The sequence below is a fragment of the Flavobacterium sp. genome, from assembly GCF_965277525.1.
Taxonomy (GTDB): domain Bacteria; phylum Bacteroidota; class Bacteroidia; order Flavobacteriales; family Flavobacteriaceae; genus Flavobacterium.
In genome coordinates, this window is the sequence record NZ_CBDIDC010000003.1 from 115,343 (window position 1) to 172,763 (window position 57,421).

Here is a 57,421-nt window from a genome sequence, read left to right on the forward strand (position 1 = left end):
AAACAATTGCTTTTTAGTTTCTTCATCTTTAGAAATGGTATAGGCATAAGTAGCATTTGCGCTAAAATAATTTTTACCAAAGTGTTTTTTCAAGATTAATAAAGTCTCGGCCCCGTAACTATTTACTTTATCAGTATTTTGAGGAGTCCAGATGCCATTGTTTCCCGGCACCCATTGCAGAAGATCTTTAATTTTCATGTAATAAAAAGTCTGCGTAAGCGAAATGTTCCTGAAAGTAAAAACGTTTCCAATTTCTGCCTGATAAGAACTTTCAGGTTTTAAATCAGGATTTCCTCCTTCTTCCCAATACAAATCATTAAAAGTTGGTATTCTGAAGTTTCGGGACAAATTCAATTTTAAATTGTACAATTTACTAAACTGATAAGATGATCCTAATGAGAATAAAACGGGTGATTTATAATTATCCGTAAATTCTTTTCGAATCCCAAATTCATTTTTCCAATCGTTTGAAAAATTTTGTTTAATTAATAATGCCGCAGAACCAATTTCTCTTGTGTGATCTCCAAAACCACTTCCGTAACCTTTAGTTCTGTTGTAGTCTAAAATACCATTAATTTGAGTTGATTTAAATAATGTATAACCTAAATCAGCTTTTGTAATGAAGCTTTCGGTTTTTCCGTATGTATATTGATTTTTGGAATTGTCAGCGTAATATTGAAAATTTTCAAAGATGTAAGCTGTTTTGAAATTGGTTGTAAATTTTCCAAAATCACCATCATATTCCAGTAGATTTTTGTTGAAACCATTGATGTACTTACTTTTTCTTTCGGTTTCCGTTATTAAAGAAGTATTTCGGTCTGTGTTTGAAGTTTGGGTGTATAATTTCAAACTATTCTTTGGATCGAATTTATAACCTACGTTTGCACTCATCGTGATGATGTCGTACTGACCGTTTTGATTCCAGCGTTGTTCGCCTTTCCAGGTATATCTATTGAGGTATTTATAATCATTTGTCGAACTGTTTTTAGAAAAGCCAATTTGTGTGCTCCATTTTTCGTTCGAAATATTGGTTTTAAAGTTGATTCCAATTGTATTAAAACTTCCGTAATCTACCTTTAAATTATTTTCAAATCTTTTATAAAAGCCCAAATCATTGTTTAAGTGAACGGTTCCTCCAACGGCTCCGCTACCATATATAACACTTCCTCCTCCGGCTTTTACACTTATTGAATTATAGTCAGAACCTGAAATCGTATTAAAATCAGTACTTCCATTCATTTGAGAATTGATATTGATTCCGTTCCAGATTACTGCAGTTTGAGATGCAGTAGTTCCTCTAAAAGAAACTGTAGAAAGCATTCCACGGCCGTATTCTTTAAAATAAATAGTCGAATTAAAATTTAAAAGATCCGTCAGTAAAGCTTCATTTTTATTGATCACAGAATCATTGAGCTTTAAAACAGATTGTGAATTAGAGTATTTCTTCAGATTAGTATCAGAAACGACCACTTCTTTTAACTTATTAATAGAATCAGCCTGTGCCGAAATTATTTGGCACAATAGCAATAAATAAAAAGCAAAAAGTTTTTTTAAAGTCATAATTTCTACACTCTTTTTCCCGAGAGCTCGATATTGGTTACAAAGGCAGGTCTCCTGGCTTGCGTCTTGTTGTTTACCTTCCCATTCGCCGGGGCGAACAGTGGTTTTGGAGTTAACAACAAGCATTCTTTTCAGAACTAAGCTTACAGTTGCGGGTACAGCTCAAGATTTTCTAACGATTACTTGATTCCCTTTTAATGTGTTTTCTTGTGAACACAACCTTAATTTCGTGCAAAGATAAAGTTAAAATTGTCGATTTTTCAAATTTGTTTCGTTTTTTGAAACAAATTCTAAACAAAATGAGGATTATCGCTCAATTTTGATGACTTGTCCAAAGTTTACTGTATTGGTAAAGGCATCTTTGAGAGGTAGTGAAGTCTGATGACATAAAATGCTGCGAATGACTCCCGCATGTGCTACAATGATAATGGGTTGCGTTTTTTCATTTGAAATTTCAGATAAAAAGCTACCGACTCTTTGATGTAATTCTACAAAGGACTCGCCATTTGAAGCACAAATATTTACAAAATCTTCCATCCATGGATTGAGTTGTTCCGGTGGAATAGTATTCCAGTTTTTCATTTCCCAATCGCCAAAATTCATTTCCATTAAACGTTCTTCTTTCTTGAACGAAATACTTCTTGTGTTATCCTGGATATATTCGGCGAGAATAACGCAACGTTTCAGAGGGCTCGTAAAGATGATAGCTTCTCTGGGTAATTGTGAAATGATATTCTCAAAAATAGCGTCAAAAGGTTTTGCAATGTCTACGTCTGATTGTCCGTAACATACTCCTTTTTCACAAACAGTTTCAGTATGACGAACTAAATAAATTTCCATATCAAAAGAATGCTTAGATAATAAACCACTTCACACACTTGTTGCGTCGCACCCAGACAATCTCCGGTATAACCATCAATCCATTTTTGGAAATAACGTGCTAAAAAATAACGCATGATAAAAACCGGAAGTAAAGCAAAAAGGAATTTATATTGAAAACAGGAGAAAACTAATAATGGAAGTAATCCGAAGAAAAATGAGCCCAGGATTTCTTTCCAGGAATGATCTTTGGCAATAGGTTTACTTTTGCTGGAAGCATCTTCTCGGGAATATTTGTGTGTAAAAATAATAGAAATTGCCGCCAAACGACTCAAAGCATGAGCGGAAACAAATAAAAGAAAAACCTGAAAAAGGGTCATCAAATTATTCGCTTTAAAAAGGGAAACAGATTCAGAAAGCAATTTGAATTTTAATAAAAAGAGTAAAACCAAGCCAATTGCTCCATAAGCACCAATGGCACTATCTTTCATAATAATCAGGATTTTTTCTTTGGTCCATCCTCCGCCAAAACCATCGCAAACATCAGCAAATCCATCTTCGTGGAAAGCTCCGGTCGTTAATACAGATATAATAAGGGCAAAAATTACTGCCGTTTCTATTGACAGAAAAAGCGAAAAAAGATAAAAAGCCATAAAAGAAATACTACCAACAATCCATCCAATCAAAGGAAAATAACGAGTGGCTTTGTTTAAATAATCAGGATGATGATCAATATTTTTAGGACAAGGAATTCTGGTATAAAACATCAAAGAGGTGAAGAAAATATGTAGTTCTTTTTTCATTTTTAATATAAATTTAATTGCGTTCTGTCATTTCGATCGAAGCGAGAAATCGCATAAGAAATTCCGTGCTTACAGTCGCCAGTCTTTGTCGATTTATAAGTGATTTCTCTTTTCGTGGAAATGACAAAAAAAGCTTTACTTTCTGCTCACTCCGGCACTTTCAAAACTGGCCATTTCATTCAAAAAAGCTTCGGCTGATTTTAGAATAGGAAAAGCAATGGCACAGCCTGTTCCTTCGCCCAAACGCAGATCCAGATTTAAAACGGGTTTTGCCCCTAAGTAATCAAGAAGTTTTTGATGTGCTTTTTCAGCAGAGCAATGACAGAAAACAGCGTTATTTTTGATTTCAGGATTAATTTTAGAAGCAATTAAAAATGCTACACTACAAATAAAACCATCTACTAAAATCAACATTTTTTTTTCATAAGCAGCTAACATTCCGCCAGCAATTTGTATAATTTCAAAACCTCCAAAGTAGGCGAGTTGTTGTTTTAATTCGGCTTGACCGGAATAATTTTCAATAGCGCTTTTGAGGATATTTTGTTTTTTAAGTAGCTTTTCATTTTCAACACCAGTACCTTTTCCAATACATTCCTCAATAGGTAAATGGGTTAAAAGGCTCATTAAAACCGAAGCGGCAGAGGTATTTCCAATTCCCATTTCACCAAAACCAATACAATTAGAACTGGTTGCAGCAATAGCCGTAACAATCGATTTTCCCTTTTCAAAACACAATTGCAATTCGGTTTCACACATTGCCGGTACATGCAAAAATGACTGAGTTCCTTTGGCTATTTTCGCATCGATCAAATTGATATTTGTGGGAAAATCATAATTCACACCGGCATCTACAATCGATAATTGAATGTTATTTTGATTGCAGAAAACATTTATAGCTGCGCCGCCTTCGAGAAAATTACCAACCATTTGGCGGGTAACATCTTGTGGATAGGCGCTAACGCCATGATTTGCGATTCCGTGATCAGCTGCAAAAACAACAATATTTGGATTGATTATTTTGGGATTTAAACTTTCAAAAACCGTTGCCATCTGAAATGCCAGTGTTTCTAAAGTCCCTAAGGCTCCAACGGGTTTCGTTTTAGCATCTATTTTTTCCTGTAAAAGAATACTGAAATCAGTTTTGAGTTCAACTTTAGTTTTCGATTTTAAATCAAAATCAGGAACGGGAATTTTAGTAACTTTTTTAATTTCGGTACAATCCGGAGCCTCAGATTTTTGTTTCCAGTTCAGTTGTTGCAACATCGGCTGATTGTCGTAATTCGTTGCCGGTTTTCCGATACAGAAATAACCTAACGGCTCAATATTTTCCGGTAAATCAAGAATTTTTTTAAAGTGATAATAATTCAAAATAGAAACCCAGCCCATCCCATAGCCCTGCTCTGTAAGCGAAAGCCAAATGTTCTGTGCTGCACAGACCGAACTAAATTTTACTGCTTCGTTACTACCCACAGTTCCAATTGTAAAATGGTTCAGTACAGATCGGTCATACCCAATAATAAGTCCAATTGGAGCTTCTTCAATTGCTTCTAACTTCAGTGATTTATAGCGTTCCTTTTGTTCCGGATTATCGGTTAGTTCTTCTGCCTTTTTATTATAATCTAAGAAGAGATTTTTTACAGCAGTTTTGACTTCAGGAGATCTAATAATAAAATAGCGCGTAGCATCTGTCAAACCAACAGAAGGTGCCCAATGTCCGGCTTGTAAAGCTTTTTCGATTACTTCGTCAGGAACTTCATCAGTAGTAAAATGCCTGGTGTCACGACGGGCTTTTAAAATATCATCTAAGTAGCTCATTATAAATTCCAAATTTTTTTAAATTCCAAATTCCAAATCAATCTTAATAAGGGTTTAAAATTTAAAGATTTAAGTAAAGATAAAGTATAGTGTTGGAATTTGGAATTTAAAAAAAATGGATTTTCATTTTTAACCTTTTATTTTGACTGGAATTCCGGAAACCATCAAAACTACCTGATCTGCTTTTGATGCCAGAAATTGATTCATCCAGCCTTGCAATTCGGTAAATTTTCGTCCGATATGAGTTTCTGCATGTACACCCATCCCAATTTCATTCGTTACAATAATCAGCGTAGTATTTTTTTGATTTGATATCGAAAGAAATTCTTTTTTAGCTTCTTCGAGACTTAAATTCACATCATATTGGTGATCGGTAAAAAAATTGGTAAGCCAAAGTGTGACACAATCAATAAGGGCCACTTTTCCGGTAAAATCAATTTTACTTAAATATTTTTCCTCTTCAATATTCGCCCAGCGTTCATCGCGTTCCTGCTGATGACGATCGATTCTGTTCTGGAAATCAGCATCCCATTTTCTTGCCGTCGCTACATACATTGGCGAACCTGAAAGTTGCAAGGCTAAATTTTGAGCATAACTGCTTTTTCCTGATCGTTCACCTCCGGTAATTAAGTAAATCATTTTAATTGTTAATTATAAATTGTTAGTTGTTAATTTTTGGGAAGTGTTCAGAAGCGATTTTATTTTAGTAGATTTAATAATGCTCGTTATTAGTTTTAGAATTTCTATTGCATCATTATGAATGTTTTCAAATTCTTTTTTATTTAGATAATCAGTTGCGTACAATAATTCTAACCAATAAACAGACTCATTTGCCTCTTTTTAAGCAATAGCAAATTTATGAAAAAAATCGTTCTTGCTTTCAGCATGTTCAGCTTCTCTTACCATTGCACCAATATTAGTTCCTGATCTAAGCAACTGTTTTGAAAGAGTAAATTCTTTTTTCACAACATTATTTTTCATAATTAACAACTAACAATTTATAATTTACAATTTAATATGGGCAATGCCGGCAATCATTTCCGCAACAGGTTCCTCTTTTTAGGTGAAACCAGGCTTTAAAAACATAGTTACCGTTTTCAAGATAATAGTCAATGCCTTCGATTAGTTTTTCTTGTTTTGGTAAAGATATCGCTTTATTGGTAAGGGCTTTTTGAGGCGTAATTGTTTCTACATAAGCATCAATTTTATCTTCGCAAGCTTCTTTAAAGCAAACAGGACAAAGACAATCATTTCCTTCAGAAAGGTTAAAAATGGGAGGGAAATCATTGCACCAACATTTGCTTTCTGCTGAAATATCTCCACAAGTAAAAGAAGATTCGCAACCAGAGCAAACTTTTGTTTTTATGCTATTCATAGGTTGAAGATGGTATTTTTTGGGTTTTGTAAGAATAAAGGTAAGCATAAAAAATAGAAATTACGTTACCTTTGTCAGTACGAAAATGTAAATTCTCAAATCGCAATGATCCGGATTACAAGCAAAAAATGGATAGAACCGATCTATATCCTTAAAAAATAATTATATAACCTGCATATGAAACATTTATTCTCTAAATTAATTTTTATTGTACCTTTTTTTATTCTTGTTGGATGTAAAAAGAATGAGACTACAGAGATTGCAAAAGCTGAAATTGCAAAAAACAGTATCGAATACGCTTCAGGACTTTCTATCGTAAAACATGAAGGATATTCAGTAGTAACTGTTACAGAACCCTGGCCAAATGCCAATGCAAAATTTACTTATGTCTTAAAAGAAAAAGAGGCTAAAGTTCCCGACAGTTTACAAAAGTATACCACAATAAAAGTTCCTTTAGAATCTGTTGTTGTAACCTCAACGACTAATATTCCGTTTCTTGAAATGTTAGAAGTAGAAGATAAACTGGTTGGTTTTCCGCATACAGATTATGTTTCATCTGAAAAAACAAGAGCTCTAATTGATAAAGGTGCTGTTAAAAATGTGGGCGAGAACGAAAAATTGAATATCGAACAATTAATAGAACTATCCCCGGATTTGATTGTGACTTTTGGCGTAGACAACAACAATCCTGCATTGGATAATTTGAAAAAAAGTGGCTTAAATGTTTTGATCCAAGCCGATTGGATGGAGCAATCCCCACTTGGAAAAGCAGAATGGATTAAACTTTATGGTGCTTTATTTGGTAAAGAAGAGAAAGCCAAAGAATTGTTTGATAAAATTGTGACGAGCTACAATCAGGCTAAGAAATTAGTCGCTGATAAACCCGGGACTTCAACCGTTTTATATGGTTCTATGTACGAAGATGTTTGGTATGTAGCCAAAGGAAATAGTTGGGTTGCCCAGTTTATGAAGGATGCGCATGCCAGTTATTTATGGGCAGATTTAAAAGGTACCGGAAGTGAGGGATTGTCTTTTGAAAAAATACTAGTAAAAGGAAAAACGGCCAATTTCTGGATTGCTTCTGGTTCGTTTAAAACTTTGGCAGAAGTAGAAAAAGCGAATCCGCATTACAGCCAATTTGATGCTTTTAAAAACAAAAACGTGTACACATTCGAAGGCAAGTATGGAGCAACAGGAGGAACAGTTTATTATGAGTTGGCACCAAGTCGCCCGGATTTAGTGTTGAAAGATTATATCAAGATTTTTCATCCTGATTTATTGCCAAGCTATGAATTTACTTTCGCATCTAAATTAAATTAAGAGCATTGATCCGTAAAAAACGAAATATAATCTTGTTTTCCGTACTGGGTTTGGCACTTTTGTTTATGTTTTTTTTAGACATAAGTCTGGGATCCATTGCTATTCCGTTCAAAGAAGTTTATGCTAGTTTAACTGGCGGACAGGCCAGTAAATCGACTTGGGAATATATCATTATTAATTATCGTTTGCCAAAAGCAATTACGGCAGTTTTAGTTGGTATAGGTTTGTCTGTTAGTGGTTTACTAATGCAAACATTGTTTAGAAACCCCTTGGCAGGACCTGATGTTTTAGGATTAAGTTCAGGAGCAATTTTAGCGGTAGCAATTGTGATTTTAGGTGCGGGTTTCTTGCCGGCATTTTTAAGCACTACTTTATTATCACCATACGGAATCGTTTTTGCCTCTACATTAGGAAGTATTTCGGTTTTAATGTTGGTTTTAGTAGTAGCACAGAAGTTGCGAAATACAATGGCGATTTTAATCGTTGGACTTATGTTTGGTAGTTTTACCAGCGCAATTGTTGGTGTTTTAACTTATTTTAGTTCGGCTGAACAGTTGCAAAAATTTACCTTTTGGTCGTTAGGAAGTCTTGGTAATCTTACCTGGACATCCATTTCTGTTTTGGCCGTTTGTGTTGGTTTTGGTTTGGTTTTAAGTGCGAGTAGCATCAAACCTCTAAATGCATTATTGCTTGGCGAAAATTACGCTAAAAGTATGGGTTTGAATTACAAAAAAGCACGACTAACCATCATATTTGCTACAAGTATTTTAGCCGGAAGTATAACTGCTTTTGCAGGGCCAATAGCTTTTATAGGTTTAGCAGTTCCGCACATTGCCAAACTGACATTTAAAACGAGTAATCACGCGGTTCTCTATTGGAGTACTTTTTTTTACGGAGCAATAATCATGTTGTTTTGCGATATGGCATCGCAATTACCGGGATTAGATATCACATTGCCCATTAATGCGATTACTTCTATAATTGGAGCGCCAGTAGTAGTGTATTTACTAATGCGAAAAAGTAATTTTCAGTAAATAATTTAGCCACAGATTAAAAAGATTCTCACAGATTTTAAAATCATTTTAATCCTTACAATCTGTGGCAAAAAACTCAGCAACTTAGTATCTCAGAACCTTAGCACAAAAAAATGAAGACTATTCTAAAAACCTTAAATTTAACTATTGGCTACAAATCCAAGAAAGAAACCGTGGTTATTGCTGAGCATCTAAATCTGAATTTAAATTCAGGAAAACTCATTTCATTAATAGGAGCAAACGGAATTGGGAAATCGACTTTACTACGCACTATTACAGGAATTCAGGAACCATTATCAGGAACGGTTTTTCTCAACGACGAAAATATAAATACCTATAAAACTTTAGATTTAGCACAGAATTTAAGTTTGGTTTTAACCGAAAAATTACCGCCAAGTAATCTTTCCGTGTTTGAATTAGTCGCTTTAGGTCGCCAGCCGTATACGAATTGGATTGGTACTTTAACCTCAACCGATATTGACAAAGTTCAGCAAGCACTGGAACTAACACAAATCGGGCATTTGGCTCAAAAAAAACATTACGAAATTAGCGACGGACAATTGCAAAAAGTTTTAATAGCAAGAGCTTTGGCACAAGATACGCCATTAATTATTTTGGATGAACCCACAACACATCTCGATTTACTGCACAAAGTTTCGTTGTTCAAATTATTAAAAAAATTAACGCAGGAAACTCAAAAATGTATTTTATTTTCGACTCATGATATCGATTTGGCGATTCAGTTAAGTGATGAAATGATTATCATGACTCCGGAATTGATTGTTCAGGACGAACCTTGTAATTTAATTTCAAACGGAAGTTTTGCTACTTTGTTCAAAGATGAACATATTGTTTTTGATGCAGAAAAAGGGAAGTTTGTGATTACTTAATTTTTAGTTTTTACTTCCGAGATTGATAATCATTCTATTTATAAGTCCCAGCGGGACGTTATATTTATAGAAAAATTATACGTTTTTAATAAGAACCCCATCGGGGTGAAATATTCATCAAGAATAAAAATTAAGATATCGCTCCGCTGGAGCTTACTTATAGTGGTACTGTTTTGGCTATAAATATTGCGCTCCTCTGGAGCTCACAACCTAAAGCTTTTCATTTTTTAGAATTACATGATCCTGCAAGGTTTTTTCAACCCTGTAGGTATAAATATGATTTCAATTAAACAGTAATTTTACTAAAATAAATACTCAAACTTATACCTACAAGGTTGAAAAAACCTTGCAGGAAATCGGTTTTATAATTCGATTAATCGTTTAAACCAATAAACATTAAACTTTTTTCATCCCAATTTGTCTCTTCGCTTCACCAATTACAAAAGCCACAGAATTCGCGATATTAAAACTTCTGATTAATTTCGACATGGGAATCGTTAAATGGTTTTCAAAACGAGCCAAAACTTCTTTACTCAATCCAACGCTTTCTTTTCCGAAAACAAGCCAGTCTCCATCCTGAAAATCAGTTTCCAGATATGATTTTTCGGCATGAGAGCTCATCAGGAAAACGCGTGATTGATCCGGAATCTGATTGATCCATTCTTCTATATTTTGATATTCTGTAACATCAAGATGCACCCAATAATCCAAACCGGAACGTTTTAGGTTTTTATCATTAATTACAAATCCAAACGGATGAATTAGGTGTAATCTACTTTCTGTACCCACACATAATCTTCCAATATTTCCAGTATTATTCGGTATTTCAGGTTCTACAAGAACAACGTTTAGCATTATCTTTTATTTGTTTATTCGGTTAATCGTTTATTTTCGAATATCTAATTTTCAAATTGACTCATTATCTAATTTAAAAAAATCAGAAACTTCTATCACTTCTCCGGCTTTTAAGTTTTGTAAATATACATTTCCTATACGAACACGAACTAATCTTAAAGTCGGAAAACCAACTGCTGCGGTCATTTTACGTACCTGGCGAAACTTTCCTTCATTTACTGTTATCGAAGCCCATGAAGTTGGTCCGTGGCGTTCGTCCCGTATTTTTTTTGCCCTAGTTCCAAAATCCGGAATTTCAGTAACGATAAAGGCAGAACAGGGTCTTGTTTTATATTTGCCGCCATCGAAGCCAATCTCAACACCTTTTTGCAATTCATCAATAGCTTCAGGAGTAATAACACCATCCACCTGAACATAATATTCTTTATCGACTTTTTTGCTTCTTATTTGTTCGCTTACTTTTCCGTCAGTAGTCAGTAAAAGCAACCCTTCAGAATCTTCGTCAAGTCTGCCAATTGCCATTGTTCCTTTGGGAAAATCATATAATTCTCCCAAAAGCTTTTTCTTTCTTTTTAATTCATAGATAAATTGGCTCAGATAGCCGTAAGGTTTAAAAAGAATAAAATGTTGATGCATGCCGTATTTTTTGACTGCAAAGATAGTTTTGTTTCAGAAGTAATTCCAACTTATTGCGATCATTCGTTTTTCATTTTCCTAAGCCATAAATAAACACACCAAATTACGGTTATGCCAAAAACTATTAATAAAGGTGCATAATACTCTTTAATGAAATTATGAAAGTAACTTCCGATTAAGATATAAGCTGAAGCTATACATAGCTTTAGGATAATAAACTCGGCATTTGACCAACTTGTTTTTATTTTGAAAAAGTTCATAATATTTGATTTTATACTTTGTTTTAAAAGTAGTTTAGAAACAGATGCTACATTTTAGATAGTAATTTACGATAATAATTAATTAATATTTTGATAATGAAATTGTTATTCGTTTTGATGCACACTTTTAGAATTACTAAATAAACCAAAAGCTATGTTAAAGGATTTAGTTTTTATTTTAAGAATTCGTAATATTATAAGACTAACACTAAAAATACAAAATTATGGGAACTAATAATTTAGGATCGAAAAAGATAAATGGAATGCAAAAAAATATAGATGAATCTAAAGGTAAAAACGTTTCTCACGATACAGAATTGGATAAGTCAAAACTAAAGAAGGAAGTTGTAACAGATGAAGATGGAAATAAAGACGTCGTAGAAAGAGCCCGGGATGTAAATGAAGAAATAAAAGAGGTTCCAGGTAAAAAAAGCACCAACAGTGCCAATGCAAACCGTGGTGTTTCGACAGATGAAGAAGCTGAAAAGACGGTGGAGAATAAAGACAGAAACTCAGACATCACACCCAATCGTTATCCTAATACTAATCCTGAAAGTCATAAAGATCGTGGAAATATGAAATTGGATGAAGACGAAGAGTAAGCACTATCTTTAAATAGTAAATATTGTACTGATTTCAGCCCTTTTTCAGTGAAATAACATTTGATTGGCAAATGGCGTTAATGTTATTCTAAACTTGCTTTTTGAAATGGTTATCCTTTGGGATCTTCGTAAATTGTAGTATAAATTTAAAATTTTAAGAATATGGCACTTTTAGAAAACAAAGTAGCTTTTGTATCCGGTGGTGGTTCAGGAATTGGACGTGCAGTGGCGGAAGCTTATGCCCGTGAAGGAGCAAAAGTAGTACTTTCAGATATTAATGTAGAGCACGGTGAAGCAACCGTAAAAAGAATAAAGGATAAGGGGGGAGAAGCTTTTTTTGTCAAGGGTGATTCATCTAAAGCAGCAGATAATAAACATATGGTTGAAGTAACTGTTTCTAAATATGGCCGACTTGATATTGCCTGTAATAATGCAGGAATGGGAGGTCCGGCAAAACCAACAGGAGAATATGAACCGGAAGATTGGGATAAAGTGATTGCATTAAATTTAAGTGGTGTTTTTTATGCTTGTCGTTACCAGTTAGAGCAAATGGAAAAAAATGGCGGAGGAAGTATTGTAAACATTGCGTCAATCCACGGACAAGTTGCGGCTCCGCTAAGTCCTGCTTATACTGCTTCTAAACACGGAGTTGTAGGTTTAACTAAAAATATTGCAGCTGAATATGCGCTAAAAAACATCCGTTGTAATGCAGTGGGTCCGGGTTATATAGAGACAGCTTTGTTAAAAGATCATCTAAATAATGATGCTATGAAAGCAATTGCGGCAAAAGCGCCTATGAACCGTTTAGGAACCGCTGAAGAAATTGCAGAACTTGTAGTGTTTCTTAGTTCTGAAAAATCTTCTTTTACAACCGGAAGTTATATCATTGCCGATGGTGGGTATACAGCAATTTAGAGTTTTTTCGTATATATCTTAATAAGGCTATCTCAATTTCAGATAGACTTTTTTATGTTTTTATGTAAGTTTAAATAAAGTTTTATCTTGTTAAATATCTATAATTGTGTTAATTCGTACAATAGCATATAATGTTCTAAAGTCAATATATACTTAGTAATTGTTTAAATATTTTGTCAATAAATTGATTTTTGTTGGAAGATGTTTATAAAATAGGAAACATTAACTTTATGGTTTAACAATATTCTGTTAACTTTAAAGGATATAAATTTGATTTCTAAAAACTCTATTTTTAAACGTATGAAAAACAATTACTCTGCTCGCCATTTAATGGCACTTTTTAGTATTTTTTGTTGTTCGTTAAGTCTTTTTGCTCAGACTTCACCAGCAGCACAAACATTACCTTATTCACAAAACTTTGATGGACTACTGGCAAGTTCGACCACTTATCCAGTCGGATTTCAGGGTTGGGGAGCAACTATAACAGCTCCGGCAGCAACATACAGTACTGCGTTAATTAGTGATAAAGCTTTGATTGGGAACAGTAGTGCTTCAGTCAATAGCGGTAACATTCATAATTATAATGGGAAAATTGGATTTTTAGATACAGGAGGTGCTGATCTGGCTATAGGTTTTGCCCTAATTGGTACTGGTCAGACAGCAATTCAGGTTCAGTATGATGCGATGGTTATTCGTAATCCTTACGATGGAACCGCTTCTAATAATCGTATTTTAGAAATGGCTTTACAATATCGTATAGGTACTACAGGTGCTTTTATTACACTGCCATCTACGGCCTATTTAAGTGGAACAACTCTTCAAACAGGAACAGGTGTTACTACTCCGCAAAATCCGCAACAAATAAATGTAACATTACCTGCAGAATGTGATAATCAGCCAATAGTTCAAATAAGATGGATTGCAAGACAAGCTTCCGGAACAGCAGGTTCTCGTCCTTCATTTGCAATTGATAATATAAAAATCGGAAGTGATTTAGTTCCTCCGGTTAACGAATCAGGATATCCTAAACTTGCCGAGGTATTATCTTATGGTTTTGATTTTGTTAATAAAATAAGCAAAACTGGTAAAACTTATTTCGTGATAGTTGCTTCGGGCAGCGCACAGCCTACACCAGCACAAATTAAAGCCGGCTTAGATGCAGGCGATATCGCAGCTTTACAATCAGGTTCTCTTGATATTGCAGATAAAAATTTAGAATATTCAAAAATTATTACAGGTTTAACTTCAGCAACTTCATACAGTGTTTATTCAGTTTCTGAGGACGCCGCAGCAAATTTACAAACAACAATAAATAAATTAGATGTTACTACTGCAAGTGTTTTAGTTCCTTCATTAAGAATTTCAGTTGCAGCACTTAATTTTGGAAAGGCTGAGCAAAATGTTGAATCCCCGAGTTTAAGTTATCAGATTAGCGGAAAAGATATTAGTAATGTAGTAACAGTTACAGCAACAGCTAATTTTAGTGTTTCAAAAGATAATGTAACTTTTCAATCTTCAATTAGTTATGATCCCACTGATTTTGCTTCAAATGCCACACCTACAGTTTATGTAAAATTTAAACCTAATACAGCAGGTGCTCTTTCAGGAACTGTAACAAACGAATCAACAGGCGCTTTAAGCAAAACGATTTCTTTATCTGGAACTGGATTTAATCCTTTTGTGCAGGATTTTAATGATGCAAATGTTTTGTCTAATAGCGGATGGACACAATATAATGTGGCTGGAACTTTAAACAAATGGGCTTATACAGATGTTGTTAGAAACGTTAACTCAGGCGCTGGTGCTGTTGTAATTAATGGATATTCTGATGCTGGACCAAGCAAAGACTGGTTGATTTCGAGTAAATTACGATTGAATAGTTTTGACAAAATTCCATTATTGTCTTTTTACTCTCGTAAATTTTATACAGGACCAGCTTTAAAATTAGTAGTTTCGACTGATTACGATGGTGTAAGCAGTCCGGAAACAGCAACATGGGTTGAGTTAGATGGTAAATTTCCAACTGTAACGGGAACTTACGTACAATCACAATTTATAGATTTAAGCGCATATAAAACAGATCACACTTATGTGGCATGGGTTTATGAAACTACAGCAGGAGCAAATAATTTTGCTGCCGAATGGTCATTAGATGATTTTGCTATTACAAATGAATCCGGGTATGTTAATTCAAACCCTGTTTTAGATTTTGGACAGGTTACTGTAAATACAATTTCTGCCAGCAAGTCTTTTAACTTCAATGCAGAAGGATATGGCGATATTACAGTTACCGCTCCGGCATCTTACAAATTATCATTGGATAATATTTCATTTCAATCAAGCGTATTAGTTACAGCTGCAGATGCATCTGCAGGAAAAACTCTTTATGCAAGATTTGAACCTGTGTCTAAGGAATTAAGTATCTCAGGAGCTTTAACAGTTACAGGAACTTCATTAAACAAGCAAACGGGCTCATTAACGGGTTCTTCTTTACCAAAAGAAGATACATTTGATGTGGTCACTTATAATTTAGAATTTTTTGGAGCTCCAACGACGGCTTATGGGCCAGCAGACAAAACACTGCAACTTGAAAATGTGGCGAAAGTCATGAATAAATTAGATGCTGATGTATATGTAGTTCAGGAAGTTTCCAGTGATGCTCAGATTGACGCTTTAATTCAAAAAATAAATATAAACGGTAAGACCTTCGATAAAACAATCTCGACATCCTGGTCGTATTCATGGGATCCAAATTCAGATCCAAATTATCCTCCACAAAAATTAGTTGTGATTTATAATACACAAACCGCAACAGTAAAAAACACCCGTGTAATGTTTAAAGATTTATACGATCAGCTTCGTGCTAACACTGTAGTTTTACCAAATTATCCGGGAACAGGAACCAATCAGGCCAATGATGATAGCTTTTTCTCATCAGGACGTTTACCTTATATGGTACAAATAGAAACAAATCTTGGCGGAGTAAAAAAACTGCTTAATCTGGTTGATCTTCATGCACGTGCCAATAGCGGAACTGATATTACCAAATACAACCAGCGTAAATACGATTCGCAGGTATTAAAAGATAGTTTAGATCAATATTATGCAAATTCTAATTTAATCATTTTAGGAGATTATAATGATGATGTAAAAGCATCTGTTGTTACTCCAAATCCGTCATCATATAAAATGTTTGTTGATGATACTGTAAACTATAATGCACTTACTTTAGGTATTAGTCAGGCCGGAGCTTTTAGTTTTCTTAGTTCTGGTGGGTTTTTAGATCATATTATGATTTCTAATGAATTGAACGATCAATACATACAAAATTCAACTGCAGTTTATGATCCACGTAATGATATACCTAGCTATACCACTACAACTTCTGATCACGGACCGGTAATTGCCCGTTTTCAATTGACAGGAAATTTATCTACCATTGATTTTGAAACTAAAAACGGCTATTTTGTACAGGCATTTCCAAACCCAACAAAAGATGTTTTAAATGTTGTAGTGAAGACTCAAAATGATAAAACACTGAAGTTAAAACTTTATGACATTTCAGGACATCAGGTAGGTAATGCTGTCGAAGTAAATGCTACACAGGATTTAAGTACAACAGTAATCCCGGTAAGTTATTTATCATCCGGAATTTATGTCTATACTTTAACCGAAAATAATAAAGTGGTCTACAAAGGGAAGATCATCAAAAAATAGAAAAAATAATAAAACCTAAAAAGGCAGTTCAATTTTGAACTGCCTTTTTTTATGCTTAGAATTTAGAGTAATGCTTTGAAGGTATTTAAATCTGCCTCGGGCTTTATTGTGCAGAAATAAAGTAATTGCCATTGTTGTGTTTTTTGAGCCTGTTTGCTTGTCGTTTCGTCCCAGGGCGGATAAACTCTTGTCGCTCTTTTCCCTTCTTTTGTTGCCGTCGAAAAGATTCCTTTTTCCAGTAAAATGTTTTTAGGAAAAACAAATTGTCCTAGCAGATCATCCTTGCCAACACTTACAATGACAAAATCAATTGAATCTGAGAAATCAAAAGGTTCAATGATTCCGTTTTGATTCCGTTTCCATAAAGTTACGAACTGACCCGTTTTTGTTGGAGTGATCTTAGCTTTTCTGTAACAAATTTGTTTTCTGTTCAGGTAAAAATTGTACGCATCATAGTCAGTACTTTCACTTTCCGGTTGAGGTAGTGTAGCGTCAAAATTACAGCAATCATAAACGGACTCTTTGGCAATAATCAGATCTTTGGGCAATGATTTTAGATCATTCCAATTGTTTTTAGGTGTCATTTATGAAAAATCCTTTTAAATTTATTTGGGTAAAATTACCACAAAAAGAACTTTAAAAAGAAACGTTCAATCCAAAATTTAATCCCCATTGAAACTGATTAAAAGACTGATTGTTTAACGGGTTGATATAATAATTCATGGCAGGTTCTACAAAAACGTTTGTTTTTTTATAGACACGATATTGCAAAGTACTACTCAGTGTAGAACCGTAAACATAATCATTTGCATTTACATTCTGACCAATCGAGTTGCCATCTAAAGCGACATTATTCGAAATTAGCTTCCCGACAAAACCACCGGTATTTAAATTAATGCTTGCTCTGTTCATACTAAAAACAGCGTATGAAACCTCTAAAGGCATTTCGATATATCGTAAATTCTGATCCAGATTTCCACTTTTAAGATTGTTGATTTCGATATCATTTTGTTTCAATGCATTTGTAGTAGCACTAGGTACAAAAACAATATCAGAATTAGCGGTAATTTGTGGTGCTACGGTCGAAGCATTTTGGTTAAAATAATCATTAGAGTTAAAAAAAGCATTGTTTTTTGCACTTACATAAGAAACATTCGCAACACTCTGACCAAGTTCATTAATTTTTAAACCGGAAGCAACAGCCCATTTGTTGTTGATTTTGTATTTGGTTTTTACACCGTAAGAGTTACTTTGTTTAGAATCATTTGTATTGCCAAGAGTTTTATCATTTTTATAATTCTCAGAACTGGCAACTCCTGCAAAAACTTCAACAGCCCATTTTTCAGCATTAGATACAGGTTTTTTCTCCTTTTCTTTTTTCTCTTCCGGATGGATACCTTTTTCTAAATTTTGAAGTACAGCTAATTGTACAGAGTCTTGTTTGCTTAAAATAGTATTCAATTTTGAATCGCTTTTCAGCGTACCCGCTATTTGTTTTTCAGATAATAAATTGGTGTTATTTTCCTTCGCTTTGCGCTCTGTTATCGTTTTTTGATTGCCGCTTAAATTGGAGCTTGAAGAACTAAAAGCAAGATTATTGCTGTTTTTTGAATTCGATTGATTTTGAAAAATAGAATTGGATATTTGATTTTTTGCAGTTGGATTAAACGGATTGGTTTTGCCCGCAACAAAAGTTTTTTCAGCCAGAATTTTATCTGTTGCTTTTTTGTCAGCAGTCGCGATTTGATTTTTAGAACCGGAATTGAACCCATTTGTCTTGCTGGTGGTAAAAGCCTTTTCAGCCAAAGTTTGATTTACAGCTTTTGCAATTTGATTTTGTGAAGCTGAACTAAATGAATTTGTTTTACCGGAAATGATTGTTTTTTCAGACGAAATTGGATTTGAAACTTCTTTATCAGCAATTGCATATTGTGAACCTGAATTGAATCCATTTTTTTGATCCCTAACATGCACTTTTTCGGCCACAGCCTGATTTGTGTTTGTTTTTGCGCTATTTGCTTTTATATCTAAATTATTGGTATTACTATCACCTTTAGAATCTGTATGAGCAACTGCCGTTTTTTGATTTTGATTTTTATGTGAATTACTGGATGGATTTATACTATTTTCTAAAGCCGGAACTTCCTCTATAAGATCTGATTTTTTTGCATTAGAAATTTCCCCGGGAGTATTTTCCTGAGCTGGAATTATTTTGTTTGTCTTTAAATTATTTTTTTTCTCATCAAGAACGATACTATTGTTTTCTCCAGTACCATTGTGCATGGTTTTAATTCCCGAAGTCGAAGTAAAATGTAAAACAGAAGGGAGTAGCAAGCCTATTAATAAGCATGCCGCCGCCGACCACCAAAGAATAACCCTCTTCTTCTTTTTAGGTTTGTCTAATTTCTTCTCAATTTCACCCCATAATTCCGGAGGCGGAACACTTGAAAAGTCTTCCATTGATGAAAAAATATCTTCTATATTTTGCTTTTTCATGCTATTTTAAAATTTTTTATGCTCAGTATTCTTTTTTGCAATATGTGTTTGGCACGATTTAAATTTGATTTGGATGTTCCCTCGGAGATTTTTAATAATTCTGCAATTTCTCTGTGTTTCATTTTTTCAAAAACATACAAGTTAAAAACAGTCCGGTATTGGTCCGGTAAATCCCGAATGTATTCTAATAATTTGTCCTGTTCTATGGGTAGAATATCTAATTCTTCTTCTTCGACAAAATCGGTATCAGGATCAAAAACATCCAAAAAGAAACTCTCTTTCTTCTTTTTATTTAAGGCTTCAATTAGTTTATTAATAAAAATACGTTTTAGCCATCCTTCAAAACTTCCTTCAAATTTATATTGACTTATTTTTTGAAAGACAATGACAAAAGCTTCCTGAAAGACATCTTTTGCGTCATCTTCATTTTTCATATACTTTAGGCATATTCCATATAAAACAGGAGAGAACAACTGATAGATTTTCAGTTGTCCCTCTCTGTCATTTTTTATGCACAGCCGAATGTATTTTTCTAAATCGTCTTTCAAAAAGTGGTTTGTTTGGTTTTGCAAAAATAGTTTTTATAAGCTTATAAAACTACCTTTTAAAAATAGTACGGGTTGCGTCATGGTTATTGCTAACAATCGTTAAGTTTTGATTATCAAGATTTTCTATAAGATAAGTCTTGCCTTCAAAAGTAATTAAGTCATGTTGTGACTGATCGAAAAAGCTCATTCCTCTTTCTATTTGATAAGGACTATTTCTAATTTCTACATTGTTTTTATAAGTGATTACTCTTCCGTCAGGAGTAAAAACGACCTTCTTTGTAAATCCAATAGTTTGCGGAGTTGCTGTGTAAGGGTTACTAATTCCGCCAATCGATTTTTGCCAGATCCACGTGTTTACAATAGAACCGGAATTCATAGTAGTTGATTCTATAGAATAAGCTGTTGAAAAAAGACAACACACAATAATAAATAATAAGAATTGCTTTTTCATGATCGATTATTTTAGGGCTGTAATTTTATCCTGAATCGCTTTTTTGAAAGCTTTTATTTCAGCGCTTTGGTCAGCAGTATCAGTATTGTCAATAAGAATTTTAGTTACTGTTGCGCCCTGACGAAGTTCAAAATATACACCACCGTGATTCGCCTCATCTGGTGTTCCGTAAGTTTTGGTTTGTCCTTTTAGGTTTAAAATTTCAGTTGGCACGGTTTTAAGGAAAAGTGTGTAATCACCTTTTTTCGTGGTTGCATTGTATCTGTATTGGCTAAAATCATAACCGCCGGCAACAACATTTTGGAATTTTAAAATATTGAAGTCATTAATCTGAAAGAATTTTTGACAATCAGCACCCGTACATTGTTTGCTAAAACTTCCGATTACAACATTATCAAGAGTCTCTGTAGTTTTGTTGAAAAGAATTTGTTTTCCGGTTCTCGGAATTAGAATGAAATCTGACGGATAGTTAGGCGCTGTGGCAATACTTTCTCCCGGTTGAGGTGCTTTTTCGTAATAATTAATTAAAATCTCGCATTTGTTTTCGACAATGGTCGTTATTTTAATAGAATATCCGGTTGTAGTTTTCAGACCTGCAAAAATACCCACCAAAATTTCTTTAGTAAAATCAATTGGAGTATCAGTACCATTTGGACAGGTATTTTCATGCTTTGTAAAATAAGTTTTCATTTTATCATCAGAACCTACTAATAGTGCTGTCGGGTTAGTTGGTAATGAGTTCATATTGTAGGAACAGAATAGTGGAACTCCTGTAAAAGCTTTGTCTTCACTAGCTCCGCAATCAACATTTAAATTGTCATTATTCAGAGAACATGCGCTGAATCCAAAAGCTATAAACAAGCTTAACATTAATTTTTTCATGATAAATTTTTAATAGGTTATATATATCATAGATGTTCATCTTTTGAAATGGTTGCGTGAAAAAATATTTTTTTTAGTTTTTTTTAAACAGGAATAATTTTCAGAATGTTTCTTAAAGTGAAGGACAACGAATTCATGAAATTTTGTTTTTAAAAATTAAGTAATACGTATTATTGCTTACTTTTACTGTAAAAATAAATTTTAGATATGTTTGATTTTTTGCCGTACTTACTGGCTTTTATTATAGCTTTATTCTTAGGCGTGTATTTAGGAAAGATGTTGTCTTCTGCCAAATCCCAATCAGAAAAAGTGAGTTTAGAAGAACGGTTGACTGCCAATGTCAATCAACTGCAAGTACAAAAAGAGCAATTTGACAGAGAAAGAATCAGTTTAGAAAAACAGTTTCAGTTTGCTAATTCTGAAAAAGAAACAATCCGAACTGAAAAAGACAGTCTGGCGATTCAGCTTTCTAAAAAAGAAGTTGATTTTGAAAATTTGTGGGAGCGCCATAAAGAACAAAAAAACGAGATCACTGAATTGCAGGAAAAATTCACCAAAGAATTTGAAAATTTAGCCAATAAGATTCTTGAGGAAAAGTCAGCAAAATTTACAGAACAAAATAGTGAAAACATGAAAAATATCTTGTTGCCTTTGCAGGATAAGATTCAGGGTTTTGAGCAAAAAGTAGAACAAACGCACAAAGAAAGTATCGACTATCACGCAGCTTTGCGTCAGCAGATTGTAGGCTTAAGCGAAATGAATGCTCAAATGAGCAAAGAAACCCTAAACCTGACCAAAGCGCTAAAAGGCGATAGTAAAATGCAGGGAAATTGGGGCGAACTGGTACTGGAACGGGTTTTAGAAAAATCGGGTTTAGAAAAAGGACGCGAATACGAAGTGCAACAAAGTTTTACGAATAACGAAGGAAATCGTGTTTTTCCGGATGTTGTAATCAATTTACCGGATGGTAAAAAAATGATTGTCGATTCTAAAGTTTCTTTAGTGGCGTATGAAAGATGGATCAATGAAGAATCTGAAATTCTCAAAGCAGATTTCTTAAAGGAACACGTGAACTCGATTAAAAGACACGTAGAACAACTGGGGAACAAAAATTATCACGATTTATACCAGATAGAAAGCCCGGATTTTGTTTTGCTTTTTATTCCAATAGAACCCGCATTTGCCATTGCTTTAAACGAGGATTCGGCTCTTTATAATAAAGCATTCGACCGAAATATCGTAATTGTGACTCCAAGTACCTTATTGGCCACCTTAAGAACTATTGATAGTATGTGGGCCAACCAGAAGCAACAGGAAAATGCTTTTGAAATTGCCAGGCAAGCCGGTGCATTGTATGATAAATTTGAAGGTTTTGTAGCGGATTTAGTTCGAATTGGAAACAAAATTAAAGATACCAAAACAGAATACGAAAGTGCGATGAGTAAATTAGTTGATGGCAGGGGAAATTTAATTTCGAGTGTCGAAAAATTAAAGAAAATGGGAGCTAAGGCTAAAAAATCTCTTCCTGAAAATATTGTTGCAAGAGCTTCAAATGAAGATCAGTTATTGAATTAAATTATACTAAATTATTTACCCTATTAAAAAGAAATATGACTGCAGATTTCAAACCCGTTTCCTCGTCGAAAATAAGTATTTCAGAATTAATGTTACCATCACACACGAATTTTAGTGGTAAAATTCACGGAGGATATATTTTACAATTACTGGATCAGATTGCTTTTGCTTCTGCTTCAAAATTTTCAGGAAATTATTGTGTAACCGCTTCCGTTGATACTGTAAATTTTTTAAAACCAATTGAAGTTGGCGAATTGGTGACCATGAAAGCGTCCGTAAATTATGTGGGTAGAAGTTCAATGATTGTGGGGATTCGTGTTGAAGCCGAAAACATTCAAACGGGTGCCGTCAAACATTGCAACTCTTCTTATTTTACAATGGTTGCTAAAGATAAAGAAGGAAAAAGTGTTCCCGTTCCGGGACTTATTTTGTCAAACCTGGAAGAAGTTCGCCGTTTTAGAAAAAGTATTAAACACATTGAGTTGAAAAAGGAAGTTGAAGAACACGAAAAATTAACCAATGTAAATTCTATTGAAGATTTAGCAAGTTTAGACAAGTACAATGTATTGTTGGAAATAAGCTAGCATAATTTCGTCAAATTAAAGTAAAAATATGGTAAAGCTGGGATATACAATTTTATATGTTGAAGATGTAGAGAAGTCAATAGTGTTTTATGAAAATGCATTTGGTTTTTCACGAAAATTTATAACACCTGAAAATGATTATGGTGAATTGAGTACGGGAGAAACAACCCTTTCATTTGCTTCAAAGAAATTAGCCGCTCAAAATTTGAAAGATGGTTTTATCGAAAGTAATTTAGAAGAAAAGCCATTTGCAATTGAGTTAGGATTTATTACTGACGAAGTTGGCGAATTGGTGCAAAAAGCAACTTCTTTTGGTGCAATTTTGGTAAAAGAGCCAACACAAAAACCATGGGGACAAATAGTGGCTTATGTGAGAGATTTAGATGGTTTTTTAATTGAGGTTTGTACAGAGGTTCAGGCATAGTTATAATGTTTGTAATTTCTATGTGACAATTTTTAGCGTTGTTGTTTGGTTTTTCTGGTAAAATTTAATTCCTGACTGACTATTCTTTCGGCATTATCCGTTAGTTTTTTATATACAACTTTTTGATCAGGATTTAATTCGCAGGAATATCACGTAAAGATTATGCGTTGGCTTTTTATTTCTCTTTTGTGCCAGAGGAACAACATTTCTCGTTTTTCAACATCATCCCTTTTACAGATCACATTTCACAAATAAGCTCCCATCTCAACAACAAAAAACATTTCACAAATATTTAGCATAAAAATGACATCTGTAGGCTGTATATTTTCGTAACTTTAAGTACAATGATTGGATTACTATTTTTCACGGAGTACTGCCATTCGATTTTTTCCCGCATTCATTAAGTCCAGTTTTTCTCTTCTTAAAATAAAAAATCGATTGACATAATTGTTTAATTATTGACGATTATGAAAAAAACTACCTTACTTATTTTGCTCTTTACAGCGTATTCTGTTATTGGTCAGGATAAATTTTTTACCAACACAGGAACAATTAATTTTGAAGCTTCTGTACCCTTTTTTGAAGAAATAAAAGCTGTAAACAGACAGGTTGCAATTGTTTTGGAACCTAGAACAAGTACATTTATTTGTACTGTAATTGTCAAAAATTTTCGTTTTAAATTAGATATGATGCAAGATCATTTTAACGAAAATTATATGGAAAGCCGTCGTTATCCCAAAGCCATTTTTAAAGGAAAAATTGAAAAATTTGATTTAAAGGATATTACTGAAATCGAAAAAGAATACCAGATAAAGGGAAAGCTCGTATTACGCGGAAAATCTAAGGAAGTTGTAGTGAATGCTTTGATCAAAAAAGTGGGTGACGGAATTCAGATTGTTTCTGATTTCCCAATTTTGGTGTCAGACTTCAATATTCAAATTCCGAATGAAATAGCTTCTAAAATTTCAAAAACGGCCAATACAGAATTAATTGGAGTCGTTCGGACAAATGATTTAATGTATCTGACCTTAAAATGAATTTTAGTTTAAACAACTTGCAAGTGCGCGTTCTAAATCAGTAAATTCAAATTCAAATCCCATTTTTTCTATTTTTTCAGATGAAACCCTCTGGCCTTCTAAAACAGCTAAGCTCATTTCGCCTAAAACTATTTTAAGGATAAAGGCAGGTGCTTTGGGCAACCATATTTTATACCCGAATAAATGGGCTAAGGCTTTAGACAAACTGGCATTTGTTGTATTGTCTGTAACACAGGAATTATAAGGACCGTGCATTTGTTCGTCTGCAATTGCTTTTAAATAAATCTGGCATAAATCTTCGATGTGAATCCAGGGTACGTATTGTTTTCCTGTTCCTAATATTGCGCCAAAACCAGCTTTAAAGCTTGGAACAATTTTTTTCAGGAAACCTTCATCTTTACCCAAAACAATTCCGGTTCTCACTTTTACAGTTCTAATGCCTAAGGAATTAATTTTGTCAACGGCACTTTCCCATTCCAGGCATGTAATGCCCAGAAAGTCATTTGCCGGAGGAGTGTTTTCATCGCAAATATGTTCATTGGTGATGGCGCCATAAATTCCAATAGCGGATGCCGAAACAAAACCTTCCAGTGTTTTATTGTTTTTTTTTAAAACAGAAAAAATAAGATCGATTGGTTTTATGCGGCTTTCAAGAATATCTTTTTTACGTTTTTTGGTCCACCTTTTTTCTACGATTCCTTCTCCTGCCAGATGAATGATGTAATCTGCGCTTAGTATGGCTTCTTCATCAATATAATTACGGGTTAAGTCCCATTTGTAATAGCTGATTGCGGGAGTGTTTTTTTTATCAGACCGACTCAATACAGATACTGAAAAGCCGCTTTCAATAAGTAAATCCGTAAGATGTTTACCTATGAATCCAGTGCCTCCGGTTAGTAAAATATTTTTAGCCATGATAGTTTATAATATATTTAACAGCGTATTCTGTTTAACGATAAGTAAAGATAGTTAAACATTGCTTACCTTTAATGCAAATTTAAAATTTTAATAAGATGGTAGCTAAAAACAAGACAATCAGTAAAGAAGATATCGTTTCACTCTATATGAATAAGGTTTTGGAAAAAGGAGAAAAGCCAAAATCAGTGTATCATTTTGCAAAAGAAAATGATTTTACAGAAGCTGAATTTTATGCTTTTTTTGGAACATTAGAAGGTTTGGAAAAAGAAATATTCAGATTGTTTTTTGCCAATACAATCGATTTATTACACAAAAACAAAGACTATCTGGAATATGATATGAAAAACAAAATGCTGAGTTTTTATTTCACCTTCTTTGAGATGCTAACAGCCAACAGAAGTTATGTTTTACAATCATTGAAATTCGATAGAAATCCGTTGAAAAATTTGGTACAGCTTACTACGCTTCGAGATAGTTTCAAAGATTATGTTTCAGAAATTTTGACTGACGATTACAGGTTAGAGCTGGAAAAGCTACAAAAGTTTCAGGAGAAAGGAATTCAGGAATCTGCATGGTTGCAATTAATGTTAACAATAAAATTCTGGGCAGATGATTCGTCAGCGGCTTTTGAAAAAACAGATATTTTTATCGAAAAATCAGTTAATGCTTCATTTGAGTTAATGAATGTTGCGCCCTTAAATCACCTTATAGATTTAGGTAAATTTCTTTTCAAAGAAAAAATATACAGCAAATAATGAAAACAATCGATTATATACCAACATCCAAAATAGAAAGAGCCAGCAAATTGGTACAAACCGGTGCAAAGATTGGGGTAAATTATGTAAAGCACTATGCCGAAAAAATGGTGAATCCTGATTTGACACGTGATAAACTCAACGAAAATAATGCAGAGGATATTTACGACGGATTAAAAAGTCTGAAAGGGAGCGCACTCAAAGTAGCTCAGATGCTAAGTATGGACAAGAATTTCTTGCCTCAGGCGTATGTAGAGAAATTTTCTTTATCGCAGTTTTCTGTTCCGCCACTTTCTGCTCCACTGGTTTTAAAAACTTTCAAAACGAATTTCGGAAAAACACCTTATGAAATTTTTGACGAATTTAATGCCAATTCAGTAAATGCAGCCAGTATAGGTCAGGTACATTTGGCGGTGAAAGACGGAAAAAAGTTAGCCGTTAAAATTCAATATCCCGGGGTTGCAAACAGCATTTCATCGGATCTCGCTTTGGTAAAACCTATTGCCATTAGAATGTTTAATCTTCAGGGAAAAGACTCTGATAAATATTTTAAAGAAGTTGAAGATAAATTGATTGAAGAGACCAATTATTTATTGGAGTTAAAACAAAGCCAGGAAGTTGTAGAGGCATGTAATAAAATCGAAAACTTACTTTTCCCTGGATATTATCCGGAGTTTTCGTCAGAGAAAATCATCACCATGGATTGGATGACCGGAATTCATCTTTCTGAGTTTACGGCTATAAATACAGATAAAGAATTTGGCGATAAACTAGGTCAGGCACTTTGGGATTTCTATATGTATCAAATTCATGTGTTGCGAAAAGTACATGCAGATCCGCATCCGGGAAACTTTTTAGTAGACGATCAAAACCGTTTGATTGCACTGGATTTCGGTTGTATGAAAATAATTCCGGAGGAGTTTTATGTACCATATTTTGAATTAATCAACAAAAATGTAATTACTGATAAAGCGCTTTTCAATCAAAAATTATTTGAATTAGAAATTCTTCGCCCGGACGATTCCCCTGCAGAAATCGAATATTTTACAGAGATGTTTCATGATTTGTTGTCGCTTTTTACAAAACCTTTTCAGGAAGAAACGTTCGATTTTGCCGATGAAACTTTCTTTGAAAGTATTGCAAAATTAGGAGAGCGTTTTTCTAATGATACGAATCTAAAAAAAATGAACGGAAATCGTGGTTCAAAACATTTTATTTACATGAACAGAACATTCTTTGGTTTGTATAATTTGATGTTCGATTTAAAAGCGAAAATTGCGGTTACCAATTATCTAAAATATTAGAAACAAATCATCATTCCGATGATTAATACACATCAAAAAAATGAGAAATATTGTAATCATCGGAGGCAGTAAAGGCATTGGAAGTGCTATTTTGTTGCAACAGCTTGAGTCAAATCGTGTGTTTAATATTAGTAGAAGCGCACCACAGCTTACGCATCCTAATCTAACGCATTTTGAGTTAGATGTTTTAAAGGATGAACTTCCGGATATTGTAGAAATTGATGCTTTAGTTTATTGCCCCGGATCGATTACCCTTAAACCCATTTCGAATTTAAGTGTGGATGATTTTAGAAACGATTTCGAAATCAATGTGATTGGTGCCGTAAAAACAATTCAAAAGTACTTGCCTGTTTTAAAAAGAGGAGACGAGCCTTCGATTGTTTTATTTAGTACCGTTGCCGTAAAATTAGGAATGCCTTTTCATGCCAGTATTGCAACTGCAAAGGCTGGGGTCGAAGGTTTGACAAAATCGCTCGGAGCCGAGTTGGCAACTGTAATTCGTGTCAATGCCATTGCGCCCACAATTACAGAAACTCCGCTTTCGGCTTCTATTTTGCGAAACGATCGCATGAAAGAAAACATGATCGAACGCCATCCTATGAAAAGTTACTTAAAAGCGGACGAAGTCGCCAATATGGTGGACTTCCTTATTTCTGAAAAAGCGAATTCCATTTCAGGTCAAATTTTCGAAATGGATTATGGTTTGGTGACTTTTAAAATCTAAACAATCATGAAAATTCTCTTAACAGGCGCAACAGGTTATATTGGTAAACGTCTTTTACCCATTTTAGTAGAGCAGGGTCATCAGGTAATTTGCTGCGTAAGAGATAAAAATAGATTTTACATATCCGAAGATTTTGTAGAAAAAATACACGTCATTGAAGTCGATTTTCTCGAAAAAGAGACTTTAAATGCCATTCCGACTGATATCGATGCTGCTTTTTACCTCATCCATTCCATGTCAGGTTCTGATACCAATTATGATGAATTAGAAAGTATTTCGGCGACTAATTTTGTTGAAAGAATAAATCAGAGTCAGGCGCAACAAATCCTCTACTTAAGCGGAATAGTAAATGATAAATCCCTTTCGAAACATTTGGCGTCACGCAAAAATGTCGAAAGTATTTTAGCCAAAGCAAAAGTACCTTTGACTACTTTAAGAGCAGGAATTATAGTGGGATCGGGGAGTGCTTCTTTCGAAATTATAAGGGATCTGGTCAATAAACTTCCAGTGATGATCACACCCAAATGGCTCAATACAAGATGCCAGCCTATTGCAATTACTGATGTTTTGGAATTTCTGTCAAAATCCCTTTTAAATCCAGAAACTTACAGTCAAAGCTTTGATATTGGCGGTCCGGATATTTTAACCTACAAAGAGATGTTATTGGCTTTCGCCGAAGCAAAAAAGCTTAAACGTTATATTTTTACCGTTCCGGTTATGACGCCTAAATTATCATCGTATTGGTTGTATTTTGTGACCTCAACCTCTTATAAATTAGCATCAGCTTTGGTCAGCAGTATGAAAGTCGAAGTGATTTGCAAGGATCATCGTATTAATGAGCTTCTGCACGTGAACCCCATGACTTATAAACAAGCACTTTCGAGAGCTTTGCTCAAAGTCGAAGAAGATAGAGTAGCTTCAAGCTGGAAAGATTCTCTGGTGAGTGGTCGTTTTAGCCGCAATATTTCAGAACATCTCAAGGTTCCTAAGAAAGACTGTTATATCGACCGAAGAAAAAAACAAATCGAAAATCGTGATTATACAATCGATAGAATTTGGTCCATAGGCGGCGAGACAGGTTGGTACTACGGCGACTGGCTCTGGAGTTTGCGAGGTTTTATCGATAAGCTTTTTGGTGGAGTTGGTTTGCGCCGTGGCCGAACCAATAAACACGATATTCATTCCGGAGATGCCTTAGATTTTTGGCGTGTTTTGTATGCCAATAAACAAGAAGGAAAACTGATCTTATATGCCGAAATGAAACTTCCCGGTGAAGCCTGGCTCGAATTCAAAATTATACACAATACGTTGTATCAGGCTGCCACTTTTAAACCTAATGGTATAGTAGGAAAATTATATTGGTATTCTGTTTTGCCTTTTCATGGTTTTATTTTCAACGGGATGCTTAATAAACTGATTAAGTAGTTTTAGGAGCTATTTGCTGCGTCATTCGCTATCGCTCGTGTCCTGTTATCCGCTTGTATCTTTTTCTTGTTAAAGGAGCAGGCAAAAGGATACCGCTTCTATCAGGGCCAGGGCTTTAGGTTTTATAAGGACTTTTCTAGATTTCAAATTTTTGATAATGGTTTTCTGTATTTTGTCATTTCGACCTAAGGGAGAAATCACACACGCTCAGAACGCATTGTTGGCGAGCACTGGAGCTGATTTCTCTCTTTGGTTGAAATGACAAGATTACGTTTGATTTAAACCTGAAACCTGAAAAAACTATCTAATTATGCCCTCTTTATAAGTGGCAATCGCCCTATCTCTCGCAAAGGCGTGATCCACCATTGGTTCATTATAGCCAAAATCAAATTCAGGAATCCATTTGCGGATGTAGATGCCTTTTTCGTCGAATTTCTTTTGTTGAATTTCCGGATTAAAAACCCTGAAATATGGCGCTGCATCGCAACCTGTTCCTGCTGCCCATTGCCAGTTGCCAACGTTAGAGGCCAACTCAAAATCCAGTAATTTTTCGGCAAAATAAGCTTCGCCCCACTGCCAGTTGATCAATAAATGTTTGCATAAAAAACTGGCGACCACCATACGAACGCGATTGTGCATATAGCCGGTTTCATTCAGTTGACGCATTCCGGCATCGACCATTGGATATCCGGTAGTTCCGGAACACCAGCGTTTGAAATCGTCTTCATTATTTCGCCATTGAATGCCATCATAAGCCGATTTGAAATTGTGATTGACACAATTGGGAAAGCTAAACAGAATTTGCATAAAAAATTCTCTCCAGATCAATTCACTCAAAAAAGTTTGGTTTTTCTTATTCGCCCAATTGACTAGTTTACGGATACTAACGGTTCCGAAACGTAAATGTGGCGAAAGATAAGAAGTGCCATCTAAAGCTGGAAAATCCCGGATTTCTTTATAATTCCCAATCTGGGTTAAGTTGTGCGGAACTACTTTTATCGTGCTTCTTTCAAAACCAATTTGGGATAATTCAGGAAAGGCGAATTCGTTTTTAGCAAAATTGGTAAATAAAGGTTTTGTATCATATTCCAAAGCTTGCCCTGAAAGATGATACCTCTCAAGCCATTTGTTTTTATACGGCGTGTAAATTGTATAAGGCAGTCCGTCTGCTTTGGTGATTTCTTTTTCTTCAAAAATTACGTGATCTTTAAATGAAAAGGATTCAGTTTTATTTTCTTTTAATAAAGCTGAAATCGTTAAATCACGTTTTATCGCATAAGGTTCGTAATCTTTATTAAAGAAAATTTGCTGAATGTCATATTCTTCGATAAGTGATTTCCAAACCTCAAAAGTTTTTCCTTTTTTGATTAAAAGAGTTGAATCAATTGTTTTAAGGTCTTCATTTATTTGTTGAAGTGAATCATAAATAAAGCTAACTCTGGCATCATTTTCAGGAAGATTTTCTAAAATATCTTCGTCAAAAATAAACAACGGAATTACAGGGAAATCAGATTGCAAGGCATTGAATAATCCGATATTATCATCCAGACGTAAATCACGTCGAAACCAGAAAAAAGTAACTTTTTGTTTTGTCATTATAAAGGGTGCTGCTTTGTGTTTTTTCTTGCCACAGCTTTCACAGATTAACACGGATTAAAAAAATCATTTGAATCATTATAATCTGTGGCAAAGATATTTTTAGAGTAATTATACTTTTGAATTGAATAATTTTTCGATTTTGTTGTGGCGATATTCAAAGATTGATTTCAGCTTATTCCTGACCATTATTGTATTTGCTAATTGGCCTAAGAAACCAAAAGGCAAAGCATAATGTACAACATCGGTCATTTTTGTACCGTTTTCTGTGGGTTCAAAAAAGTGTTTGTGATGCCATAATGCATAGGGACCAAAACGTTGCTCGTCTACAAAATATTTATTTTCTTCGGAAACTGTTATGATCGTCATCCAGTTGATTTTGATTCCTAAAAGTGGCTTTAAAGTATAGGTTATCACTTGTCCGGGATACATTTGTTTACCATCGAAATCCTGAATCACGAAACTCATATCGTCAGGTGTTATCGCTTCCAGGTTTTGTGGACTCGAAAAAAAGCCCCAACATTCTTCGATACTGGCGTTTAAATGTTGTACAGTTTCTAGTTTATATACTTTCATAAAATCGATTATTACAGATGGTTCTTGAAATACGTGAGCGTTAGGGATTGAAGTGGAGCTCTTTTTGTGTCAGGCTTTTTTTTGCCTGATACAAAAAAGCGGGAACAGAAAGCCCGACCCTTGGGTAACGCCCAAATGACGCTACATTTTATAATATTTGAAAGGAACGAATAACATCCCAAAACATTCTCCGTGTTCTTTTCCTAAATGTTTATGGTGTATTTTATGCGCTTTTCTAAGACCAATCAGGTATTTGTTTTTGGTGTTTTTGAACCATTTAAAGCGCTGATGGATTAAAACATCGTGAATTAAAAAGTAACAAGCACCATAAGTAGTTACTCCGCAAGCTATGAAAAACAGATAATTGAATCCGCCCTGAACGCCAAAATAAAAAAGAATAATACTGGGAATGGCAAAGATGACAAAGAAAATGTCGTTGCGTTCAAAAGTATCTTCGTATTTAGGCTGGTGATGATCAGCGTGAAAATACCACATCAATCCGTGCATGATGTATTTGTGCGTGAGCCAGGTAACACATTCCATGAAGAGAAAAACGCCTAAAAAGATTAAAAAAGAAATCATTTTTTATGTTTTGAATTGTTGAATTATTATTATTATTATTTGTTTTCAATCTTGTCATTTCGACGAAGGAGAAATCACATTCGTAATTCGACAACGATTGACGATTTTCTTTAAGGAGTTTCCTGTGTGATTTCTCCTGCATCGAAATGACAAAAAACTAAACCAGTTTCAGTTTGTAAGTTACAAAAGATTGTGCTAAAAGTCCCGCTTTGGTATAATTTGACACTCTGATTCTTGAGCTTCCAATCTCGTAATACGGTGTGTTTTTTAGTTTTGTCAGCAGTTTTTTGTAATAGATATAAGCGGTATAAACGCCAAATTGTGCTTCAATGGGTAGTTTTACAATTCCCTGATAGGCAATTCTAAAGTCTTCCTCGATTTCGTTGATGATGGTAGTTTTTGCATTTTCGTCGAAAGAATTCAAATCGATTCCCGGGAAATAATTTCGGTTTAAAACTAAGTTGTCGTCTTTTAAATCCCTCAGGAAATTCACTTTCTGAAAAGCTGATCCTAATCGCATGGCTTCATTTTTGAGTTGTAAGTATTTCTGATCGTTTCCTTTTACAAAAACTTTCAGGCACATTAAACCCACAACATCAGCTGAACCATAAATGTAATCTTCATATTCGGTTTGTGAATTGTATATTGATTTGATAAGGTCAAGTTTCATGCTTTTAAGAAAAGCCTGAACGAGATCGTCGGTAATATTGTATTCTTTTACGGTATGCTGAAAGGAGTTAAGAATCGGGTTCAGGCTTATTCCAGACGCAATGGCTTTGTAATATTCTTTTTCGAAATCATTGATCAGGTTTTCTTTGTCGTACTCATGAAATGAATCGACAATTTCATCGGCAAAACGAACGAATCCGTAAATGCTGTAAATCGCTTCGCGAATGCTTGGTGATAACATTTTTACCGCCAGCGAAAATGAGGTACTGTAGTTTTGGGTGACCAACTTGCTACATTTGAAAGAAACGGTGTCGAATAGTGATTTCATTTTTTAAGATCTAAAAGATTTTTGAATTAACTCGGCTACTAGTTTTCCTGAAATTAAAGCAGGCGGAACACCTGGGCCAGGAACGGTTAATTGCCCTGTAAAATAGAGATTACGAACTCTTTTACTTTTTAGTTTTGGTCGTAAGAAAGCCGTTTGCAATAATGTATTCGCCATTCCGTAAGCATTTCCTTTGTAGGCATTATAGTCGGCTACAAAGTCGTTTTTACAAAATGATCTCTTAAAGATAATATTATTTTTAATCTTTTGTTGTGTAAGTTGCTCAAAACGAGTAATGATTTTTTCGAAATATTCTTCTCTAAGTGCTTCATTGTCATGTATTCCGGGTGCTAATGGGATTAAAAAGAATCCGCTTTCCATTCCTTCAGGTGCTGCCGTAAGATCTGTTTTTGAAGGGAAATTGGCGTAGAACAAAGGTGCATCAGGCCATTTGGGTTCATCATAAATATCAATGGCGTGCTGATTAAAATCGACATCAAAAAATAAAGCGTGATGCGAAATGTTTGCTATTTTCTTATCAAAACCAACAAAAAACAAAAGCGACGATGGGGCAAAAACCCGGCTTTCCCAATATTCCTCAGAATAAACGCGATGTTCTTTCTCTAATAAGGTTTCAGTATGATGATAATCGGCTCCGCTTAAGATAATGTCTGCCGGTATCGTTTTTCCGTTAATGACAATTGCAGTTGCCGTTTTATCCTCGACTATTATTTTGTCTATAGAAGAATTGGTTTCGATCGAAACCCCAAGTTCCAAAGCCAGTTTTTGGATGCCGCGAACCACATCGAACATTCCGGTTTTTGGATGCCAGGTTCCTAAGCCAAAATCAGCATAATTCATAAAATTATAAAAAGAAGGTGTTTTAGTCGGTTTTGCTCCTAAAAACAATACCGGAAACTCCAGAATCTGAATCAGCCTTTCGTTTTTAAATTTCTTATGAATGTCATTACTTACGGTACTAAAAAACTGATTGAGCTTTAAAGTCGTCTCCGGTGTAATTAATTCAAGCGGAGAAACTCCCGGGCGGTATACCAAATCTTTAATCGCAATGTCATAATTGCTTTTGGCGTGCCTGATGAAAGTTTCCAGTTTTTGACCACTTCCTTTTTCAATAGATTCAAAAGTGGCTTTTATTTCTTCGAGATTATCGTAGATATTGATAAAATCATCTACTCCAAAATAAACCCGATAAGCAGGATTTAGTTTTATAAGTTCGTAATAATCTGTTGTCTTTTTATTAAAATCCTGAAAGAAGCGCTCAAAGACATCAGGCATCCAATACCAGCTTGGTCCCATGTCGAAAGTAAAGCCGTCTTTTTTGAGTTGTCTTGCTCTCCCTCCAATAGTATCATTTTTTTCGTAAATAGTCACCTTGTTTCCTTGTTGTGCGAGGTAACATGAAGCGGCTAAAGCGGAGAAGCCTGATCCTATAATTGCTATTGTTTTTTTCATTTGTTTAACAAATGTACAAAAACTTTAAACAAAAATAGGTTATAGCATGCTAATTGTTTCTTCGATAGAATCGAAAATTGTTATTCGCTCCGGTAGTGCTTTTTGGTCAATATGTTCCACCATATTTCCCATAAGCCAAATCTCATTGTTTTTTTGAAGTAGTTTTTGCCCCATCGATTTTACGTACTGATTGATAACGCCACGATCAGGCTGAACGGTCATAAATGATACAAACGTAATATTTTCGAAATGTTTGGTTAAATCCTGTAAATTTTCGATTGGCATGCTTTCGCCAAGGTAAATGGTTTTATATCCTTTGGATAAAATTTCATATTGCAGGTATAAGAGACCTATCTGGTGAATTTCATTTAAAGGCAACGAAAGCACAAAAATTTTATTGGTTTTACTGGGTTTTAATATTTGAAGACTTTCTGTATAAATTAATATTTTTTGTTTGATCAAATGGCTCATGAAATGCTCATTTGCAGGAGTTATCGTTTCAGACTGCCATAGCAACCCCAGTTCTTTTAATAATGGAAGAAAATGATCTTTGAAAACTTCTTTGAATGACTTTTCAGAAATCAGCCAATCAAAAGTATTGAAGAATATTTCCTGGTCAAAATTCATCATGGCCATTTTGAATGAAGTTATGGCGTAATTCTGAGAATTTTTCTTGGAAATGATTTCACGAACTAATTGTGGAATTTTTTCTTCAGAATAAGTTGCTATTTTAGAGATTTTATAACCGTATTCGTGTAATAAAGTAATGTTTAAAAGCTTCTGTAAATTTTGTAAATTATAAAGTCGGATGTTGGTGTCAGTCCGCATCGGTTCTAAGATGTTGTATCTTTTTTCCCAGATACGAATGGTGTGTGCTTTTATTCCTGATAAGTTTTCGAGATCTTTTATGCTGAAAACAGTCTTAATATTGTTTATCATTACTGGTTATTTGGTAAACAAAAATAGAATAAAATCTGAAAATACCTTGATAACTTGTATAAAATGATAGATTTCTAGAGGTTTACTAACTCGTAATGGTTTAATTTGTCTAAATGCAGGACCGTTTTAGAACTATCCTGACTTCGGTTGTACATGGTTTCAAATTTTGCTCCATAAATGATTTCATTAAAAGTATAAGAGCTTCTTGCAGCAACGGTGTTGCTAAACATATTGTCAAAAGTGGTGATGAAAACTAGTATTTCTCCCTGGGCTCTTTTGAAATCTTCTTCTGAAAAATTAAATAAAGGACTTTCTTCTGTAATAGGATGTACCAATGTCCAACTTAGTGAGAGCGCATTTATATGATCCAATTCGAGTTTTAGGTTATAAAATTTATTGGTTTGTATGCCATTTTCTTCGAAACTCAATGCAAGTGTGACTTTTGCTGTTGCATCTGTAAAATTGGTGTTTTTAAAAGGTACCAGACGTATCATTAATGCACTGTTTTCTCCGTAAGGTGAAATCAATGCATTATCTGCGAATTTTAAATAGGCAGTGGGCTTGCTAAATCTTCCAAAAAATAAACCTGTTGCAATAGCAAAACTTAATAAACCGATTAAAGCTTCTGCGGCTGATAAGGCACTAGTCAAAAAACCGGTTGGACTAATGTGTCCGTAACCCACAGTAGTAAAAGTTTGTGCGCTGAAAAAGTAGGCCTGACCAAATTGTGTCAATGTGCTTTGCGATTGTTCGATTCCGTCAAGATGTTCAATCCCTATGGCGTAATAAACTACTGCAAAAATAAAATTCATTGCAATATAAAAAGCAAACAATATCGACATGAATTTCCAGTTTGGGAGATCAATCATCGTGTGGTACCAACTAATACGACGAAACAAATGCATTCCTCTTTTTTCGATGTTAGGAGTTCCGTCTTTGTTTACAAATCTTCCTCCATAACTGTTTGCATTGGCTCCAAAACCTGAATTTTTATCTGTTTGTGCTCTATGATTTATCTTTTTTAGAAGTGCCATTAAAATTTGGTTTAAAGAACAAATGTAAGAATAAGTTTGAAATGAAATTGCTTCACATTTTTCCAATAAAAAAAGCAATCTGTAAAAATGTATTTACGGATTGCTTCGGTATTGAAAATTTTGATTTCGTTTTATTTACAAAAATTAGCCTTGTTCTTTATGGCACTCTGACTGCCTAATTCTATTGCTTTAGAGAAATCTTTGCAGGCATTTTTTTTGTCGCCCAGTTTGTTATAAGCCAAAGCCCGTAAGTTATAAGCAATATAATCTTTAGGATTTAAACCAATGGATGATGTACAATCGTCGACAGTTTCATTAAAATTGTTTAGTTTGTAGTTCACATTCGCTCTTCCTGTAAAAGCATCAGCATTCATGCTGTCTAATTCGATTGTCTTGCTAAAATCAGCAAGGGCTCCTTTTAGATCATTAAGTTTTAGTTTTGCAACACCACGATTCTGATACGCTTCTACAAATTTAGAATCCATGCTAATGGCCTTTGTATAATCGGCAATTGCGCCTTTGGTATTGCCGGATTCTGCTTTTTTCATGGCCTTGTCAAAATAGCCTGTTGCAGATTGTGCCCAGATAGAGCAAGTCATCATAATAAATGATAATAGTAATACATGTTTCATAAACCAATTTGGGATTAGGTTAGTAGGTGATTAATTATAAAACGAATTTAGTAAAGTTTTGTTTTGTAAGAGAAGTTCTTTTATGAAATTACTATTATTTTTTTGTACTTCGACTAAATTATTTTTTTGTTATTAAGAAGGTATTCAGAATTAAGTTCGTAAATTAGCTAAATTCTTATATTTTTTACCAAAACTTTGCATTCAGAAAGGTAAGTTTCTCAAATTTGATCTCCTATTACTGATTAATATAAATTAAGATAATATGAAACAAGTCTATTTTTTTTCTCAATTATTTTTTTTCTGTTTGATTTTCTTGTTTGGCAATAAGACTAATGCTCAGGAAAAAACAAAATATTTAGATGCTGAACAAAGTGATCCTGTAAAGATGGGTTGGATGAAGGGTTCTCCGCCACCTGCCAATCGTATTCCTCGTTTTGAGGATGGAAGTTTTTTTCAATTTCCTGCTTTGAGATGGAGTGTGGCGCATATGCGTCAGTTTATGCCAACTGTAAATGTTTCTCGTGGTTTAGGTATTTCAAGTCCTCTGACCACAAATACTAAAAATGATATTGATAAAGTTAAGTTCGTGCCTCTGGGCGAAACAAAAGCCATTACCTGGGAGGAGTCTTTGCAAAAAGTCTACGCAGATGGTGTAATTGTTATGCACCACGGCAAAATTGTATACGAAAAATACTTTGGAGCCTTAAAGGTTGATGGACAGCATGCAGCAATGTCAATTACAAAATCTTTTACAGGAACTTTGGGGATAATGCTGGTCAAAGAAGGTTTAATCGATACGACAAAAACGGTTGCACATTATATTCCTGAACTTAAAAATTCTGCATTTGGAGACGCTACCGTGAGACAGGTAATGGACATGACAACGGCTTTGCAGTTTAGTGAGGATTACGCAGATCCCAATGCTGAAATATGGAAATTTTCGGCGGCAGGTAATCCGCTACCAAAACCTAAAGATTATGACGGTCCGAAAACCTACTATGAATATCTTCCTACAGTGAAGAAAAATGGAACGCATGGAGAAAGTTTTGGTTATAAAACGGTTAATTCAGATGTTTTAGGATGGATCATAGCCAGGGTTACCGGAAAAACAATAGCAGAGGTTTTATCTGAAAAAATATGGAAGAAACTAGGTACAGAACAAGATTGCTATTATTCGGTAGATGCAATTGGGACGCCTTTTGCCGGAGGTGGGCTTAATCTGGGGTTAAGAGATATGGCTCGTTTCGGTCAGTTGATTTTAAGTAATGGTAAAGCAGGCGGGGAGCAAATTATTCCTAAATCAGCCATTGATGATATTAGAAAAGGAGGAAGTAAAAAAGCATTTGCTAAAGCCGATTATACTCTTTTAAAAGGTTGGAGTTACAGAGATATGTGGTGGATTACCAATAACGATCACGGAGCGTTTTGTGCTCGTGGAGTACATGGTCAGGTTATTTATGTAGATCCAAAGGCAGATATGGTAATTGTGCGTTTTGCATCTAATCCTGTAGCGAGTAATGCTGCAAATGATCCTTATTCTTTACCAGCCTATGATGCTGTTGCAAAATTTTTGTTGAGCAGTAAATAAAAATATTAATCTAATTTTGGTTTTTTGCCCCAAAAAGGGGTAGAATCAAACCGCCATATATAAGCAATCTGAAAATTCCCGGAAGATAAACTGATATTGTTATTATTTGTGTCTGAAAATGATGAAAATATAAGGTTGTTTACATAAGATAACCCGAGAGACCATTTTTCTTTATTATATCCGATTGCGGTTCTTGGAAAAAATGTGGGATATATTTCTATTTTTTGTTTGCCAAAATTAGTAATTCTTTCAGAACCGAAATTAGCTCCTACCGTGGCAGAACCGCTAGCAAACCAACGTTTGCTAATTGCCCAGGTATAAGCATAACCTCCACTGACGCCAAATTGGAAATTGCGCAAAGAATTTCTGCTCTTATGTACAAAAGAACTGTCTGAACCTATTTTGGTAAAATAGATCCCTCCTCCCAGTAAAAAACTTCCTGCTGATTTTAATTGTCTTTCATTTTGATTAAAAGCAGCTTTATAGGAGAATTTCTTATTATTAAAAACATATTGTCCAAATGCGCCATATTGCTGAATGTTTAAATCGGGATATAATTCTATATTTTTATCATTGTTATCCGCAGTATAAAACCCGCGATATTTTTGGACAAAAAGGTCAATAATAAACTTTCGTCCATAATTATGGATTTGAAAATCCAGTGCTTTTGTTTTTCCCTTTTCGTCATCTTTCAGAAAACCCAAACTGTATCCATAACTTAAGTTAATTATAGTATTGTTGATAGAAACACCTAAACCTAAGCTCATAGGGCTATTGGGCATGAAGCTTTTAAGATGACCGTTTACTTCCTGTTCCATCGAAATGAATTTCATCGATAGGTATGAGCTCACGGAAAGCTTATTGTCAAAAGGCTTGATATACGTCGTATCGATTTGAGCGATGCAAAAACAGGGAAGTATAAAAAAAAATAAGAGAGTAAAATGCAATTTCATTATGAAGTCAAACGAAAAATAATTATTGTTATTACGTAAGATAAAGCTTCTTTTTTTAAAAGTGTTTTTAGATTATAAAAGTAATGGATAATAAATGATCTTACGTTATAAATTCAGATCTGTTCGGGTAAAATCCGATCTTTATTCTGTATTTATTTGTTTTTAATGTGAACAAACTACTTGAAGAGTTCTTAGTTCTAAAGCATTAATTTTTATTCTAATTTCTTTTCTGGTATACTATTTTATGTAAATTTGAATACTATCTGGTTGTTTAACAATCTTATAGTCTTGTTTTGATTTGTATTTTACAGTTTTGGTAAAATAATTTTTACTGCAATAAAACGTTTTAATTAATAACCCCAAATTATTAAAAGGAATGAAAAAAAATTTTGTTATTATTTTCTGGTCGCTCTATATGTTCTTTTTTGCAATTCCTTTTCCTATGGTCATGTACTATGCGATTAATAGCGAATTTGATGTAAATACATTAAAAGATAAAAATCCCTGGCTGGGATTAAGTATTGTTTTAATATCCCTTATTCTTTGGGTGATTTTGCTAATTGGCTATTTTCGAAAATGGATCTTACAGATTCTTATAACAAAAAGAAATCTCGAACATATCAAAACTACTGGAGTAGCGCGGGAGGCAAAAATCTTAAATGCAGTAAAAATTTCCAGGCCAAAAGCGAAACATGATACTTATGACCTTGAATTATTGTTTAGAAATCTTGCTGATGCCGAAATCACTCACAAAACAATTATTACAGATGTTAAACCTCATGAGCGTCGTTTTGAAGCTGGAAAGAAAATAAGTTTGATTCTTGATCGGGATATGAAAGAGTCTCCTTATTTTATAATTGCAACCACAAAAGCGAGTATAAATATAACAAGTCTTTTTTTTAGAATATTGATGTGGTTTATTGTTGTAGCAGCAGTGCTTGGGTATTATTGCTATTCGTACCAAACAGAAAGTTATGGTTGGGGATGGCGTTTTATGAGTTTTGGTCATCCATTGATTGTATGTCCGGCGGTTCTTTTATTTTACAGATATTTTCTAAGATTTATTTTGGCTAAACTTACAGGTGTAAATAGTGATTCAATGTTGATTAAGTTCAAAGGAGTAAAAACCTGGGCAAAACTTATTAAGGCAAGTCAAACCGGAACGTATATTAACGAACAGCCTATGATTCGCTTTGAACTTGAGTATACGGATAATAGACATCAGGTTCATAAATGTAGCTTGAAAAAAGTGATTGGGCTTCTTGACCTGGATCTTACCAAGCAAGAACAAATAGAAATTTTTTATCTGGAAGAAAATCCAAAACAAATTGCTTTTGCAGGCGATTTAAATGCTATTGTATGAAGAAATTAATCCTCTTAATAATTTGCGGCACATTTTTTTGGAGCTGCGATCAGATTTCTAAAAGTATTAACGAAACATTTAAGCCTGGTGATACTTTAGTTAATAAAGACAAAGAAAAACCTGCTTCCGGTAATAATCAGCCGGATGTTCAGACTATGATTAATAGTGCAATAGAAAAACATACTACGGTTCAAACGCAAATACATGTTGAAAATGAAAATATAAACTTTTTAACCGATACAAAAGCATTAGAAAAAGCGGAGGAATCGTTACGGAAATTACCTCAATATGCCGGAAAGGAGATTTTTGTTTATTCGATTGCTTATTTTTATGATGACGGAAGTATTAATATTATGCTTCAGCATCCTACAAACCCTAAATACGTTGATGGATACGACTATAAAGATAATAAATGGTCTGAGCCCAGACCTATTCAGTTATCGGTAAAGGACGATGTTCAGAAACGTTTGGTTCCGCTTAATAAGATTAGATTTGAGAATGTGGCTAAACTGACCGCTATTTATAATAAGAAAGCACAAGAAATAGAAGGGGCAAAGCCGCTAACGAGTGCTTATGTTTCGATATGGGGAAATGAGATGCAGTGGTACCCTACAAGTATAAGCGGAAGCCGTGAAAAATACCTGATACAATTTAATAATGATGGAACGCTAAAATCATTTAAGCAGGATTAGTGATTTGTCAAATTGAAATAAATTATTGAAATAAGCTAAGAAAGAGGTCTCGCAAGGACCTCTTTCTTATTATAATGTATGTTCAGAAAAAAAAGAAATTTTTCGCTTAGTAATTTTTCGAAATGTTTGCTTCTATGTTTTTTAGCTATTAACAAACATTCATGCAGAGCATCTTTTTCCCGATAAGCTTCTATCAATTTGTTAATTACGTTACAATTACAACTATAATGAATGATGAAGTTTCTTCTGGAAAGTTTTTAATTTCTTCTTCAGTAACAATTAATGCTTTGTAATGTCTGTAAGTTTAAAATGGCAAATCTGCCATTGCTCTACACGATCTAAAATAAAAAAAGGCCAAGTAAATTAATACTTGACCTTTTCTGTGACCCGACTGGGGCTCGAACCCAGGACCCCATCATTAAAAGTGATGTGCTCTACCAACTGAGCTATCGAGTCATTGCTTTCAAGAATCTTCTATTGTGAATCACAATTTGTGACCCGACTGGGGCTCGAACCCAGGACCCCATCATTAAAAGTGATGTGCTCTACCAACTGAGCTATCGAGTCATATTCAATTCTTGAACGCGGGTGCAAATATAAGGAGTTATTTTTGAAATATCATACCTTATTTTAAGTTTAATTTAATGTAGAATTAACGGGCTGAAATGGAGGCAGAAACAAAAAAAAAGTAAAGTAGATTTTGCCTGTTTTGACTTTTGCTGCTCTTGCTGGTTTAGAGTTTGAGCCTTTTTTGTTATAAAATTTGAGTTTTTTAAAAGAAATTTAATTATGCCTGGGTTTAATTTTTTTATGAACTTCTTCTTATTGCTATAGAATAATTTAAAAAATCTATCAATAATTACAAAAGATCAAAAGAACAAGACCTGAAGAGGAATAATTAAAAATGGGACAAAGAAGAAATAGTCTTCTTTGTCCCATTTAGTGACCACGGTGGGATTTGAACCCACACGCCCTTACGAGCACCACCCCCTCAAGATGGCAAGTCTACCGTTTCTCCACGTGGCCAAAAACTAAAAAAGGTCAAGTAAATAAATACTCAACCTTTTGTGACCCGACTGGGGCTCGAACCCAGGACCCCATCATTAAAAGTGATGTGCTCTACCAACTGAGCTATCGAGTCATTGCTATCAAGGAAAGTATTTTGTAAATCACAAATTTTGTGACCCGACTGGGGCTCGAACCCAGGACCCCATCATTAAAAGTGATGTGCTCTACCAACTGAGCTATCGAGTCATATTCTTTCCTTGAATGCGGGTGCAAATATAAGGAGTTATTTTTGATATTTGCAAGCTTATTTATTATAAATTTGTCTTTTTTTAAACAAAATTTACAACGCCTTAATTTATAGGTTCTTATTAAAATGAAAAAGATTATATTATTAGGATATATGGGCTGCGGAAAGTCAACAATTGCCCAAAACCTGTCAAAAATTACAAATATTCCGTTTCTGGATTTAGATAAATGCATTGAAAAAAAAGCAAATTTATCAATAAATGAGATTTTTGAGCAATTTGGAGAGATCCATTTTAGAAAATTAGAACACGAAATATTTGTAGAGTTACTTCAGTCTTCAGAAAATAACATCATAGGTTTAGGCGGAGGGACACCTTGTTATGCCAATAATCATGAATTATTAAAAAGTGATGATGTCACTTCTATTTATTTAAAGGCTTCTATAGATACTTTATATAATAGATTACTCCATAACAAAAGCAAACGCCCGTTAATTGCTAATATGAATGAAGAAGAAATGAAAGAATTTATCGCAAAGCATTTGTTCGATAGAAGTTATTATTACAACCACGCGCAATATAAAATTTCGGTGGATGATAAAACTATCGAAGAAACGGTTCAGGATATTTTAGGGATCTTAGCTTAAAAAGGCATAATCGCCATCATTGTCATCAAAAACAACCTGAACATGCTCAAGTAAAGATGTTGATAAAGAGATTCCTTTAAAATCTGCTTTTACAGGGTATTTTTTGTGGTTTCGATCTACAAGTACCGCTGTTTTGAATTTCTTCAACGGAACGTCTAAGAAATGACGAACAGCATAGATTAAAGTTGTGCCCGAATTCAGGACATCATCGACCAGTACTAGTCCTTTGTTTTCGTATTCTTCCTTAGTTAAAGAAGTCTGTATAGGTAATTGTGGATTTTGTTTGTCGACCCTAACGTCGCAAATAGAAACTTTAAGTGTTGAAATTGTACTTAAGGCTAATGCGATTTTTTGGGCAAAAATAGATCCGTTTGAAGCAATTCCGGCAATTACAATTTCTTCTTCATCAACAAAAGTCTCGTATATCTGGTAGGCAATACGTTTTATTTTGTGTTCTATTTCCTGATTCGTTAAGATGATGTTTTTGCTCATGATTTATTTTTTTGCTAATGTACAAATTTAGGTTTTGAATTTTCAATATATGAAATTCCAAATTCCAGTATTGAGGTTTTGATTTTAGATCTTTTTGGAATTTGGAATTTCATCATTGAGATTTTATTGTTTGTTATTGTTGCAATTTGGAATTTGAAAGATTGGAATTTAACTTTCTTCTTCCTCATCAATAATATCATTCCCATATTCGTCAATATCCCTTCTGTCTTTTTTAGTTGGCCTTCCTGTTCCGGTTTTGCGATAATGCTCTTTAGATAGTTTTAATAATTCTAAATGTGCATAAGCTTCAGTAGGAGTTTCATTTTTTCTGTAAATATCTACCAATTTTGCTCCCACACGACTTTCAGGGATGTCGAGTACGGTAATAATTTGCGTGATTTGATCTTTTCTAAAGGTAATTTTATCCGAGGGAAAAACCTCTTTTGATGGTTTTGCAACTTGCCCATTTACAGTAATATGGTTTTTTTTGCACGCTTCAGTCACCATGTTTCTGGTCTTGTAATAACGCACGCACCATAAGTATTTATCTATTCTCATAATTTTTCTAAAATCAAAGTTAAATTCTTTACAAAAATAAATCAATATTGTATCTTGCGCACTTAAAAAATTAACAATAATGAATAAATTTAAATATTATTTTGTTTTATTGCTTGCGGGTATTTCTTTGGTTTCTTGTAATAAAAGTGATGATGATGATGTAGTAACCGTTCCTTTAAGAGATTATGCTGTACAGTATAAAGCAGATAATGATTCAATCGAAAAATATTTAAAAACTAATTATATCACTGTTATCAATAGCCCTGGAACTCCACAAGATCAGGATGTTGTGATAAAAAAAATAGTGGCAGGCGATGGAAATGTTTCAATCTGGGATCAGAAAACCTATACTTTAAAAACAAGGCCTGTATATAGTAATGATGTTAACTATAATGTATATTATCTAATTTTAAGAGAAGGTACTGGTGAATCGCCTACTAATACTGATAAAATTGTAGCTTCTTACACAGGAAATTTATTAAATAATACTATTTTTGATTCATCTTACGGATATCCTACTACTCATAATTTATTTCCATATGCTAGTGAAAATACTGTAATAGAAGGATGGTCAGAGATTTTTCCTAAGTTTAGAAAGGGTACTTCTACAACAAATCCTTCTACTGGTGTTGTAACGTATAGTGATTTTGGTGCAGGAGTTATGTTTTTGCCTTCTGGTTTAGCATATTATGCATCAGGTAGCACTGGTGGTAGTGTTCCGGCTTATACTCCTATAGTTTTTAGTTTTAAGTTGTTTGATCTTCAGAGAATGGATAATGAGTTTAGTGTTTCATCTAGTACTGGACAACCAGTGTTTCTTGGTGATGGTGTTCCTGATTATTTAGAGGACATTAATGGCGATGGTTATCTTTATGATTTTAGAGATACAAAGAAATACCCAAGTCCACCTACTAATTTAGTTGATGATACTGACGGAGATGGTATTCCTGATTTTTTAGATTTTGATGATGACGGAGACGGTTTTACAACCCGTTTTGAAATTACTAAACCTACGGGTCAAATTGGGATCGTTAATGGTATAAATTATGGAAACAGGTTATATTATCCTTGGGATCCTATTGTAGACAATCCGGCTACACCCAATACAGATGAAACAGAGCCTAGAGGAATTCCAAGAAGGCCTACAGGAGCACTGGCAGATCCTACTAAAGCAGAATCTTCTACTAATGTAAAAGCTTATTTACCTGAAGATTATACGGCTATTCCAAGATTAAGGATACATTTGGATAAAACGTATCCTATTAAACAAAATTAAAAATTAGTTTAAGATATTGAAAACCTCGAAAGTGATTTCGGGGTTTTTTTATGATTTTGTGATTTCAATTTAGATAAATTATCAGGTTGAGGTACTCATTTAGATGAAATGCATTCTTTAAAACAGGCTTAAATTTAGTTTTGGACGTAAAAAAACCTCGAAAGTGATTTCGAGGTTTTTGGTATAAAGTAAGAAAAAATCTAAAATTATTTTCTTTTGATCACTCTTTCTACAGCTTCAACAATTGCCTGATTGTTTAATTTGTATTTATCCATTAATTGCTCAGGAGTTCCAGATTCACCAAAACTATCGTTTACAGCAACAAATTCTTGAGGAGCTGGCGTGTTTAAAGCCAATACTCTTGAAATACTTTCTCCAAGACCTCCAAGAATATTGTGTTCTTCAGCAGTTACCACACATTTTGTTTTAGCTATTGATTTTAAAATCGCTTCTTCGTCAAGAGGTTTAATAGTATGAATGTTGATTACTTCAGCAGAAATTCCTTTTGCCTCTAAAGCCTCAGCAGCAATAAGAGCTTCCCAAACTAAATGTCCTGTTGCTACAATCGTAACGTCAGTTCCTTCGCTTAATAAAATTGCTTTTCCAATTACGAAAGGCTCATCAGCAGGAGTAAAGTTAGGTACAACCGGACGACCAAAACGTAAGTAAGCAGGACCATGATGATCTGCTAATGCTAATGTAGCTGCTTTTGTTTGGTTATAATCGCAAGTATTGATTACAGTCATTCCAGGCAACATTTTCATTAAACCAATATCTTCAAGTATTTGGTGTGTAGCTCCGTCTTCACCAAGTGTTAGACCAGCGTGAGAAGCACAAATTTTTACATTTTTATCAGAATAAGCAACAGATTGACGAATTTGATCGTAAACTCTTCCGGTAGAGAAGTTAGCGAAAGTTCCTGTAAAAGGAATTTTCCCGCCAATGGTTAAACCGGCAGCGATACCAATCATATTAGCTTCTGCGATACCAATTTGGAAAAAACGCTCCGGGTGATTTTTTTTGAAATCATCAAATTTTAACGATCCGATTAAATCTGCGCAAAGTGCTACAACATTTTCGTTTTTTTGACCTAGTTCAGTCATTCCTGCTCCAAAGCCGGAGCGGGTGTCTTTACTTCCTGTATTTGTATATTTTTTCATTTTATTTTTTGCTGTACGCAATAGGCTGCAGGCAATAGGCATATAGCTTACTGCTTAAAGCTTAAAGCTATTTTTAATAATCTGCTAAAGTTGAGGTATTTTGAGCTAAGGCACTTGCCAATTGATCATTGCTTGGTGCTTTTCCGTGCCATGCATGTGTGTGCATCATAAAGTCAACTCCGTTACCCATTTCAGTATGTAATAGTATACAAACTGGTTTTCCTTTTCCGGTTCTTGATTTAGCATCATTCAAGCCAGCAAGTATTGCATCGATATTGTTACCTTCTTTGATTTCAAGAACGTCCCAGTCAAAAGCTTCAAATTTAGCACGAATGCTTCCCATTGGTAAAACTTCGTCAGTTGTTCCGTCAATTTGTTTTCCATTTAGGTCAATAGTCGAAATGATATTGTCTACTTTTTTGGCAGAAGCATACATGATCGCTTCCCAGTTTTGACCTTCTTGTAGCTCACCGTCTCCGTGTAAAGAATAAATGATATGATTGTCACCATTTAATTTTTTAGCTTGAGCAGCACCAAGAGCTACAGATAAACCTTGTCCTAATGAACCAGAAGCAATACGAACTCCAGGTAATCCTTCGTGAGTTGTTGGATGTCCTTGTAAACGTGAGTTTAATAATCTGAAAGTTGCAAGTTCTGAAACAGGGAAATAACCGCTACGTGCTAATACGCTATAAAATACAGGAGAAATATGACCATTTGAAAGGAAAAAAAGATCTTCTCCAATTCCGTCCATATCAAAACCTTCTTTACGCTCCATGATATTTTGGTACAGTGTAACCAAAAATTCAGTACAACCTAGTGAACCACCTGGGTGACCTGAGTTGACAGCATGTACCATTCGAAGAATATCTCTTCTTACTTGGATAGTTAAATCGCTTAATTGTTGTGTGTTAGGCTTCATTTTATATGTAAAAGTTAAACTGAATGCAAAAGTAATTGTTATTTTGCGGGCTGACAAATGATTTTTCGCTTTAGTTTGGCGTAATTGTTAAATTATAGGCCTTTTTTTGTAGATGTTAAAAAAAACGTCGTATTATTTTGGATTTTTTGAATGAGAGAATAAAATCGATCCTTTTTTTTGCCGAAAAAGCATAAAAAAAGTCCCGATTTGGGACTTAAGAGTTTGTTCAATTGAATGTGAAAAAAGATTTTATTCAGTATCACCTTCACTGTAAAAATTATTTTCTTCATCTTCAGAGCCAATGTCTTCCTGTTGGTCGTCAAGTTCTGAACCTGGAATGTCTAAATCGTTTCCGAGTTTGTCACTATTTTGTTTCCATTCATGATTGTCCTGATTGATGATTTTTTCTGTAGAAATTTCTTCAGGATCAATGTCTTCAAGCTTGTCCTCATTGGTGTAAATGTCTTCTGAAGCAGGATAATCTAATTCTTCCAGGTTTTTTTCGATTTCATTTTCGTTTGCTGGATTTTTTTCTTCTGAATTTATCATGATTTCTTTTTTTTATAGTATTCTATAAAGTTATAAAATCTATGCTTTGGTATTGTTATAATTTTTAAATCAGAAAGTTGTAGTATTCGCATCTTTTGATTTAAATTCCAATTTTTAAAACCCAAATTCCAATTTTAAAACTGAGATATTAAATAAAAACCCACTTTGTATGTTTGATAATTATCTCGTTTTCTAATTGACAAATTCTCTGATTTTCTTAATATCGCTCCAGGTAATCAATTGAATATTATTTTCTTTTAGTTTTGATTTGCATTCTTCACTTGTAAAAAAATTAAAGTCGGTTTGGCGCCATGCTGAACCAAAATTAGGATGATGGATTGTGATGCCTTGCATCTCGAAATCATCAAAAGCCGGATGAAGCAGGAAAACATTGAATCCGGACTGAATGTTATCCAGTGCTTTTGCATAAGAATGCCGCAGGTGACCTTTTTCGAAATCACTAAAGTTTCCAATTAAAAGGTGATCAGCTAAAAGAGTGTTTTCAAAATTATATTTCTCATCAGATAAGCTTATAGAATCAACAAATTGTTTGTTGATGAAAACAGGTAAATGATATGTTTTTCCCAGTTCTTTGTAAATTTCTAAAATTTCAGGAGTAACACCAACGCTGCACATATGAGAATCGAGATGTGTTGGTCGGATTCCGAATTGTAATGCTTTTTCAATTTGGGCGGTGAGTTCCTTTTTTATTTCGGATGGAATTGCATTGTTCTTAAAATCGGCTCTGGTTTTATAGAAATAACCGTTTTGATCGACTAAACTTGGAACTTCAGTAACAGGAAGAAGTGGGCCAAATTTGTAGTTTTCCCACTCACAAGTTAGTGTGAGATGAATTCCGCAATCGTAATCCGGATTATTTTTGGCAAATGTTGCCATTTCAAAGAACCATGCGCAGGGAACCATTATACTATAGGAATTTACGGATCCGTTTTGAAGCCCTTTTATAGTAGCCTGATTTTCGGAATGTGATAATCCGGCATCATCGGCATGAATGATTAAGAGTTTGGTATCTTCAGGATATCCAAGTTTTTGAGCTAAGTTCATTTTTATTTTTTCTAGGTGGATAGATGATATGCGGATTTTTACGGATTCAAACAGATTTATTATTGTTATTTTATTAGGGGATTTACTTTGTGGTGCTTCGACTCCGCCTGACATTTCGACTCCGCTCAGTAAGTTATTTTGACTCCGTTAAGTCTGAGGGTTCAGCTCCGATGAGCTTCACTAACTTTGCCGGATTTTATTCAAATTTAAAAATTTCTTGTCAAACTGTCACGTCTTTTTTTGCGTTAGGTATGGTAGCGGTAGCTCCCGATAGCTATCGCGATTAGGAAATGCTCAAAAACTTTAAAGTTTACATTTTTTAAAATCCCAAATTCCAGGTTGATGAAGCATCATTATCTAATTTTCTAATTGACAAATTAACTAATTAAAATTTCCTCAAATTGCCTATCTTTGCCGACTGAAAAAAGAAACAGATGAAGTTTGATTTATTGCAAAAAGATCCGCAATCTAAAGCGAGAGCGGGAAGTATTACTACAGATCATGGCGTAATTGAAACGCCTATTTTTATGCCTGTTGGAACTGTAGCTTCGGTAAAAGGGGTGCACCAACGTGAGCTTAAAGAAGATATTAATCCGGATATTATTCTGGGAAATACATATCATTTATACCTGCGTCCGCAAACTGAAATTCTTGAAAAAGCGGGTGGATTGCATAAATTTATGAATTGGGATCGTAATATTTTGACGGATTCTGGTGGATATCAGGTGTATTCTCTTTCGAATAACAGAAAAATTAAGGAAGAAGGAGTAAAGTTTAAGTCACACATTGATGGTTCGTATCACTTTTTTTCACCGGAAAGTGTAATGGAGATTCAACGTACGATTGGGGCTGATATTATCATGGCTTTTGATGAATGTACGCCTTATCCTTGTGATTACAGATATGCGCAGCGCTCGATGCACATGACACACCGTTGGTTGGATCGTTGTATTAGTCATTTAGATAAATTGCCTTTTAAATACGGCTACGAGCAAACATTTTTTCCGATTGTTCAGGGAAGTACTTATAAAGATTTGCGCCAACAATCAGCTGAATATATTGCCAATTCCGGACAACAAGGAAATGCAATTGGCGGATTGTCAGTAGGGGAACCTGCAGAAGAAATGTACGCCATGACAGAAGTTGTTTGCGAAATTTTACCGGAAGATAAGCCACGTTACTTAATGGGAGTGGGAACTCCGATTAATATTTTGGAGAATATTGCGTTAGGGATTGATATGTTCGACTGTGTAATGCCAACTCGTAATGCCAGAAATGGTATGTTGTTTACAGCAAACGGAACAATCAACATCAAAAATAAGAAGTGGGAAGACGATTTCTCTCCAATCGACGAAATGGGACATACTTTTGTAGATACAGAATACACAAAAGCATATTTGCGTCACTTATTTGCGGCTAATGAATATTTAGGAAAACAAATTGCAACGATTCATAATCTTGGTTTTTACATGTGGTTGGTTCGTGAAGCGAGAAAACATATCTTAGCAGGAGATTTTAGACCATGGAAAGAAATGATGGTTAAAAATATGAGTCAAAGACTATAAAAAAGTGTCAAGTCGCATGTTTCAAGTTTCAAGTTCTTCACTGAAACCTGAAACTTGAAACAAATAAAACTTGAAACTTAAAACAAAAACAAATCTATGCTGACGATAATAGATAAGTATATTTTAAAAAGATATTTAGCCACTTTCTCGGTGATGATCTTATTATTTATTCCGATTGGAATTGTAATTGACGTCTCTGAAAAGGTGAATAAAATGCTGGAAAATAAGATTCCGTTTACTGCAATCGCAATCTATTACTACAACTTTACCGTTTATTTTGCGAACTCTTTATTTCCGATATTTTTGTTTTTGTCGGTAATTTGGTTTACCTCAAAATTGGCGAATAATACGGAGATTATTGCGATTTTAAGTTCCGGGATTTCTTTTACCCGTTTTTTACGACCGTATATTATTGGTGCTTCTATCGTTTCGGTTTTTGTACTTTTAATGGGGTTTTTCATCGTTCCCGCTGCCAGCGAAGGCTTCAATAATTTCAGGTATACCTATTTGAAAGGAAATGGAAAGCAGCTGATGCGAGGTGAAAATACAAACGTATACAGACAGATTAATGATAACGATTTTATCTTTGTAAATAGTTTTAATGAAGAGTCTAAAACAGCTTTTAATTTTACGTTAGAACATTTTGAAAAAGAAAAAATGACGTATAAAATTACAGCTAGTCGTATTAAATGGGATCCGAAAAAGAAGATCTATATTTTGTATGATTATACCAAAAGGACACTTGGAGAACTTAATGATAAGATCGAAAAAGTACCTGAAAAGAATGTTGCTTTCAAATTTGAACTGGCAGATTTAACTCCGGTTGTTTATATTGCGGAGACACTGCCTTTGGGGAAATTGATCGATTTTATTGAAAAAGAACGTAAAAGAGGTTCAGGAAATATCAATACCTACTTAGTGGTACTTTATAAAAAATATAGTGTACCGGTTTCTGCCTTTATCCTAACGATTATTGCTGTTGCGGTTTCGTCTATGAAACGTCGTGGTGGTATGGGAACGAATCTTGCTATTGGAATTGCGATTGCCTTTTCATTTGTCTTTTTTGACAAAATATTTGGTACTCTTGCCGAAAAATCTACTTTCTCACCCTTATTAGCAGTCTGGTTCCCGAATATTGTTTTCGGAATTCTGGCGGTTTACTTATTACGCAATGCGAAACGATAATTTAAAAAGTTATTTAAATCTTCATTTAATTGTTTTTATCTGGGGTTTTACGGCTATTCTTGGCGCTTTGATAACCATTGATGCCGAAAATTTAGTTTGGTTCAGAATGTTTCTTGCAGGCGTTTTTCTGGCCGCCTTTATAGTATATAAAAAACAATCCTTTGTAATATCAGCAACATCATTTGCCAAATTAATTTTTGTTGGATTGTTGATTGCGCTTCATTGGATTTTCTTTTTTAAAGCTATTCATGTTTCTAATGTTTCTATAACACTTTCGATATTTTCGTTAGGTGCTTTTTTTGCCTCTTTACTGGAGCCACTTTTTTACGGAAGAAAGATATTATTTTATGAAGTTTTCTTCGGATTGATTATCATCGCTGGTTTGGCTTTAATTATGCAGGTGGAAGTGAAGTACCTGCACGGAATGTATTATGCCCTGGCTTCTATCATTCTTGGGGTATTGTTTACTCTGATGAATGGGAAGTTAATTTCCGATCATGAACCTTCAGTAATTACGTTTTATGAGTTTGGTGCAGGAGTTTTCTTTATTTCAATTTATTTTTTAGTACAAGGAAAATTCAATGCTGATTTCTTTACAATGTCATTAAATAACTGGATTTTACTATTGGTTTTGGCTTCGGTTTGTACGGCGTACGCTTTTACGGCATCGGTCAAAGTAATGCAGAAACTGACTCCGTATACCGTTATGTTAACGACTAATTTAGAGCCTGTTTACGGAATTATGCTGGCTTATTTTATTCTGGGAGGAAAAGAAAAAATGAGTACAGAATTTTATATTGGCGCCTTGATAATTGTAATTACAGTGATCTTAAATGGCGTTTTTAAACATTATAAAAATAAGAAAGAAGTGTAATAATTTCCTTATTTTTAAATTACATTTTTACATTTTAAATACGATTTAATCACACCAATGATATAATATTTTTATATTTGCGGTTCGATTTACAAACAAAATTCAAAAATCCATGGAATATTTAGATTTTGAGCTTCCAATAAAAGAACTTGAAGAACAGTTACAAAAGTGTGTTATAATTGGAAAAGAATCTGATGTTGATGTAACATCTACCTGCAAGGAAATCAACAAAAAATTAGAACAAACTAAGAAAGACATATACAAAAACCTTACAGCCTGGCAACGAGTTCAGCTGTCAAGGCATCCAAACAGACCTTATACTTTAGATTATATCAGAGCAATTTGTGGAGATACATTTTTAGAACTTCATGGAGACAGAAATTTTAAAGATGATAAAGCCATGGTTGGTGGGTTAGGAAAAATAAACGGTCAGTCGTTTATGATTGTAGGTCAGCAAAAAGGTTTTAATACAAAAACACGCCAGTACCGTAACTTTGGTATGGCAAATCCTGAAGGATACCGTAAAGCTTTGCGTTTGATGAAAATGGCAGAGAAATTTGGAATTCCGGTTTTGACTTTAGTAGATACTCCGGGTGCATATCCGGGACTTGAAGCCGAAGAAAGAGGACAAGGAGAAGCTATTGCCAGAAATATTTTTGAAATGGTTCGTTTGAAAGTACCAATCATTACGATTATCGTTGGTGAAGGGGCTTCCGGAGGAGCTTTAGGAATAGGTGTTGGTGATAAAGTATACATGTTAGAAAATACTTGGTACTCTGTAATTTCGCCGGAATCATGTTCGTCTATTTTATGGAAAAGCTGGGAGTACAAAGAACGTGCTGCCGATGCTTTAAAATTGACTTCGTCTGATATGAAGAGACAAAAATTAGTAGATGATGTAATACCTGAACCGCTTGGTGGAGCACATTATGACCGCGAAACTACTTTTAAAACGGTTGCGGAATACGTTACCAAAGGATATAATGAATTGAAAGACTTATCAACAGCCGACTTAATTGCCCAAAGAATGGACAAATATAGTAATATGGGCGAGTATAAAGAGTAAATTCATGCAAAACGATTTAAAATCCGAAGCCTTACCGTTTCGGATTTTTTTTTGGTTATGAACAAAATAAACTTATTTATAAACAATTAATAGTTATAACTCGATAGCAATTTTTTTTTAAATTTTGCTACTTTCGCTATATGGAAAATTTCAAAAATGTAAATCCTGCAAAGGTAAATAAACCCTCAATTATTAGTTTAGAAAAAGGAAAACTTCCTCCGCAAGTTCTTGATTTAGAAGAAGCTGTGCTTGGGGCAATGATGATTGATAAAAAAGGAGTTGATGATGTAATTGATATTTTGCAAGGGGATGCTTTTTATAAAGAGGCACATAAATATATTTTTGAAGCAATCGTTCAGCTTTTTACCGAAACACAGCCAATTGACTTGTTGACGGTTTCGACTCAGTTGAAAAAAAATGGAAAGTTAGAATTGGCTGGTGGTGATTTTTATTTAATTCAGCTTACTCAAAAAATTGCATCTTCGGCGCATATCGAATTTCACTCGCGTATCATTCTTCAAAAGTTTATCCAAAGAAGTTTGATTCGTATTTCTACTGAAATTATCGAAGCGTCTTATGATGAAACTGCTGATGTTTTTGATTTGCTTGATCAGGCCGAATCAAAACTATATGAAGTAACACAAGGAAATATTAAACGTAGTTCTGAAACTGCTCAGAGTTTAGTACTTCAGGCTAAAAAGAAGATTGAGGAGATTGCAAAACAAGAAGGTTTAAGTGGTGTCGAAACCGGTTTTACGAATCTGGATAAACTGACTTCCGGATGGCAGCCCAGCGATTTAATTATTATCGCGGCGAGACCTGCGATGGGAAAAACTGCCTTTGTACTTTCGATGGCAAGAAATATCGCTATTCAGTATGGGCATGGTGTGGCTTTGTTTTCTCTTGAGATGGCATCGGTTCAGTTGATTACGAGGTTAATTTCGTCAGAAACAGGACTGTCATCAGAAAAATTACGTACAGGTAAATTAGAGCCACACGAGTGGACGATGTTAAGTACCAAGGTAAAAAACCTGGAAAAGGCGCCTTTATTTATTGATGATACGCCATCACTTTCTATTTTCGATTTAAGAGCAAAATGTCGTCGTCTGGTTTCGCAACACGGTATCAAGATTATAATTATTGATTATTTGCAGTTGATGACTGCTGGAGGAAATAATAAAGGAGGAGGAAATCGTGAGCAGGAAATCTCGACCATTTCCCGAAACTTAAAGGCCCTGGCAAAAGAGCTAAACGTTCCTGTAATTGCACTTTCTCAGTTATCACGTGCCGTTGAAACGCGTGGATCCAGTAAACGTCCATTGCTGTCGGATCTTCGTGAATCCGGAGCGATTGAGCAGGATGCTGATATTGTTTCGTTCTTATACCGACCAGAATATTACAAAATTGAAGAATGGGATGATGATGAGGCATCGCCAACTGCAGGCCAGGCAGAGATAATGATTGCTAAACACCGTAATGGTGGTATTGAAAATATTCGATTGAAATTTATAGGACACCTTGGAAAATTTGATAACCTGGATGATTTCTCCGGTAGTTATGATGATTTACCATCAAAAATGAATCATGAAGACAATCCGTTCATAACTAAAAGCCTGCCTTCGGCTAATGAAGCTTTTGGCAGCAATTTAAATGATGACGATGATGATAGTGATGTTCCATTTTAACAAAAAAAGTTAAAGCCTCTTTGTGAGGCTTTTTTTATGTCTAATTGTTAATTTCTTTGATAAAAATGAGTAGTTTAGCGAAACAATTGATCGAACAATTGCATATTAACCTTTAACCAAAAACAAATTATATTATGTCTAAAGAAAATCTGGGAAGTGTAGAAGTCGCCTTAACTGAGGCTAAGGTATGGGTAGATAAATATCGTAAAGCTCCGGCAGAAAATGAAGAAGGTAAGAAGAAAGTAGATGCCTATCTAATTCCTTTGGAATCTCTAAAGTTAGTACTAGATCAGGATATTGATGCTGTTCGTGCTTATAAAGGTATTAATAATGCAGGGGAGCAGGTTTTATTATTCGTTGGTACTAAATTAGATAAAAAAACAGGCATTTACAGAGATGTTTTCAAATCAGGAAGCGAATTTGAGAATGATGCTGTTGCTTATGATGCTACCCGTCCATGTCCTCCAAACGGAGATCCTGAAAGTCCACTTTAATTGAACAGCATGCTGTATCTTTTTTTTACATACTTTGGTTATTTAATTTTAATAATCAACTTCATATTATATTCTAAGGGCTTTTCCAGATTTGGGAAAGCCTTTCAAACGTATTCTGGTTATCTCCTTTTGTTAGTAGTGGTTCAGCTTGCAATGGAGATTCTGCTTTTCTTTCATAAAAACAACCTCTATTTGATTCATTTGTATTTTATAGGACAGTTTGTTTTGTTAGGAATATTTTATAAAATGCTTTTAGAAGATCCGTTGCAAAAAAAGATAGTTACCATTTCTTTATATACAGGTTTGATGATATTAGTTGTTCAATATTCATTAGAACCCGGATTATTTTTTAAATTTAATTTACTTGAAATTGTAGTAACATCCCTGCTGGTCGTTTTTTTTGCATTAATGTATTTGTACAATATGCTTACCGGTACCAGAAAGTATTATTATATTACAATTGGCGTAATTGTATATTTACTGG

At 34.3% G+C, this 57,421-nt stretch carries 55 protein-coding genes, 5 tRNA genes, 1 pseudogene and 1 riboswitch (2 of these 62 cut by a window edge); of the genes and pseudogenes, 26 read left to right on the forward strand and 35 right to left on the reverse strand.

The window, feature by feature from the left end; all coding sequences use genetic code 11:
* The 7 genes and pseudogenes from ACQY44_RS07150 to ACQY44_RS07180 form a co-directional block, all read right to left on the reverse strand.
* Positions 1–1,560, reverse strand: partial view of a TonB-dependent receptor plug domain-containing protein gene (locus tag ACQY44_RS07150; protein WP_428229711.1) — the 5' portion only. Its footprint begins 294 nt before the window's first position; the window shows 1,560 of its 1,854 coding nt (coding positions 1–1,560); its start codon is at positions 1,558–1,560; the stop codon falls past the left edge of the window.
* Positions 1,561–1,587: 27 nt separating this feature from the next.
* Positions 1,588–1,799: riboswitch (cobalamin riboswitch) on the reverse strand.
* Positions 1,800–1,866: 67 nt separating this feature from the next.
* On the reverse strand, positions 1,867–2,400 hold the full coding sequence (gene cobC / locus ACQY44_RS07155) for an alpha-ribazole phosphatase (protein ID WP_428229712.1): 534 nt from the start codon (positions 2,398–2,400) through the stop codon (positions 1,867–1,869).
* Positions 2,385–3,182, reverse strand: coding sequence for an adenosylcobinamide-GDP ribazoletransferase (locus ACQY44_RS07160; RefSeq protein WP_428229713.1), 798 nt, complete (start codon positions 3,180–3,182; stop codon positions 2,385–2,387). The genes cobC and ACQY44_RS07160 overlap by 16 nt, the downstream gene beginning before the upstream one ends.
* Before the next feature lie 135 nt (positions 3,183–3,317).
* Positions 3,318–4,997 (reverse strand): nicotinate-nucleotide--dimethylbenzimidazole phosphoribosyltransferase, encoded by a 1,680-nt coding sequence (gene cobT / locus ACQY44_RS07165; RefSeq protein ID WP_428229714.1) that lies wholly within the window; start codon positions 4,995–4,997, stop codon positions 3,318–3,320.
* A 129-nt stretch (positions 4,998–5,126) separates the two neighbouring features.
* Entirely contained in the window at positions 5,127–5,636 is a 510-nt protein-coding gene (cobU, locus tag ACQY44_RS07170; protein ID WP_428229715.1) for a bifunctional adenosylcobinamide kinase/adenosylcobinamide-phosphate guanylyltransferase, read from the reverse strand.
* A gap of 12 nt (positions 5,637–5,648) precedes the next feature.
* Positions 5,649–5,960, reverse strand: a pseudogene (locus ACQY44_RS07175) (four helix bundle protein); the annotation flags it as partial.
* 49 nt (positions 5,961–6,009) lie between these two features.
* Positions 6,010–6,372: a DUF5522 domain-containing protein gene (locus tag ACQY44_RS07180; RefSeq protein WP_428229716.1), complete on the reverse strand. Its 363-nt coding sequence runs from the start codon at positions 6,370–6,372 to the stop codon at positions 6,010–6,012.
* Between the two features lie 177 nt (positions 6,373–6,549).
* Between ACQY44_RS07180 and ACQY44_RS07185 the strand changes: the two genes are divergently transcribed.
* From ACQY44_RS07185 to ACQY44_RS07195, 3 genes are all read left to right on the forward strand, one after another.
* Entirely contained in the window at positions 6,550–7,692 is a 1,143-nt protein-coding gene (locus ACQY44_RS07185; RefSeq protein WP_428229717.1) for an ABC transporter substrate-binding protein, read from the forward strand.
* 65 nt (positions 7,693–7,757) lie between these two features.
* Positions 7,758–8,726 carry an iron chelate uptake ABC transporter family permease subunit gene (locus ACQY44_RS07190; RefSeq protein WP_428229904.1) on the forward strand — a complete coding sequence of 323 codons (969 nt, stop codon included), beginning with the start codon at positions 7,758–7,760 and terminating at the stop codon, positions 8,724–8,726.
* Between the two features lie 113 nt (positions 8,727–8,839).
* Positions 8,840–9,616, forward strand: coding sequence for an ABC transporter ATP-binding protein (locus ACQY44_RS07195; RefSeq protein WP_428229718.1), 777 nt, complete (start codon positions 8,840–8,842; stop codon positions 9,614–9,616).
* A gap of 396 nt (positions 9,617–10,012) precedes the next feature.
* On the opposite strand, the gene ACQY44_RS07200 is transcribed toward ACQY44_RS07195, so the two are convergent.
* The gene (locus tag ACQY44_RS07200) at positions 10,013–10,471 is read right to left on the reverse strand and encodes a tRNA (cytidine(34)-2'-O)-methyltransferase (RefSeq protein ID WP_428229719.1); all 459 of its coding nucleotides are present in this window, start codon (positions 10,469–10,471) and stop codon (positions 10,013–10,015) included.
* A 51-nt stretch (positions 10,472–10,522) separates the two neighbouring features.
* Positions 10,523–11,107: a pseudouridine synthase gene (locus ACQY44_RS07205; RefSeq protein ID WP_428229720.1), complete on the reverse strand. Its 585-nt coding sequence runs from the start codon at positions 11,105–11,107 to the stop codon at positions 10,523–10,525.
* A 484-nt stretch (positions 11,108–11,591) separates the two neighbouring features.
* Here ACQY44_RS07205 and ACQY44_RS07210 point away from each other — a divergent pair, with 484 nt between their 5' ends.
* From ACQY44_RS07210 to ACQY44_RS07220, 3 genes are all read left to right on the forward strand, one after another.
* Positions 11,592–11,969, forward strand: a complete 378-nt coding sequence (locus tag ACQY44_RS07210) for a hypothetical protein (protein WP_428229721.1) — start codon at positions 11,592–11,594, stop codon at positions 11,967–11,969.
* A 162-nt stretch (positions 11,970–12,131) separates the two neighbouring features.
* Positions 12,132–12,884 carry an SDR family NAD(P)-dependent oxidoreductase gene (locus ACQY44_RS07215; protein ID WP_428229722.1) on the forward strand — a complete coding sequence of 251 codons (753 nt, stop codon included), beginning with the start codon at positions 12,132–12,134 and terminating at the stop codon, positions 12,882–12,884.
* Between the two features lie 300 nt (positions 12,885–13,184).
* A complete protein-coding gene (locus ACQY44_RS07220; protein ID WP_428229723.1) occupies positions 13,185–16,601 on the forward strand; it encodes a choice-of-anchor J domain-containing protein in 3,417 nt (1,138 codons plus the stop codon).
* A 62-nt stretch (positions 16,602–16,663) separates the two neighbouring features.
* On the opposite strand, the gene ACQY44_RS07225 is transcribed toward ACQY44_RS07220, so the two are convergent.
* Genes ACQY44_RS07225 through ACQY44_RS07245 form a run of 5 tightly spaced genes read right to left on the reverse strand, consistent with a single transcriptional unit; the run spans position 16,664 to position 20,978 of the window.
* Positions 16,664–17,185, reverse strand: coding sequence for a MepB family protein (locus ACQY44_RS07225; RefSeq protein ID WP_428229724.1), 522 nt, complete (start codon positions 17,183–17,185; stop codon positions 16,664–16,666).
* A gap of 52 nt (positions 17,186–17,237) precedes the next feature.
* A complete protein-coding gene (locus ACQY44_RS07230) occupies positions 17,238–19,097 on the reverse strand; it encodes a hypothetical protein (protein ID WP_428229725.1) in 1,860 nt (619 codons plus the stop codon).
* Positions 19,094–19,645: an RNA polymerase sigma factor gene (locus tag ACQY44_RS07235; protein WP_428229726.1), complete on the reverse strand. Its 552-nt coding sequence runs from the start codon at positions 19,643–19,645 to the stop codon at positions 19,094–19,096. The genes ACQY44_RS07230 and ACQY44_RS07235 overlap by 4 nt, the downstream gene beginning before the upstream one ends.
* Before the next feature lie 49 nt (positions 19,646–19,694).
* The gene (locus ACQY44_RS07240) at positions 19,695–20,096 is read right to left on the reverse strand and encodes a hypothetical protein (RefSeq protein WP_428229727.1); all 402 of its coding nucleotides are present in this window, start codon (positions 20,094–20,096) and stop codon (positions 19,695–19,697) included.
* A gap of 6 nt (positions 20,097–20,102) precedes the next feature.
* Entirely contained in the window at positions 20,103–20,978 is an 876-nt protein-coding gene (locus tag ACQY44_RS07245; RefSeq protein ID WP_428229728.1) for a protease complex subunit PrcB family protein, read from the reverse strand.
* A 207-nt stretch (positions 20,979–21,185) separates the two neighbouring features.
* Here ACQY44_RS07245 and rmuC point away from each other — a divergent pair, with 207 nt between their 5' ends.
* The 4 genes from rmuC to ACQY44_RS07265 all read left to right on the forward strand — a co-directional run bounded on the left by rmuC (position 21,186) and on the right by ACQY44_RS07265 (position 24,598).
* Positions 21,186–22,553, forward strand: a complete 1,368-nt coding sequence (gene rmuC, locus ACQY44_RS07250; RefSeq protein WP_428229729.1) for a DNA recombination protein RmuC — start codon at positions 21,186–21,188, stop codon at positions 22,551–22,553.
* Between the two features lie 35 nt (positions 22,554–22,588).
* On the forward strand, positions 22,589–23,137 hold the full coding sequence (locus tag ACQY44_RS07255; RefSeq protein ID WP_428229730.1) for an acyl-CoA thioesterase: 549 nt from the start codon (positions 22,589–22,591) through the stop codon (positions 23,135–23,137).
* A 28-nt stretch (positions 23,138–23,165) separates the two neighbouring features.
* Complete coding sequence (locus ACQY44_RS07260) at positions 23,166–23,561, forward strand: VOC family protein (RefSeq protein ID WP_428229731.1); 396 nt, start codon at positions 23,166–23,168, stop codon at positions 23,559–23,561.
* 467 nt (positions 23,562–24,028) lie between these two features.
* Positions 24,029–24,598 (forward strand): YceI family protein, encoded by a 570-nt coding sequence (locus ACQY44_RS07265; protein WP_428229732.1) that lies wholly within the window; start codon positions 24,029–24,031, stop codon positions 24,596–24,598.
* A 3-nt stretch (positions 24,599–24,601) separates the two neighbouring features.
* Here ACQY44_RS07265 and ACQY44_RS07270 read toward each other — a convergent pair whose 3' ends face one another.
* Positions 24,602–25,513, reverse strand: coding sequence for a TIGR01777 family oxidoreductase (locus ACQY44_RS07270; RefSeq protein ID WP_428229733.1), 912 nt, complete (start codon positions 25,511–25,513; stop codon positions 24,602–24,604).
* Between the two features lie 98 nt (positions 25,514–25,611).
* Here ACQY44_RS07270 and ACQY44_RS07275 point away from each other — a divergent pair, with 98 nt between their 5' ends.
* From ACQY44_RS07275 to ACQY44_RS07290, 4 genes are read left to right on the forward strand one after another with little or no spacing between them, the layout of a single operon-like run.
* Positions 25,612–26,271, forward strand: coding sequence for a TetR family transcriptional regulator C-terminal domain-containing protein (locus ACQY44_RS07275; protein ID WP_428229734.1), 660 nt, complete (start codon positions 25,612–25,614; stop codon positions 26,269–26,271).
* On the forward strand, positions 26,271–27,575 hold the full coding sequence (locus ACQY44_RS07280; RefSeq protein WP_428229735.1) for an ABC1 kinase family protein: 1,305 nt from the start codon (positions 26,271–26,273) through the stop codon (positions 27,573–27,575). The genes ACQY44_RS07275 and ACQY44_RS07280 overlap by 1 nt, the downstream gene beginning before the upstream one ends.
* Before the next feature lie 40 nt (positions 27,576–27,615).
* Positions 27,616–28,299 (forward strand): SDR family NAD(P)-dependent oxidoreductase, encoded by a 684-nt coding sequence (locus ACQY44_RS07285; protein ID WP_428229736.1) that lies wholly within the window; start codon positions 27,616–27,618, stop codon positions 28,297–28,299.
* 6 nt (positions 28,300–28,305) lie between these two features.
* Entirely contained in the window at positions 28,306–29,724 is a 1,419-nt protein-coding gene (locus ACQY44_RS07290) for an SDR family oxidoreductase (protein WP_428229737.1), read from the forward strand.
* A gap of 300 nt (positions 29,725–30,024) precedes the next feature.
* Here ACQY44_RS07290 and ACQY44_RS07295 read toward each other — a convergent pair whose 3' ends face one another.
* The 8 genes from ACQY44_RS07295 to ACQY44_RS07330 form a co-directional block, all read right to left on the reverse strand.
* Positions 30,025–31,320 carry a cryptochrome/photolyase family protein gene (locus ACQY44_RS07295; RefSeq protein ID WP_428229738.1) on the reverse strand — a complete coding sequence of 432 codons (1,296 nt, stop codon included), beginning with the start codon at positions 31,318–31,320 and terminating at the stop codon, positions 30,025–30,027.
* A 111-nt stretch (positions 31,321–31,431) separates the two neighbouring features.
* A complete protein-coding gene (locus ACQY44_RS07300) occupies positions 31,432–31,896 on the reverse strand; it encodes an SRPBCC family protein (protein ID WP_428229739.1) in 465 nt (154 codons plus the stop codon).
* 141 nt (positions 31,897–32,037) lie between these two features.
* A complete protein-coding gene (locus ACQY44_RS07305) occupies positions 32,038–32,478 on the reverse strand; it encodes a sterol desaturase family protein (RefSeq protein WP_428229740.1) in 441 nt (146 codons plus the stop codon).
* A 157-nt stretch (positions 32,479–32,635) separates the two neighbouring features.
* The gene (locus ACQY44_RS07310; RefSeq protein WP_428229741.1) at positions 32,636–33,475 is read right to left on the reverse strand and encodes a phytoene/squalene synthase family protein; all 840 of its coding nucleotides are present in this window, start codon (positions 33,473–33,475) and stop codon (positions 32,636–32,638) included.
* Positions 33,476–33,478: 3 nt separating this feature from the next.
* A complete protein-coding gene (locus ACQY44_RS07315) occupies positions 33,479–34,945 on the reverse strand; it encodes a phytoene desaturase family protein (protein WP_428229742.1) in 1,467 nt (488 codons plus the stop codon).
* A 39-nt stretch (positions 34,946–34,984) separates the two neighbouring features.
* Positions 34,985–35,884, reverse strand: coding sequence for a MerR family transcriptional regulator (locus tag ACQY44_RS07320; RefSeq protein ID WP_428229743.1), 900 nt, complete (start codon positions 35,882–35,884; stop codon positions 34,985–34,987).
* 74 nt (positions 35,885–35,958) lie between these two features.
* Complete coding sequence (locus tag ACQY44_RS07325; protein WP_428229744.1) at positions 35,959–36,918, reverse strand: ion channel; 960 nt, start codon at positions 36,916–36,918, stop codon at positions 35,959–35,961.
* Between the two features lie 131 nt (positions 36,919–37,049).
* The gene (locus tag ACQY44_RS07330; RefSeq protein ID WP_428229745.1) at positions 37,050–37,550 is read right to left on the reverse strand and encodes a tetratricopeptide repeat protein; all 501 of its coding nucleotides are present in this window, start codon (positions 37,548–37,550) and stop codon (positions 37,050–37,052) included.
* Between the two features lie 262 nt (positions 37,551–37,812).
* Here ACQY44_RS07330 and ACQY44_RS07335 point away from each other — a divergent pair, with 262 nt between their 5' ends.
* Entirely contained in the window at positions 37,813–39,138 is a 1,326-nt protein-coding gene (locus tag ACQY44_RS07335; protein WP_428229746.1) for a serine hydrolase domain-containing protein, read from the forward strand.
* A 5-nt stretch (positions 39,139–39,143) separates the two neighbouring features.
* Here the strand turns inward: ACQY44_RS07335 and ACQY44_RS07340 are convergent, their stop codons facing one another.
* A complete protein-coding gene (locus ACQY44_RS07340) occupies positions 39,144–40,091 on the reverse strand; it encodes a DUF4421 family protein (RefSeq protein WP_428229747.1) in 948 nt (315 codons plus the stop codon).
* Between the two features lie 376 nt (positions 40,092–40,467).
* Here ACQY44_RS07340 and ACQY44_RS07345 point away from each other — a divergent pair, with 376 nt between their 5' ends.
* Positions 40,468–41,454 (forward strand): hypothetical protein, encoded by a 987-nt coding sequence (locus ACQY44_RS07345; RefSeq protein WP_428229748.1) that lies wholly within the window; start codon positions 40,468–40,470, stop codon positions 41,452–41,454.
* Complete coding sequence (locus ACQY44_RS07350; protein ID WP_428229749.1) at positions 41,451–42,146, forward strand: hypothetical protein; 696 nt, start codon at positions 41,451–41,453, stop codon at positions 42,144–42,146. Before ACQY44_RS07345 ends, ACQY44_RS07350 begins: the two co-directional genes overlap by 4 nt.
* A 383-nt stretch (positions 42,147–42,529) precedes the next feature.
* Here ACQY44_RS07350 and ACQY44_RS07355 read toward each other — a convergent pair.
* From ACQY44_RS07355 to ACQY44_RS07375, 5 genes are all read right to left on the reverse strand, one after another.
* A tRNA-Lys gene (locus tag ACQY44_RS07355) sits at positions 42,530–42,602 on the reverse strand.
* Between the two features lie 38 nt (positions 42,603–42,640).
* Positions 42,641–42,713, reverse strand: a tRNA-Lys gene (locus ACQY44_RS07360).
* A 376-nt stretch (positions 42,714–43,089) separates the two neighbouring features.
* Positions 43,090–43,172 (reverse strand) — tRNA-Leu (locus ACQY44_RS07365).
* A gap of 42 nt (positions 43,173–43,214) precedes the next feature.
* Positions 43,215–43,287: transfer RNA gene (locus ACQY44_RS07370), tRNA-Lys, on the reverse strand.
* 40 nt (positions 43,288–43,327) lie between these two features.
* Positions 43,328–43,400 (reverse strand) — tRNA-Lys (locus ACQY44_RS07375).
* Between the two features lie 127 nt (positions 43,401–43,527).
* Between ACQY44_RS07375 and ACQY44_RS07380 the strand changes: the two genes are divergently transcribed.
* The gene (locus tag ACQY44_RS07380; protein ID WP_428229750.1) at positions 43,528–44,046 is read left to right on the forward strand and encodes a shikimate kinase; all 519 of its coding nucleotides are present in this window, start codon (positions 43,528–43,530) and stop codon (positions 44,044–44,046) included.
* Here the strand turns inward: ACQY44_RS07380 and ACQY44_RS07385 are convergent.
* Positions 44,038–44,538 (reverse strand): phosphoribosyltransferase domain-containing protein, encoded by a 501-nt coding sequence (locus tag ACQY44_RS07385; RefSeq protein ID WP_428229751.1) that lies wholly within the window; start codon positions 44,536–44,538, stop codon positions 44,038–44,040. The two genes, ACQY44_RS07380 and ACQY44_RS07385, sit on opposite strands and share 9 nt — an antisense overlap.
* A 168-nt stretch (positions 44,539–44,706) precedes the next feature.
* Positions 44,707–45,096 carry an RNA-binding S4 domain-containing protein gene (locus tag ACQY44_RS07390; protein WP_428229752.1) on the reverse strand — a complete coding sequence of 130 codons (390 nt, stop codon included), beginning with the start codon at positions 45,094–45,096 and terminating at the stop codon, positions 44,707–44,709.
* Between the two features lie 79 nt (positions 45,097–45,175).
* Here ACQY44_RS07390 and ACQY44_RS07395 point away from each other — a divergent pair, with 79 nt between their 5' ends.
* Positions 45,176–46,372 (forward strand): FKBP-type peptidyl-prolyl cis-trans isomerase, encoded by a 1,197-nt coding sequence (locus tag ACQY44_RS07395; protein WP_428229753.1) that lies wholly within the window; start codon positions 45,176–45,178, stop codon positions 46,370–46,372.
* Between the two features lie 206 nt (positions 46,373–46,578).
* Here the strand turns inward: ACQY44_RS07395 and ACQY44_RS07400 are convergent, their stop codons facing one another.
* The 4 genes from ACQY44_RS07400 to ACQY44_RS07415 form a co-directional block, all read right to left on the reverse strand.
* Positions 46,579–47,532: a transketolase family protein gene (locus tag ACQY44_RS07400; RefSeq protein ID WP_428229754.1), complete on the reverse strand. Its 954-nt coding sequence runs from the start codon at positions 47,530–47,532 to the stop codon at positions 46,579–46,581.
* A 73-nt stretch (positions 47,533–47,605) separates the two neighbouring features.
* On the reverse strand, positions 47,606–48,454 hold the full coding sequence (locus ACQY44_RS07405) for a transketolase (RefSeq protein WP_428229755.1): 849 nt from the start codon (positions 48,452–48,454) through the stop codon (positions 47,606–47,608).
* A 249-nt stretch (positions 48,455–48,703) separates the two neighbouring features.
* Entirely contained in the window at positions 48,704–49,003 is a 300-nt protein-coding gene (locus ACQY44_RS07410) for a hypothetical protein (protein WP_428229756.1), read from the reverse strand.
* A 192-nt stretch (positions 49,004–49,195) separates the two neighbouring features.
* Entirely contained in the window at positions 49,196–50,068 is an 873-nt protein-coding gene (locus ACQY44_RS07415) for a polysaccharide deacetylase family protein (RefSeq protein ID WP_428229757.1), read from the reverse strand.
* Between the two features lie 434 nt (positions 50,069–50,502).
* Here ACQY44_RS07415 and tgt point away from each other — a divergent pair, with 434 nt between their 5' ends.
* The 7 genes from tgt to ACQY44_RS07450 form a co-directional block, all read left to right on the forward strand.
* Positions 50,503–51,633, forward strand: coding sequence for a tRNA guanosine(34) transglycosylase Tgt (tgt, locus tag ACQY44_RS07420; protein WP_428229758.1), 1,131 nt, complete (start codon positions 50,503–50,505; stop codon positions 51,631–51,633).
* Positions 51,634–51,729: 96 nt separating this feature from the next.
* Positions 51,730–52,818: an LptF/LptG family permease gene (locus ACQY44_RS07425; RefSeq protein ID WP_428229759.1), complete on the forward strand. Its 1,089-nt coding sequence runs from the start codon at positions 51,730–51,732 to the stop codon at positions 52,816–52,818.
* Positions 52,805–53,692: a DMT family transporter gene (locus ACQY44_RS07430; RefSeq protein WP_428229760.1), complete on the forward strand. Its 888-nt coding sequence runs from the start codon at positions 52,805–52,807 to the stop codon at positions 53,690–53,692. Before ACQY44_RS07425 ends, ACQY44_RS07430 begins: the two co-directional genes overlap by 14 nt.
* Positions 53,693–53,804: 112 nt before the next feature.
* Complete coding sequence (locus ACQY44_RS07435) at positions 53,805–54,758, forward strand: acetyl-CoA carboxylase carboxyltransferase subunit alpha (protein WP_428229761.1); 954 nt, start codon at positions 53,805–53,807, stop codon at positions 54,756–54,758.
* 140 nt (positions 54,759–54,898) lie between these two features.
* Positions 54,899–56,443 (forward strand): replicative DNA helicase, encoded by a 1,545-nt coding sequence (gene dnaB, locus ACQY44_RS07440; RefSeq protein WP_428229762.1) that lies wholly within the window; start codon positions 54,899–54,901, stop codon positions 56,441–56,443.
* A gap of 134 nt (positions 56,444–56,577) precedes the next feature.
* On the forward strand, positions 56,578–56,937 hold the full coding sequence (locus ACQY44_RS07445; protein ID WP_428229763.1) for a hypothetical protein: 360 nt from the start codon (positions 56,578–56,580) through the stop codon (positions 56,935–56,937).
* 192 nt (positions 56,938–57,129) lie between these two features.
* A protein-coding gene (locus ACQY44_RS07450; RefSeq protein ID WP_428229764.1) for a hypothetical protein crosses the window boundary here: on the forward strand, positions 57,130–57,421 show its 5' portion. The gene runs 170 nt beyond the window's last position; the window shows 292 of its 462 coding nt (coding positions 1–292); the start codon lies at positions 57,130–57,132; its stop codon lies beyond the right edge, outside the window.

Excerpts from the sequence above, each read along its gene's own strand:
- ACQY44_RS07350 (WP_428229749.1), top strand. The coding sequence starts at position 41,451 with ATGAAGAAATTAATCCTCTTAATAATTTGCGGCACATTTTTTTGGAGC.
- ACQY44_RS07215 (WP_428229722.1), top strand. The coding sequence starts at position 12,132 with ATGGCACTTTTAGAAAACAAAGTAGCTTTTGTATCCGGTGGTGGTTCA.
- ACQY44_RS07295 (WP_428229738.1), bottom strand. The coding sequence starts at position 31,320 with ATGACAAAACAAAAAGTTACTTTTTTCTGGTTTCGACGTGATTTACGT.
- tgt (WP_428229758.1), top strand. The coding sequence starts at position 50,503 with ATGAAGTTTGATTTATTGCAAAAAGATCCGCAATCTAAAGCGAGAGCG.
- ACQY44_RS07405 (WP_428229755.1), bottom strand. The coding sequence starts at position 48,454 with ATGAAGCCTAACACACAACAATTAAGCGATTTAACTATCCAAGTAAGA.
- ACQY44_RS07275 (WP_428229734.1), top strand. The coding sequence starts at position 25,612 with ATGGTAGCTAAAAACAAGACAATCAGTAAAGAAGATATCGTTTCACTC.
- ACQY44_RS07265 (WP_428229732.1), top strand. The coding sequence starts at position 24,029 with ATGAAAAAAACTACCTTACTTATTTTGCTCTTTACAGCGTATTCTGTT.
- ACQY44_RS07270 (WP_428229733.1), bottom strand. The coding sequence starts at position 25,513 with ATGGCTAAAAATATTTTACTAACCGGAGGCACTGGATTCATAGGTAAA.
- ACQY44_RS07385 (WP_428229751.1), bottom strand. The coding sequence starts at position 44,538 with ATGAGCAAAAACATCATCTTAACGAATCAGGAAATAGAACACAAAATA.
- ACQY44_RS07225 (WP_428229724.1), bottom strand. The coding sequence starts at position 17,185 with ATGACACCTAAAAACAATTGGAATGATCTAAAATCATTGCCCAAAGAT.
- ACQY44_RS07255 (WP_428229730.1), top strand. The coding sequence starts at position 22,589 with ATGACTGCAGATTTCAAACCCGTTTCCTCGTCGAAAATAAGTATTTCA.
- cobU (WP_428229715.1), bottom strand. The coding sequence starts at position 5,636 with ATGATTTACTTAATTACCGGAGGTGAACGATCAGGAAAAAGCAGTTAT.
- ACQY44_RS07220 (WP_428229723.1), top strand. The coding sequence starts at position 13,185 with ATGAAAAACAATTACTCTGCTCGCCATTTAATGGCACTTTTTAGTATT.
- ACQY44_RS07205 (WP_428229720.1), bottom strand. The coding sequence starts at position 11,107 with ATGCATCAACATTTTATTCTTTTTAAACCTTACGGCTATCTGAGCCAA.
- ACQY44_RS07185 (WP_428229717.1), top strand. The coding sequence starts at position 6,550 with ATGAAACATTTATTCTCTAAATTAATTTTTATTGTACCTTTTTTTATT.
- ACQY44_RS07290 (WP_428229737.1), top strand. The coding sequence starts at position 28,306 with ATGAAAATTCTCTTAACAGGCGCAACAGGTTATATTGGTAAACGTCTT.
- ACQY44_RS07310 (WP_428229741.1), bottom strand. The coding sequence starts at position 33,475 with ATGAAATCACTATTCGACACCGTTTCTTTCAAATGTAGCAAGTTGGTC.
- ACQY44_RS07315 (WP_428229742.1), bottom strand. The coding sequence starts at position 34,945 with ATGAAAAAAACAATAGCAATTATAGGATCAGGCTTCTCCGCTTTAGCC.
- cobT (WP_428229714.1), bottom strand. The coding sequence starts at position 4,997 with ATGAGCTACTTAGATGATATTTTAAAAGCCCGTCGTGACACCAGGCAT.
- ACQY44_RS07410 (WP_428229756.1), bottom strand. The coding sequence starts at position 49,003 with ATGATAAATTCAGAAGAAAAAAATCCAGCAAACGAAAATGAAATCGAA.
- ACQY44_RS07195 (WP_428229718.1), top strand. The coding sequence starts at position 8,840 with ATGAAGACTATTCTAAAAACCTTAAATTTAACTATTGGCTACAAATCC.
- ACQY44_RS07305 (WP_428229740.1), bottom strand. The coding sequence starts at position 32,478 with ATGATTTCTTTTTTAATCTTTTTAGGCGTTTTTCTCTTCATGGAATGT.
- ACQY44_RS07190 (WP_428229904.1), top strand. The coding sequence starts at position 7,758 with ATGTTTTTTTTAGACATAAGTCTGGGATCCATTGCTATTCCGTTCAAA.
- ACQY44_RS07180 (WP_428229716.1), bottom strand. The coding sequence starts at position 6,372 with ATGAATAGCATAAAAACAAAAGTTTGCTCTGGTTGCGAATCTTCTTTT.
- ACQY44_RS07345 (WP_428229748.1), top strand. The coding sequence starts at position 40,468 with ATGAAAAAAAATTTTGTTATTATTTTCTGGTCGCTCTATATGTTCTTT.
- ACQY44_RS07210 (WP_428229721.1), top strand. The coding sequence starts at position 11,592 with ATGGGAACTAATAATTTAGGATCGAAAAAGATAAATGGAATGCAAAAA.
- ACQY44_RS07330 (WP_428229745.1), bottom strand. The coding sequence starts at position 37,550 with ATGAAACATGTATTACTATTATCATTTATTATGATGACTTGCTCTATC.
- ACQY44_RS07300 (WP_428229739.1), bottom strand. The coding sequence starts at position 31,896 with ATGAAAGTATATAAACTAGAAACTGTACAACATTTAAACGCCAGTATC.
- ACQY44_RS07445 (WP_428229763.1), top strand. The coding sequence starts at position 56,578 with ATGTCTAAAGAAAATCTGGGAAGTGTAGAAGTCGCCTTAACTGAGGCT.
- ACQY44_RS07395 (WP_428229753.1), top strand. The coding sequence starts at position 45,176 with ATGAATAAATTTAAATATTATTTTGTTTTATTGCTTGCGGGTATTTCT.
- ACQY44_RS07260 (WP_428229731.1), top strand. The coding sequence starts at position 23,166 with ATGGTAAAGCTGGGATATACAATTTTATATGTTGAAGATGTAGAGAAG.
- ACQY44_RS07320 (WP_428229743.1), bottom strand. The coding sequence starts at position 35,884 with ATGATAAACAATATTAAGACTGTTTTCAGCATAAAAGATCTCGAAAAC.
- rmuC (WP_428229729.1), top strand. The coding sequence starts at position 21,186 with ATGTTTGATTTTTTGCCGTACTTACTGGCTTTTATTATAGCTTTATTC.
- ACQY44_RS07380 (WP_428229750.1), top strand. The coding sequence starts at position 43,528 with ATGAAAAAGATTATATTATTAGGATATATGGGCTGCGGAAAGTCAACA.
- ACQY44_RS07435 (WP_428229761.1), top strand. The coding sequence starts at position 53,805 with ATGGAATATTTAGATTTTGAGCTTCCAATAAAAGAACTTGAAGAACAG.
- ACQY44_RS07340 (WP_428229747.1), bottom strand. The coding sequence starts at position 40,091 with ATGAAATTGCATTTTACTCTCTTATTTTTTTTTATACTTCCCTGTTTT.
- ACQY44_RS07280 (WP_428229735.1), top strand. The coding sequence starts at position 26,271 with ATGAAAACAATCGATTATATACCAACATCCAAAATAGAAAGAGCCAGC.
- ACQY44_RS07245 (WP_428229728.1), bottom strand. The coding sequence starts at position 20,978 with ATGAAAAAATTAATGTTAAGCTTGTTTATAGCTTTTGGATTCAGCGCA.
- ACQY44_RS07335 (WP_428229746.1), top strand. The coding sequence starts at position 37,813 with ATGAAACAAGTCTATTTTTTTTCTCAATTATTTTTTTTCTGTTTGATT.
- ACQY44_RS07325 (WP_428229744.1), bottom strand. The coding sequence starts at position 36,918 with ATGGCACTTCTAAAAAAGATAAATCATAGAGCACAAACAGATAAAAAT.
- ACQY44_RS07240 (WP_428229727.1), bottom strand. The coding sequence starts at position 20,096 with ATGAAAAAGCAATTCTTATTATTTATTATTGTGTGTTGTCTTTTTTCA.
- ACQY44_RS07415 (WP_428229757.1), bottom strand. The coding sequence starts at position 50,068 with ATGAACTTAGCTCAAAAACTTGGATATCCTGAAGATACCAAACTCTTA.
- ACQY44_RS07200 (WP_428229719.1), bottom strand. The coding sequence starts at position 10,471 with ATGCTAAACGTTGTTCTTGTAGAACCTGAAATACCGAATAATACTGGA.
- cobC (WP_428229712.1), bottom strand. The coding sequence starts at position 2,400 with ATGGAAATTTATTTAGTTCGTCATACTGAAACTGTTTGTGAAAAAGGA.
- ACQY44_RS07230 (WP_428229725.1), bottom strand. The coding sequence starts at position 19,097 with ATGAAAAAGCAAAATATAGAAGATATTTTTTCATCAATGGAAGACTTT.
- ACQY44_RS07400 (WP_428229754.1), bottom strand. The coding sequence starts at position 47,532 with ATGAAAAAATATACAAATACAGGAAGTAAAGACACCCGCTCCGGCTTT.
- ACQY44_RS07425 (WP_428229759.1), top strand. The coding sequence starts at position 51,730 with ATGCTGACGATAATAGATAAGTATATTTTAAAAAGATATTTAGCCACT.
- ACQY44_RS07390 (WP_428229752.1), bottom strand. The coding sequence starts at position 45,096 with ATGAGAATAGATAAATACTTATGGTGCGTGCGTTATTACAAGACCAGA.
- ACQY44_RS07160 (WP_428229713.1), bottom strand. The coding sequence starts at position 3,182 with ATGAAAAAAGAACTACATATTTTCTTCACCTCTTTGATGTTTTATACC.
- ACQY44_RS07430 (WP_428229760.1), top strand. The coding sequence starts at position 52,805 with ATGCGAAACGATAATTTAAAAAGTTATTTAAATCTTCATTTAATTGTT.
- dnaB (WP_428229762.1), top strand. The coding sequence starts at position 54,899 with ATGGAAAATTTCAAAAATGTAAATCCTGCAAAGGTAAATAAACCCTCA.
- ACQY44_RS07285 (WP_428229736.1), top strand. The coding sequence starts at position 27,616 with ATGAGAAATATTGTAATCATCGGAGGCAGTAAAGGCATTGGAAGTGCT.